At 53.3% G+C, this 55619-nt stretch carries 56 protein-coding genes and 4 pseudogenes; 16 read left to right on the top strand and 44 right to left on the bottom strand.

What is annotated here, in order from left to right:
- Window positions 1-122: 122 nt before the first annotated feature.
- The 10 genes and pseudogenes from RY831_RS26985 to RY831_RS26945 all read right to left on the bottom strand — a co-directional run.
- Window positions 123-2669: pseudogene (locus RY831_RS26985) on the bottom strand (Tn3 family transposase); the annotation flags it as partial.
- A 336-nt stretch (window positions 2670-3005) separates the two neighbouring features.
- Window positions 3006-4748: a hypothetical protein gene (locus RY831_RS26980; protein ID WP_326509459.1), complete on the bottom strand. Its 1743-nt coding sequence runs from the start codon at window positions 4746-4748 to the stop codon at window positions 3006-3008.
- 8 nt (window positions 4749-4756) lie between these two features.
- Window positions 4757-5389, bottom strand: a complete 633-nt coding sequence (locus RY831_RS26975; RefSeq protein WP_326509458.1) for a TerB family tellurite resistance protein — start codon at window positions 5387-5389, stop codon at window positions 4757-4759.
- A 277-nt stretch (window positions 5390-5666) separates the two neighbouring features.
- Window positions 5667-5891 carry a GNAT family N-acetyltransferase gene (locus tag RY831_RS33285; protein ID WP_367576106.1) on the bottom strand — a complete coding sequence of 75 codons (225 nt, stop codon included), beginning with the start codon at window positions 5889-5891 and terminating at the stop codon, window positions 5667-5669.
- Window positions 5892-5924: 33 nt separating this feature from the next.
- Window positions 5925-6353, bottom strand: coding sequence for a hypothetical protein (locus RY831_RS26970; RefSeq protein ID WP_326509457.1), 429 nt, complete (start codon window positions 6351-6353; stop codon window positions 5925-5927).
- A 381-nt stretch (window positions 6354-6734) separates the two neighbouring features.
- On the bottom strand, window positions 6735-6932 hold the full coding sequence (locus RY831_RS26965; protein ID WP_326509456.1) for a YqaE/Pmp3 family membrane protein: 198 nt from the start codon (window positions 6930-6932) through the stop codon (window positions 6735-6737).
- A 571-nt stretch (window positions 6933-7503) separates the two neighbouring features.
- A complete protein-coding gene (locus tag RY831_RS26960; RefSeq protein WP_326509455.1) occupies window positions 7504-8238 on the bottom strand; it encodes an AbiJ-NTD4 domain-containing protein in 735 nt (244 codons plus the stop codon).
- A gap of 97 nt (window positions 8239-8335) precedes the next feature.
- Entirely contained in the window at window positions 8336-8728 is a 393-nt protein-coding gene (locus RY831_RS26955) for a hypothetical protein (RefSeq protein ID WP_326509454.1), read from the bottom strand.
- A gap of 153 nt (window positions 8729-8881) precedes the next feature.
- Complete coding sequence (locus RY831_RS26950; RefSeq protein ID WP_326509453.1) at window positions 8882-9091, bottom strand: hypothetical protein; 210 nt, start codon at window positions 9089-9091, stop codon at window positions 8882-8884.
- Window positions 9092-9159: 68 nt separating this feature from the next.
- Window positions 9160-9849 carry a YfbU family protein gene (locus RY831_RS26945; RefSeq protein ID WP_326509452.1) on the bottom strand — a complete coding sequence of 230 codons (690 nt, stop codon included), beginning with the start codon at window positions 9847-9849 and terminating at the stop codon, window positions 9160-9162.
- A gap of 231 nt (window positions 9850-10080) precedes the next feature.
- On the opposite strand from RY831_RS26945, the gene RY831_RS26940 reads away from it, so the two are divergent.
- Complete coding sequence (locus tag RY831_RS26940; RefSeq protein ID WP_326509451.1) at window positions 10081-10461, top strand: hypothetical protein; 381 nt, start codon at window positions 10081-10083, stop codon at window positions 10459-10461.
- Here the strand turns inward: RY831_RS26940 and RY831_RS26935 are convergent.
- Window positions 10407-11617, bottom strand: a protein-coding gene (locus tag RY831_RS26935) for an IS3 family transposase (protein WP_326509450.1) whose coding sequence is annotated in 2 segments (ribosomal slippage) — window positions 10407-11299 and window positions 11299-11617 — 1212 coding nt in all. Because the reading frame shifts where the segments join, the coding sequence is not laid out codon by codon here. The genes RY831_RS26940 and RY831_RS26935 overlap by 55 nt on opposite strands.
- 113 nt (window positions 11618-11730) lie before the next feature.
- On the opposite strand from RY831_RS26935, the gene RY831_RS26930 reads away from it, so the two are divergent.
- A complete protein-coding gene (locus tag RY831_RS26930) occupies window positions 11731-12654 on the top strand; it encodes a hypothetical protein (protein WP_326509449.1) in 924 nt (307 codons plus the stop codon).
- Window positions 12655-12889: 235 nt separating this feature from the next.
- On the opposite strand, the pseudogene RY831_RS26925 reads toward RY831_RS26930, so the two are convergent.
- From RY831_RS26925 to RY831_RS26910, 4 genes and pseudogenes are all read right to left on the bottom strand, one after another.
- Window positions 12890-13249, bottom strand: a pseudogene (locus tag RY831_RS26925) (transposase domain-containing protein); the annotation flags it as partial.
- A gap of 145 nt (window positions 13250-13394) precedes the next feature.
- Window positions 13395-14222, bottom strand: coding sequence for an IS5 family transposase (locus RY831_RS26920; RefSeq protein WP_326509448.1), 828 nt, complete (start codon window positions 14220-14222; stop codon window positions 13395-13397).
- Between the two features lie 173 nt (window positions 14223-14395).
- Complete coding sequence (locus RY831_RS26915) at window positions 14396-14878, bottom strand: ATP-dependent Clp protease proteolytic subunit (RefSeq protein ID WP_326509447.1); 483 nt, start codon at window positions 14876-14878, stop codon at window positions 14396-14398.
- Window positions 14879-14903: 25 nt separating this feature from the next.
- A protein-coding gene (locus RY831_RS26910; protein ID WP_326509446.1) for an IS3 family transposase occupies window positions 14904-15991 on the bottom strand; the annotation gives its coding sequence in 2 pieces (ribosomal slippage) (window positions 14904-15739 and window positions 15739-15991; 1089 coding nt in all).
- A 135-nt stretch (window positions 15992-16126) separates the two neighbouring features.
- Here RY831_RS26910 and RY831_RS26905 point away from each other — a divergent pair.
- On the top strand, window positions 16127-16666 hold the full coding sequence (locus RY831_RS26905) for a helix-turn-helix domain-containing protein (protein WP_326509445.1): 540 nt from the start codon (window positions 16127-16129) through the stop codon (window positions 16664-16666).
- A gap of 138 nt (window positions 16667-16804) precedes the next feature.
- On the top strand, window positions 16805-17434 hold the full coding sequence (locus RY831_RS26900) for a transposase (RefSeq protein ID WP_326509444.1): 630 nt from the start codon (window positions 16805-16807) through the stop codon (window positions 17432-17434).
- A gap of 66 nt (window positions 17435-17500) precedes the next feature.
- Here the strand turns inward: RY831_RS26900 and RY831_RS26895 are convergent, their stop codons facing one another.
- From RY831_RS26895 to RY831_RS26795, 21 genes and pseudogenes are all read right to left on the bottom strand, one after another.
- On the bottom strand, window positions 17501-17653 hold the full coding sequence (locus RY831_RS26895) for a hypothetical protein (protein ID WP_326509443.1): 153 nt from the start codon (window positions 17651-17653) through the stop codon (window positions 17501-17503).
- 56 nt (window positions 17654-17709) lie between these two features.
- Window positions 17710-18021, bottom strand: a complete 312-nt coding sequence (locus RY831_RS26890; protein ID WP_326509442.1) for a hypothetical protein — start codon at window positions 18019-18021, stop codon at window positions 17710-17712.
- A 21-nt stretch (window positions 18022-18042) separates the two neighbouring features.
- Entirely contained in the window at window positions 18043-18339 is a 297-nt protein-coding gene (locus RY831_RS26885; protein ID WP_326509441.1) for a hypothetical protein, read from the bottom strand.
- Window positions 18340-18351: 12 nt separating this feature from the next.
- Complete coding sequence (locus RY831_RS26880; protein WP_326509440.1) at window positions 18352-18690, bottom strand: hypothetical protein; 339 nt, start codon at window positions 18688-18690, stop codon at window positions 18352-18354.
- A gap of 1585 nt (window positions 18691-20275) precedes the next feature.
- The gene (locus RY831_RS26875) at window positions 20276-20527 is read right to left on the bottom strand and encodes a hypothetical protein (RefSeq protein ID WP_326509439.1); all 252 of its coding nucleotides are present in this window, start codon (window positions 20525-20527) and stop codon (window positions 20276-20278) included.
- A 59-nt stretch (window positions 20528-20586) separates the two neighbouring features.
- Window positions 20587-21069 carry a hypothetical protein gene (locus tag RY831_RS26870; protein WP_326509438.1) on the bottom strand — a complete coding sequence of 161 codons (483 nt, stop codon included), beginning with the start codon at window positions 21067-21069 and terminating at the stop codon, window positions 20587-20589.
- 3 nt (window positions 21070-21072) lie between these two features.
- Window positions 21073-21828, bottom strand: coding sequence for a hypothetical protein (locus tag RY831_RS26865; protein WP_326509437.1), 756 nt, complete (start codon window positions 21826-21828; stop codon window positions 21073-21075).
- Complete coding sequence (locus RY831_RS26860; RefSeq protein ID WP_326509436.1) at window positions 21828-22487, bottom strand: tyrosine-type recombinase/integrase; 660 nt, start codon at window positions 22485-22487, stop codon at window positions 21828-21830. The genes RY831_RS26865 and RY831_RS26860 overlap by 1 nt, the downstream gene beginning before the upstream one ends.
- 103 nt (window positions 22488-22590) lie before the next feature.
- A complete protein-coding gene (locus RY831_RS26855; protein WP_326509435.1) occupies window positions 22591-23307 on the bottom strand; it encodes an ion channel in 717 nt (238 codons plus the stop codon).
- 440 nt (window positions 23308-23747) lie between these two features.
- Window positions 23748-25007 carry a tyrosine-type recombinase/integrase gene (locus tag RY831_RS26850; protein WP_326509434.1) on the bottom strand — a complete coding sequence of 420 codons (1260 nt, stop codon included), beginning with the start codon at window positions 25005-25007 and terminating at the stop codon, window positions 23748-23750.
- Window positions 25004-25801, bottom strand: a complete 798-nt coding sequence (locus tag RY831_RS26845; protein ID WP_326509433.1) for a hypothetical protein — start codon at window positions 25799-25801, stop codon at window positions 25004-25006. Before RY831_RS26845 ends, RY831_RS26850 begins: the two co-directional genes overlap by 4 nt.
- Before the next feature lie 330 nt (window positions 25802-26131).
- Entirely contained in the window at window positions 26132-27154 is a 1023-nt protein-coding gene (locus tag RY831_RS26840; RefSeq protein WP_326509432.1) for a nucleotidyl transferase AbiEii/AbiGii toxin family protein, read from the bottom strand.
- Window positions 27147-27743: a DUF6088 family protein gene (locus RY831_RS26835; RefSeq protein WP_326509431.1), complete on the bottom strand. Its 597-nt coding sequence runs from the start codon at window positions 27741-27743 to the stop codon at window positions 27147-27149. Before RY831_RS26835 ends, RY831_RS26840 begins: the two co-directional genes overlap by 8 nt.
- A gap of 352 nt (window positions 27744-28095) precedes the next feature.
- The gene (locus RY831_RS26830; protein ID WP_326509430.1) at window positions 28096-28257 is read right to left on the bottom strand and encodes a hypothetical protein; all 162 of its coding nucleotides are present in this window, start codon (window positions 28255-28257) and stop codon (window positions 28096-28098) included.
- A 99-nt stretch (window positions 28258-28356) separates the two neighbouring features.
- Window positions 28357-28590: an HNH endonuclease gene (locus RY831_RS26825; protein WP_326509463.1), complete on the bottom strand. Its 234-nt coding sequence runs from the start codon at window positions 28588-28590 to the stop codon at window positions 28357-28359.
- A gap of 249 nt (window positions 28591-28839) precedes the next feature.
- Window positions 28840-29556, bottom strand: a pseudogene (locus tag RY831_RS26820) (reverse transcriptase domain-containing protein); the annotation flags it as partial.
- 38 nt (window positions 29557-29594) lie between these two features.
- A protein-coding gene (locus RY831_RS26815) for an IS3 family transposase (protein ID WP_326509429.1) occupies window positions 29595-31150 on the bottom strand; the annotation gives its coding sequence in 2 pieces (ribosomal slippage) (window positions 29595-30688 and window positions 30688-31150; 1557 coding nt in all).
- A gap of 699 nt (window positions 31151-31849) precedes the next feature.
- Window positions 31850-32890 (bottom strand): phospholipase D-like domain-containing protein, encoded by a 1041-nt coding sequence (locus tag RY831_RS26810; protein WP_326509462.1) that lies wholly within the window; start codon window positions 32888-32890, stop codon window positions 31850-31852.
- 260 nt (window positions 32891-33150) lie between these two features.
- Complete coding sequence (locus RY831_RS26805) at window positions 33151-33450, bottom strand: hypothetical protein (RefSeq protein WP_326509428.1); 300 nt, start codon at window positions 33448-33450, stop codon at window positions 33151-33153.
- 313 nt (window positions 33451-33763) lie between these two features.
- On the bottom strand, window positions 33764-34660 hold the full coding sequence (locus RY831_RS26800) for an S-4TM family putative pore-forming effector (protein WP_326509427.1): 897 nt from the start codon (window positions 34658-34660) through the stop codon (window positions 33764-33766).
- Window positions 34657-35529 (bottom strand): nucleotidyltransferase, encoded by an 873-nt coding sequence (locus RY831_RS26795; protein ID WP_326509426.1) that lies wholly within the window; start codon window positions 35527-35529, stop codon window positions 34657-34659. The genes RY831_RS26800 and RY831_RS26795 overlap by 4 nt, the downstream gene beginning before the upstream one ends.
- Window positions 35530-36036: 507 nt before the next feature.
- Here RY831_RS26795 and RY831_RS26790 point away from each other — a divergent pair.
- On the top strand, window positions 36037-36627 hold the full coding sequence (locus RY831_RS26790) for a DUF6338 family protein (RefSeq protein ID WP_326509425.1): 591 nt from the start codon (window positions 36037-36039) through the stop codon (window positions 36625-36627).
- 346 nt (window positions 36628-36973) lie between these two features.
- Window positions 36974-37207 (top strand): hypothetical protein, encoded by a 234-nt coding sequence (locus RY831_RS26785; RefSeq protein ID WP_326509424.1) that lies wholly within the window; start codon window positions 36974-36976, stop codon window positions 37205-37207.
- Window positions 37208-37329: 122 nt separating this feature from the next.
- Here RY831_RS26785 and RY831_RS26780 read toward each other — a convergent pair whose 3' ends face one another.
- Window positions 37330-38361 (bottom strand): DNA-binding protein, encoded by a 1032-nt coding sequence (locus tag RY831_RS26780; protein ID WP_326509423.1) that lies wholly within the window; start codon window positions 38359-38361, stop codon window positions 37330-37332.
- Window positions 38362-38542: 181 nt separating this feature from the next.
- Between RY831_RS26780 and RY831_RS26775 the strand changes: the two genes are divergently transcribed.
- Window positions 38543-39493 carry a site-specific integrase gene (locus RY831_RS26775; RefSeq protein ID WP_326509422.1) on the top strand — a complete coding sequence of 317 codons (951 nt, stop codon included), beginning with the start codon at window positions 38543-38545 and terminating at the stop codon, window positions 39491-39493.
- A gap of 118 nt (window positions 39494-39611) precedes the next feature.
- On the opposite strand, the gene RY831_RS26770 is transcribed toward RY831_RS26775, so the two are convergent.
- Complete coding sequence (locus tag RY831_RS26770; RefSeq protein WP_326509461.1) at window positions 39612-40292, bottom strand: helix-turn-helix transcriptional regulator; 681 nt, start codon at window positions 40290-40292, stop codon at window positions 39612-39614.
- Between the two features lie 111 nt (window positions 40293-40403).
- On the opposite strand from RY831_RS26770, the gene RY831_RS26765 reads away from it, so the two are divergent.
- Window positions 40404-40829, top strand: coding sequence for a VOC family protein (locus tag RY831_RS26765; protein WP_326509421.1), 426 nt, complete (start codon window positions 40404-40406; stop codon window positions 40827-40829).
- Window positions 40830-41623: 794 nt separating this feature from the next.
- Here RY831_RS26765 and RY831_RS26760 read toward each other — a convergent pair.
- Complete coding sequence (locus RY831_RS26760) at window positions 41624-42379, bottom strand: SDR family oxidoreductase (RefSeq protein ID WP_326509420.1); 756 nt, start codon at window positions 42377-42379, stop codon at window positions 41624-41626.
- A 98-nt stretch (window positions 42380-42477) separates the two neighbouring features.
- Here RY831_RS26760 and RY831_RS26755 point away from each other — a divergent pair, with 98 nt between their 5' ends.
- A complete protein-coding gene (locus RY831_RS26755; RefSeq protein WP_326509419.1) occupies window positions 42478-43407 on the top strand; it encodes an AraC family transcriptional regulator in 930 nt (309 codons plus the stop codon).
- Window positions 43408-43770: 363 nt separating this feature from the next.
- Here RY831_RS26755 and RY831_RS26750 read toward each other — a convergent pair whose 3' ends face one another.
- The gene (locus RY831_RS26750) at window positions 43771-44619 is read right to left on the bottom strand and encodes a LysR substrate-binding domain-containing protein (RefSeq protein WP_326509418.1); all 849 of its coding nucleotides are present in this window, start codon (window positions 44617-44619) and stop codon (window positions 43771-43773) included.
- 217 nt (window positions 44620-44836) lie between these two features.
- Between RY831_RS26750 and RY831_RS26745 the strand changes: the two genes are divergently transcribed.
- The 6 genes from RY831_RS26745 (at window position 44837) to RY831_RS26720 (ending at window position 50326) form a co-directional block, all read left to right on the top strand.
- A complete protein-coding gene (locus RY831_RS26745; protein ID WP_326509417.1) occupies window positions 44837-45586 on the top strand; it encodes an SDR family NAD(P)-dependent oxidoreductase in 750 nt (249 codons plus the stop codon).
- Window positions 45587-45607: 21 nt separating this feature from the next.
- Window positions 45608-46594 (top strand): TRAP transporter substrate-binding protein, encoded by a 987-nt coding sequence (locus tag RY831_RS26740; RefSeq protein ID WP_326509416.1) that lies wholly within the window; start codon window positions 45608-45610, stop codon window positions 46592-46594.
- Window positions 46595-46657: 63 nt separating this feature from the next.
- Window positions 46658-47170 (top strand): TRAP transporter small permease, encoded by a 513-nt coding sequence (locus tag RY831_RS26735; protein ID WP_326509415.1) that lies wholly within the window; start codon window positions 46658-46660, stop codon window positions 47168-47170.
- Between the two features lie 13 nt (window positions 47171-47183).
- Entirely contained in the window at window positions 47184-48443 is a 1260-nt protein-coding gene (locus RY831_RS26730) for a TRAP transporter large permease (RefSeq protein WP_326509414.1), read from the top strand.
- Between the two features lie 27 nt (window positions 48444-48470).
- Window positions 48471-49319: a transketolase gene (locus RY831_RS26725; protein ID WP_326509413.1), complete on the top strand. Its 849-nt coding sequence runs from the start codon at window positions 48471-48473 to the stop codon at window positions 49317-49319.
- A 2-nt stretch (window positions 49320-49321) separates the two neighbouring features.
- Window positions 49322-50326 carry a transketolase family protein gene (locus RY831_RS26720; RefSeq protein WP_326509412.1) on the top strand — a complete coding sequence of 335 codons (1005 nt, stop codon included), beginning with the start codon at window positions 49322-49324 and terminating at the stop codon, window positions 50324-50326.
- A gap of 153 nt (window positions 50327-50479) precedes the next feature.
- Here RY831_RS26720 and RY831_RS26715 read toward each other — a convergent pair whose 3' ends face one another.
- Window positions 50480-51433: an IS30 family transposase gene (locus RY831_RS26715; RefSeq protein WP_326509411.1), complete on the bottom strand. Its 954-nt coding sequence runs from the start codon at window positions 51431-51433 to the stop codon at window positions 50480-50482.
- 457 nt (window positions 51434-51890) lie between these two features.
- On the opposite strand from RY831_RS26715, the gene RY831_RS26710 reads away from it, so the two are divergent.
- Complete coding sequence (locus RY831_RS26710; protein WP_326509410.1) at window positions 51891-53564, top strand: alpha/beta hydrolase domain-containing protein; 1674 nt, start codon at window positions 51891-51893, stop codon at window positions 53562-53564.
- A 609-nt stretch (window positions 53565-54173) separates the two neighbouring features.
- On the opposite strand, the pseudogene RY831_RS26705 reads toward RY831_RS26710, so the two are convergent.
- From RY831_RS26705 to RY831_RS26695, 3 genes and pseudogenes are all read right to left on the bottom strand, one after another.
- A pseudogene (locus RY831_RS26705) lies at window positions 54174-54614 on the bottom strand (transposase); the annotation flags it as partial.
- An 18-nt stretch (window positions 54615-54632) separates the two neighbouring features.
- Window positions 54633-54995, bottom strand: a complete 363-nt coding sequence (locus RY831_RS26700) for a hypothetical protein (RefSeq protein ID WP_326509408.1) — start codon at window positions 54993-54995, stop codon at window positions 54633-54635.
- On the bottom strand, window positions 54992-55306 hold the full coding sequence (locus tag RY831_RS26695; RefSeq protein ID WP_326509407.1) for a transposase: 315 nt from the start codon (window positions 55304-55306) through the stop codon (window positions 54992-54994). Before RY831_RS26695 ends, RY831_RS26700 begins: the two co-directional genes overlap by 4 nt.
- Between the last annotated feature and the right edge of the window lie 313 nt (window positions 55307-55619).

The raw sequence follows: 55619 nt of genomic DNA, 5'->3' as shown, positions 1-55619 counted from the left end.
GGATCGAAGGGTATTACAATCGTCAGCGGATTCATTCCTCGACCGGATATCGCACTCCGGTTCAAGCTGAGGAAACGCTCATGGCTGCATGACATGCTGTACGTGAAACCGAGGCAGGGTCAAATCAGGAAAATGGTACGCAGTAACCGCCCCAGCGCGACGCCGGCAGCGTACACCGGCTCGCTGCGAGCTTCACTGCCAAAGCGTTGCAATGCCTGAACTGCTGTGCAACGTCCATTCTGAATGGATGCCGCAACCCGTACGAATTCATCAAAGTTGTCCTGGATGACGTCTAGATCAATGCTGCTGGTCGTAACGGGGGCAATACTTGAAGGAATAGCGAGGCCTTTCGGCACGCACAGCCGGCGTTCACGCAGATGGGCCAGACGCGGACATAGGTCAAACTGTAGCGCTTTGGCCACCGCCATGGCGAAATCCGTATAGCCGTGCGTATCCACTGCTAACTGCGCGACATCGCTGGTCCCGGTTTGACGCACTACCCCTTCAAGTGCCGCACCAGCTTGGCGCTCCTTCAACAGGATTGGCTGATCGTAGAAGACACCCCACCGGTCACGTACGTGAGTATAAACGCCGATCGACGGTGTCCGTCTGCGCGGATCCGCGCGGGCCTGCCATACCGAACGCGAGGTCTCCAGGCTCATCATGTCAGCGGATGCCAGATCACCGCGGCCCCAGTGCGCCGCGACCGGATGGCGGTGCATGTAAGCAAGAACAGCGTCCGATGCATCCCGCAGGAGCCGCTCGTCGGCAATCTTGTCCATCATCTGCCGGATTGCCTGCGACGACAATTCCGGGATCATACGCGACACATCGGCCGCTGAAAGTGATGTGCCATGTGCAAGAACAGCAGCGTATGTCAGCAGCAATTCCGAGCGGGACTGTGGTTCACGGCCAAGCAGAACCCAAGAAAATCGGACATGGCTATCTATGTCAAGCAGGATACGTGGCAGCTGCGCAGTAGGACGACCTTCGAATATCGTTCGCCGCAAGGTCGCAACATGCACGTCTTCGGTGTCAGGAGTGAGCCGTGCCAGATGCACGCCATCATTGTCGATGGCCACCTCCCCTGCTCGACTGGCTGCATCCAGGCGCTTCATGCCTTGGTTTAACTGTTTTACGATCTGATCCAGATAGACTTGGGGATCCTGTGGCAAAGCTAGGTGTCCGTAAAAATGGTTACGCTTGGACTGCCATTCCGCCGATGGGATCAGTAAGGTGGTTCTGCTGCGGAAGGTAAAACTGTGATTGATGTAGACGGAACCGTTACGCAAAGCTACGCGCAGCCCGAACAGCGTTGCCCATTCGAAGGCGCGTAGTGCGTTGACCCGATCTTGTCCATGAATGAGGTCATGCCATGGTCTACCCAAGTCGATTTGAACTTGGTGTGGCAAGCCATTGCTAACATCATCCTTGCCGTATAACTCGCGAAGTACCGCAAGCGCATCAAGCAGCCGGTGTGGCGTCTCGCTAGCAAATGGCAGCACGACGGGCTTGCGCAGCACCTTTCTGGCCTGCGTACTCTTCGTCATCAGCTGCAGACGGACGAGCTTACGTCGGCTTGATGCCCGACGTGGCAGCGCTTTGTCCGCGAGTTGCTGCAGTGCGGCGCGTAGCTCGTCGGCTGCCATCTCCGGATTGGCGGCCAGTTCCTTAATTGCCTTCACGAGTTCGGAAAGCGTCTTTGCATCATCCTGATGACCGTTGTCAATTTGCTTACTGGCGTCGTTAGTCACGTCCGCCAGCCACCTTCGTAGCATTTGCAGGAGCTGATCGGTCGCTGCGCATAGCGCGTAACGCATGAAACAGGCAGCTTCAATCCTTCTTGTTTGCGGAGACAGGCGTTTGTTGGCGGACGGCGTTCGGCTCGCGCAGCGTCGTGCATAGTGACGAATCAAGGATTCGTTTACTGCCTCCGGCCACCGTGCATCCACATGAAGTAGCCGAAGGAATTCGACCTTGCCGAACAACTCGTTCATCTGCACGGTCGAGTTCCGAACCGGAACAGACCATAGCCACTCCTGTAAGCTGACGCGGTCTTGCGTTCGGGCGACCAATCGTTCGTTCCAATAGTCGGATAGTACTGGTCCTACCGTGTCCACGAGAATCTGCTCCAGTCCGTCTTCATGGGTGCGAACTGCCTCGGCGATCAGCGCCCTCAGCGACCGGTCGCCACCAATCAGGATTCGATGCTCATATAGCCAGGTCTTGACCTGGCTAAGCAACATGGAGGAATTCGGGCGCCCGTTCAGCGTTTCCTTGAGCCAGCGGACTAGGTAACGACGCTGGTGTTCTGTCATGACACCAAAGCCAAGGCATTGATAGGCTAACTGCTGATGATCGACGAGTGTACGCGGCCGCGCCTCGTAAAGCGAGCGCAGAGTACCTATGTCAAGCGAAGGTACGTTCAGTCGTTCGGCCAGGTGTTTCCAGAGTACCTTCGGAATTTGCTTGTACGCGTCCAGCGTACGTCCGGCCATGCGGACGAATCCGATATGAAGGGCCAGCGCCAGACGGTATAGGTCCGATCGCCGCGAATCAATCAGTTCGATCTCCTTGGGCGAAAAGGTAAAGAAGATGTCCAGTTCGAAGGCAGTGAGATCGGAGGGTATCTGTCGCAAGCCAAGATAAGGTACGCGCCAATGGTCCATTGTTCCGTTGTGAAAAAGGAAAGGACCGGAATCTTATCGCTTAGGGGGGGTAGACAGCAAGTTATTGATTTAATGAGGGTATTTGAATGACGCTCGCCGCAAACCCGCATGGATGCTTGCTCGCGCTACCGTCGTAAACTGCAGTAAAAACGAAAGCACCCCGATCTGAGCAGATTCGGCTGGGTCAATACAGTTTTTCAACACCATCGGCCGAACTCGGACATTCGGCTAGTTTCTAGGCGCAATGAAATCGGACAGAGGTTGGCAGGTCGAGTCAGGTAGTGACTTCTGCACTAGGCTAGGCGACTACCTGCGGGCAAACACGGAGCATAGTACTCATTGCCCTTGAAGCCTGGCCAGAATCACTCCATTCCGGTTCATCTCTACATCATAAGATGATGTGAGATTTCGGTCGCACTCGATAATCAATTGGTCAAGCGAGCGCATAACGTCTTCATGCTGCTTTCGCTCATTCACGCCAAAGATGTCGAGACTGTCAAGACCAAAAACTACAAGTGCGCTTGCAATGCCAGTCATTGCGCCGACAATGACCGCCGATACGGTGGAAGCGTAGGGTGCAAGCAGCGGAACAGTCGAGTTAAGAAACAGTGCAATGGACTTTTCTACGGCTTCTTCGGCGAGTACTCCCAGCGACACCACGGCACCGGTTGCAATAAGCTTCATCGCAGCATCTGCCGCTTCCCCCTCCCGCATTCCCTCGGGTGGAAACAGTGCAACTTTCACAGCTTTGATGATAGACAGGATACCTTCACGAATAACGCGGACTGTGCGTTTTGCCGTCGTAAATAACATGTTCATAAGAACCGTGACTAAGTTGCTCAAAAATCCACTGAGTGCGCCATCCCGGAAGGCCAAAAGTGCATCCTTCCATTTTGCGGCTACCCGAGAGGACACACGTGACAAGCGGACACGCAATGCATCGAAAAATCTTTCCCCTTTCAGGCTGTCACGGAATCCATGTTTGTATGCATCTGAAATTTCATCGAAACTTGCAGAGAAAAACTCAACAAGCAACAATCCAAATGCTTGTTGGAGCCCCATCTTTCCAGCCTCTTTGACACTTGTCTGCGCTAGCTGGCCAAGGAACTTTTTGCCTCCGTAATAGCTGGTGTTGATCCTTTGGTCGATGTCAGCCTTGGCGCTCCTCTCTGCACGGATGATTTCCTCTGGATCGCACTGACCTAGTTTCTCAAGTTTTGTCAGTTCCTTACGTTCCTGATCCGTTAGTGTCCGTTCCGTTTGCTGCAATTCACGGATGCGAAGTTCGCGGCGATCCGCAGTAGACTCCAAATAATCTGAAAACTCCTCCGCTGTTCTTGCACGCTTTGACTTATTCACGGAAGCATTGGTCGCATTCAGGTTACTCATCTGGTTAGCCAGATCAGGACCATTCAATTCAGCCAGAACGCGACCAGGATCAGCATGGATGTTGGCTGCGGCATACGTGTGGTCCAAGTTCGGTTTGGACTGCTCGTCTTTTCTCGCGGCCGGATCGAATACGGTGTTTGAATACTGATCAACCAACGTTCCCTTTGCTAATTTGTCCGAATTGATTCGGTTCTGAGCTATGTAATCCTCGTGTTTGTGGTATAGCGTCGAATCGTACGCCTCAAGGTTCGCGTATTTTTGCTTCTCTTCGTCAGTGGCATATACACCAGCACGGGCGTTGTGGACCGTATCAACGGGTCCGCCATCCTTATCTAACAAAGCCACAAAAGACCCTAATCCAAAAGGACCAACCACACTGCTCAGAACTGAATTTCTACAGCTTCGAACCAGTACGTCCATCTGCTGATGGTCCCATCGAGATCGTATGTCCAGGATAAGCGCATTGGCATCCGCCGAACTCACACTGACAGGCGTCGTAGCCGCCGTTATTAGAGACCGGTGAGCCTCCGTAAACTGATCCAACGTGTCGTGAATTGGATGAGTGGAAATTTCGCCGTTCTTCTTCTCCGGCAATGGCACACAGTACTGTGCCGTTTCGTCACGATGCTCTCGGAGTACGGTCAATTTTTGTTGCCTGGCACGATAACGGTCTTTGCGTGTGGATGTCATTCCCGTTCCTAAGTCATGGACAGTTCGTCCGCAAGCCGCTTCCACCGATCAAGCAAATCCTTCTCCTCCTGGCGGATGATTTCATCAGCGTTAGCGACTACATCAATGATGTCCTGCATGTCTTCACGGCTTAGGCCAGCATCTCGGGCGTATTGAACTGCCCTCTCAAAGGTGGGCGGGTTTTTGGAAAGGGCAGCAATCAGATCTAAGGTGGGCTTTGGCAGGCTAGATGCTGAACACCCCACTACAAATTCGTCAATCTCTTGCCGCTCGTTCGGGTGAATTTCTCCGTCAACATTGGCTACAGCTAAACCAAGTGCATAAAATGCGGCTACTTTTTGGTCGAAGTCGTGATAACTTCTCAAGCGCGCAGCAAGGGTTTGCACCTTCTCATCGTACTGTTTCGCCGCAGCTGCTACACCAGCTTGACGGCCTTCCTCACGAGCATTGTTCTTCCCGTCTTCAATCTTATCGCGCACGGCATTCACGCCTTTGCCGGCAGCCCAGACGACGGCAGTCGGCATGGGGAAAAGGACGAACGAAACAGCTTTCAGCCAACCCATTTTCACCTCCAATTTATTACTCAACACGCCGCACGCATCGTGCAAGTGATAGCAGCTAAAGTTGGCCGCTAAACTCATGACATCGTGACAGCAATACAGATATAGAGCATGATATTGCCATAGAGAAATACTATGTGCAACGGCGGTGTGTTTCTGTCAGTCCGGTGAGTTGGCCTCTACCATTCAGTTTCTCGCTGTGCCGGTCGCTGGTTGCCGTCAACCCAATAAATGGCACACCGAAGGGCGAAGTCATCAGATAGCACGTAAGCGTCCGATCTGTGCCGTGTTGACGGAACCCAGCCTTTAACGTCCAGGTCACCGGCAGTTTGAAAAGCTGGCCGTGTCCACCGTCAGGTTATGCAGACTTCGCATCTAAAATTGACCGAACTGACACACCCATAACCACTTTTTTCGGGCTGGCTGCGAAGTGGTGTTTGCTGTAGAACGACGCTGCAGGCACATCCCTATTGGTCAATAGATATATTGCGATGATGTTATCTCGATCGGCGACTTCCTTGACTAGAGAATCGAGCAGCCGCTTACCAAGACCAGTTCGTTGGGAATGTGGAATAACACACATTTCCTGCAGAAGAAAAAGTTTTCCTTCAAATTGTCACCCAAGGTTCGTCTCTTCGTTCACTCGATCAGGGTAATAAATGAAGGCAAGGTACAACGCAAACAACATCAGCGCTATTCCTAGCGTCGTGAATGACGCCAAGATAAAGAGTACGACCATCCAAGTTGGCAGATCCGTGTTCGAAATAAAGTGTCCGAACACTCTAAGAAGAAAGTAGACAGCCAGTCCTACGAAAAGGATGGCAGTTCCTAATCCAGTGAACAAGTAGGGCCCTCTTTCTGAGGCAGGAACTGAAAGGAAAGAAATCGCAAAGAACGCAGTGGCGCCAAGTAAAATCAACAGTATGTAAGCCAGCCAGCGTAACTTAGGAAGTCCAGCCGTGGGAACGGGCGACTCCAATTTTGCATCATTCCTTGCCTGCTCGATGGTGGCCTTAGCGCGATCAACTTCGGTCAAGTAGTCCATGCTTTTTTCCTAGACCTGTCTCAGGGGTATGTGGAAACAATTACATCTACTCCTGGATTTTTGTTTTGAACCCATTTTCGGATTGCTGCATCAGGCGCATCTGAAGGTACTCCGTGTAGTGCGAGAATCTTTGCTGAGTGGGCATGGGAGCCAGCGACCGATAACATTCGCTGCGCGCCCTCCGCGATAAACCAGCTTCCATCCGAATGAACCGTAGCAATATACGTGCTGTCCCCAGCGGTAAGCTTCATGTGGTGGGAGAGTTGATTATTTGTAGTGGTACTCGTAGAGTCGTTCATTATCTTTTCCTATCATTTCTTTGCGACGAATACGTTCAGCGCACCTAAGCAGCCATTCCATTACCAGACGCGAACAAACGAATTACGATGCCCGTTGTTGCAATGCTTTCGCTATTTTTTTGTCGGTCTTGTACTGGCCCAATGCATATACCGCCCAGATCGTTGCTGGTATCCAGCCAATCAGCGTTAGCTGCAAAAGCAGACATATGAGCCCCGCAATAGGCCGTCCAATGGTAAAGAAGGTCAGCCAAGGCAAGATCAATGAAATCAAAAGGCGCATAATTTTCCTTACCCCTGTGCCGCGAGGTTCCGGTTAGGCGTATGCCATACTAATGTTTCCCTTTACTGCTGCACTTCAATCACTAACGCGGCAGTATGAAACTTAAAGATTGTCCGTGGAAATTGCCGGAAAGCAATCCCATGTGTATGGGAGTGGTTCGAACGGCTTATATCCCTTTGGGACTTAACGTTCATTCGTTTTACTCTGGGTTCAGAGTTTTTTAAGTGGCTGATCCGAAAAATCGTTGAGCATGACGGTGCTGCCATCGCCCATTCGCTCCTCCATGCGGAAACCACAGGCCGAAAAGAAGCCTTCCTATTACTTGCGCTCCATCGCCCAAAAATAACCACCAACGCCAGCAACGCCTAGCATCAAGACAAGCCACGCGGCTTGGACACTTGTCGACATTGAATTCACATCAATGACCCATGCTGGAAGGCCGAGAGCCGCGGCCGTGAAAAATGATGCTGTGCTCCTTGTCATAGCTGTTTTCCTTGCAACGTTAAGATAAACGCTTCAACTTCGAAAGATATGACCCGAGCGACGCAGCAAGTCCCACAATAAGCTCCGCTTATTCAGGAGTTGGCTCGTTCCCTTGAAGTAGATGACGACCACGCTCCGATGTGAATCCCCAGATCTTCTCAATCGCGACATCAAGCGGTTTTGGCACCAGATGCCGGTTCGCACTGATAACGTCACCCAGGGTTGACTTAGAGCCGGAGACAGCACGAGCAACGCATTCCAGTGACGCCATTGCATGTTGCACGGCTCCGGTTCTATCAGGGACTGGACGACGCGATAAGTCCATCAAAGCCTCATGCAGTTCAACTGATGCCGTACTATGTCCGCTCTTGGCCACTGCTTCTTGGGAGGCTTTCACTACCGCATTGAAGCCCTCCGATCCACGGTACTGAAGCTGGCCGTTCGTCAGTTGCCAGCCAATGCCATGTCCAACAAAATAATCGTTCAGTTCCACTTCGAATCGTGTTGCGGAATCATCATGGCGGTTGCTGGTCATCGCGTTATAGACGGCTTCTACGATGTCGTAGACTTTGTACCATTCCGCATCATCCACCAGGTTGCGAATCTCCCCATCAATGTTTGGATATTCGGACCAATTGCTCGAATCTGGTCTTTCTCGAAGAACGCGGCATACAAGTTCTCGAAGAGGACGTGGTTTCCACCCGTACTCGTATGCTAATTCCACTAGAACACCACGGAAATCGTGCGGCGCATCCTCCCGCACAGAGATAGGAACTTCGGTAGCACTGTTTGCGTAGCCAAAACGTTTTGAAAATGTGTTCACAGTTCTTCTGCTATCAATTAAGTTTCTTGACCACGACCTTGCCGGCGCAAAGCTCTGCATACTCGCTCGCGTCCAGCGACTGATATATTCGGGTCGCTTACTTGATGAGCGGGAGCGGAGATTGAATGTCGCAACGAACGTTCATCAATACAATTGGCAAGCGAGAAAAATCTTCCATTTGATTCGTACGGAGGAAGGCATACAAGACCTCCCGGGCATGACCTGGATCTCGTCCCACAACGTGACATTCATAGACCGATGCATTAGTTTCATCATGCACGGTAGCGTGATAGCGAAAAACCTCTGCGATATCCGCAATGCTCACGCCGCTTGCCTGCATTTGCCATACCGTTACCTCGTCGATACCGTGAGGAGTATCTGGAATTAGATAGCCGTTCGGGAAAAGAACATCCCGCAATACCCGTGCAGCCTGCTCGCGCGTTGGCTCATCCAATGAATTGTGATAAACAATGTCTTGCTTTTCACCCATTGGATTCCGCTGTTTAAAGCTTATGCCCCACATTCTCATATTCTTATCCCTTGATTTCCTTTACAAGCCGATCGCTTTTTTATCACACCGGCATTGTCGTTCGAATGCACAGACCCGAAATCCCATAGATATGGGAATAGGTTTTCCTCGACCTTAACGACGTTCGTTGATCGCTTGAGGGGGGCGGGCAACCTCATGAATTGCAACCACGTTCTGGAAAACGTGTGCGCCACGGTGGACCACACCTCCGCTGTCACGCCAGAGCGTGTCGTTACCGTCGCCCCCGGCCTGCATATAGTCCTTATGAGAACCATCTTGGTAGGTGAAGCGATACGTGTATCCACCAACAAATGTAATTGCCATAGTTTTCCTTGATTAATTTCTCAGCTTTATTTCTGCTATCCGAAACTGATTTTCGAAGCTAGCACTACTCAGCGCTCGACCTTGAGCAGCTCGATGATCTGGTCGACGTTCAGGTCACGACCGGGGCCTAGGGTCGCCCTGACCGGTTCGAAAGCGGTGGTCATGCGCCGGTAACGCGCAGCGGTCGGGGCATGCGAGTTGAAGTCGCGCTTCTTGAACCGCGAGAAGCGATCCATCTTTTCCACTAGGAAGCGAGCAATGCCCATCAGCGTGCTTTCATTGTTGCCGTCGAAGCCCGCAAACTTCGGCAGGTAGCCGTGATTGGCTGCCTTGAGCTTCTCGACCTCATCCGGGGACAGCTTTTCGATGCGTCCTTCGATGAAATCCCACATGTCCAGCGTGTCGACAACTAAGGAGACATCAGCAGGCTGGTCAGCGTGCTTATGAAAAAGGCCCTGCATCTCCCAAATTGGTGCCCAATAATGCCCGCCGTAAAGGGATTCGGCCACAAGCTCGACATCCGTTTCAGTGTCCTTGATTTTCAGATGTTTCACAATGTCGCGTAGCATCATGAAGTTCAGCTTGTCGCCGTCGGTCAGATGGATGCTCTTGCCCGTCATCGTGCTCAAGCCGATATCGACTAACTGTCGGACGGCGTCAGATCGTGAGCTGGCCTTGCCCGTCTCCTCCATCCATGTGTCGATCCGTTCAATGAAATCTTCATCGAGGCGTAGTTCAAGTCGTTCAGTTCTACCCATTGCAACTCTCCAATTCCGGCGGAATGCCGTTAATCCGTACAAATGTACTGTTGTACGGGTTTCGTGTCAAGTGCAATCGGGAGCAATATCATAGGGGCGGAAAGGAGAGCCGGCGCGAAGGTGGTAAGGTAAACCCCGTCGCCAGTTTCGAGGATGGCGTTAAGGCTGCTTCAGACGATTGCCAGACAACGTTTGAAGCACGGGTACCAGATTATTTGTTGAGATAGCGGGATGACGAATGACGAAATTCGCCAGATGGCGAAAATACTCAAAGAGCAAGAAGAGTGGAAGAAGCTGACGCAACCGGCCGGCTCCCATTTCATGACCGAGTATGAGCGAATTCTGGAATGGCAGAAGAAATATGACCCTGCAGCCGGAATTACCCAGGCCATCGAGCTTCACAAGGAAGCAGAGAAGATGCGTCGGCAGGAATTGATTGACAAGGCGTTGAATGCGACCCACCTGTCCCTTCCTACGCCGGAAACACTGCTCTCCGCAACAGAGACAACCGCGGTCAAGGAAATAGTGGATTTGACCCCGTACTACCGGACACCGCTTCACACTATGGTTGATGAAGGAGTATTGCGGCGGAACTCTCGTGGTGAACGATAGTTCAGTGCACTGTGAGGATGCCGCTCATTGTAATGTTCAAACGCAATGGCAAGATTGCGTACCGCCGTTGCCGCATCCGGCTTCGGCATGAAGGCAATATAATCGCGCTTCATGGTCTTGACGAAGCTCTCAGCCATACCATTACTCTGTGGGCTACTGACCGGTGTCGTTACCGGCTTCAAGCCGATCTGTACCGCAAACTCCCGAGTCTTCTCTGCAATGTAGCCCGAACCGTTATCGCTGAGCCATTCGATTGTTGACGGTGGCTGGAGCGCATTGCCGAAGCGATTTTCCACGGCAGCCAACATTACATCGCGCACCACATCGCCGCTATAGCCGCCGGTCGTTGCTACCCAACTCATGGCTTCCCGATCGCAGCAGTCCAGTGCAAACGTCACCCGCAGCGGTTCGCCATTCTCGCACCGGAATTCAAAGCCATCCGAACACCAACGCTGGTTGCTATTGGGGACAGCGACCTTGCCGTCATGCCGGCGTTCAGGTCGGGCCGGCATGGTCCGCCGCTGCAGGAGCAAGCCATGGACCCGCATGACACGATAGACCCGTTTGGCATTGACTGGAGCAGCACTCTGACGATCTCGCTCACGTCGCAAGAGGCCCCAGACCCGTCGGTAGCCGTAGCTGGGCAAGTCGGCAATCGTCTGCCGTATTTCGTCCACCAGGCCAGCATCGTCGGTCCTGCGAGCCTGACGGCCATCCTGCCAGTCAACCGGTCTGGCCCGTTTTGCTGCCACATTCGAGCGCGCTACGCCGAGAACTTCACATACCTGCTTCACAGGTCGTCCCCTGGCAATGAGGGCGAGCGCGCTATCCATTTTCGCGACTTCATCACCTCCACCGCCTCGCGGAGAATCTCGTTCTCCATGGTCTTCTTGCCCAGCATGCGCTGCAGTTCCTTGATTTGCTTGAGCGCTTCACCGAGTTCTGACGCCGGTACGACTTCCTCGCCAGCGCTCACTGCCGACAAGCTGCCATTCTGGTACAGCTTACGCCAGTGAAACAGCTGGTTGGGATTGACGCCATGCTGGCGCGCCACCATCGATACCGTTTTGCCTGGCTCGAGGCTTTCTCTGACCATGGCCAGTTTCTCTTCGACTGACCAACGTCTGCGGCGCTCAGGCCCGGTCAACACTTCCATCACTTCTTGCTTAGTATTAGTCATAAACACAGTCGTATGCCTACCCGTTATTGTAAGTGAGAGACTGTGTCCGGTACTTCAGGGGGCTAATTCAAATAGTAAAAGCGTTGGATTTGCGTTCGGCCACCGCAGACATCGAGCGCTATACCCTTCCCCGCTTCCTCGAAGCAGACAATATCTCAAAAATGGTCAGTGCAAGCGTGGCTGCGTCTGCGTACGGCATCGAAATCCCTCGTTTGCAGCAGACTCTCATGGCCATGCAGGCGCCTTGGCTGGATACACTACACATAGAACAGTCCATTCGGGGCTTCGTCGAACTGCAGGCAATAGGCCAGGCGCTAAACACGCTTGATCCCTTTGGCGAGCGGCTTACCACCGCGCTCCGGCAAGGCCTAGGAGACATGCGCGATCCTATTACGTGGACGCCAGAGACCATCAGTGACCCAACCGCACGGACCTCCGTCTACATCGAGCGCGGATTTCAGGCCGAGCTCACAAACTTCCCGGAAGAGGCCTTCGAGGAGAGCCTAGAACGCTCCGGTATCATCATTGAGCCACCAGCTCTGGTCGTGCGCTACAGCTGCCCGGTGCCACCATCCGATAACCCGGAACTGGAAGCGGCCTTTGCCCGCACCAATGTCGCTCATGACTGGCTGCAGCGTTTCGAGACCTATATCCGCAGTTTCATCGATAAGGTTATGACAGGAGCTTTCGGCCCCAACTGGATGAAATCCAATGATCCAGGAGGCTTGCGCGACGCATGGACAGCCAAGAAACGCAAAGTTGAGGCCTGGAGTGGCCAAGATCGTCCGCTTATTGCGTATGCGGATATCACGGACTACGAAAGGATCATCTGCAACGGGAAAAACTGGGCGGCATTCGAGCGCTTTTTTGTCACAAAAGAAAATGCCCGGGAATCGCTGCAGCGTATTTCTGGCCCGCGCCTCGGCACAATGCATGCACGCCCACTTACCGCGGAAGAAGTCCTATTTCTCCAAGTCGAGATGCACCGTTTTATCAAACTTACCGAACGGTAGAGGGCTGTCTGGTAGCTACTCGGTAGCTACTGGATACCACCTAGCTACTAAACAGCTTAATCGCCTTCATTTCTATGGCCACTTCCCGCCTTCCCATTCTGCTTCCCGACTATCACCGCATTGGCCATTAAGCAGTCAAGCCGTCTCGATCTGACTCACACCAACCAGCCTCCTCAAAAGCTGCCGCGATTCAAAGACGGTAAGCGTCAGCTGAGAGCCGTGGTTGACGGCGAAGTTAGGGTAATGCGTTTGCGTTGAAGGACGGGAGTTTGCCGGCAACGTTCCAGGGCAACAGGTCATCAATGCGGTTAATTCGATGGTCGGCAACGTGAGCCAGAACATGGCGCAGATAGGCTTCCGGATCCACGTCATTCAGCTTTGCCGTGCCAATGAGCGAGTACATCGCGGCAGCACGCTCACCTCCAGAGTCGGCGCCGGCAAACATGAAGTTCTTGCGACCCAAGGCCACGCCGCGCAGCGATCGCTCGGCCGCTGAGTTATCAATCTCAATGATTCCATCGCCGCAATAGCGCGTCAGTGCCGCCCAGCGGTTGAGTGCGTATTGGATCGCCGCTGTCGTATCTGTTTTCCTACTTATGTTTTGCTGTTTTCATACTCTTCAGCTCGTTGCCGATGTTGTGGGTGGCGAAAACACATCCAACCAACCCGACCAGCGTATTCAAAACTGCAAGGACACCAAAATCATCTCGCACCGCAAGAGCTAAGAGCCCGTTTGAAAACTACTCATTTTCGAATAATCGCTTGAGAAGCAAACTACCCATAGCGACATAGATCATTTCGGAAGAGACGTCGATGCGGCCCTCGTAGTCACGTACCAGGCGCCGCCATTGCATCATCCATCCAAAGGAGCGTTCGACAACCCAGCGACGAGACAGCGGAATAAAGGCGTGTTGATTCGCCAGCTTGCGAACGACCTCGACAACGAAGCCAAGCATTGTTGCTTCGTCGAGCAATCGTCGCCGGTCATACGCGGCATCAGCGAACAAGTGCTTCACCCATGGCCATCGCTTCTTCAATGCCACCAGCACCCATTCGGCTCCAGTGGAATCGGCCATATCAGCCGGTGTCAGGCTCACCATCAACAGGCGTCCATCACTATCGACTGCAACATGTCGCTTGCGGCCCTTGATCTTCTTGTTTGCATCATAGCCCCTTGCAGCACGGCCCGGCGCCTTGACCGTCTGGCTGTCGATGACTGCTGCGCTGGGGTGTTCCTGTCTATTCTGATTCTGCCGGTCCAGCATCAACGCCACATCATGAATGACCTTGAACAGCAATCGCTTCACAAACCGCCGGAACCACCAATACACCGTCTGCCATGGCGGAAAGTGCACTGGCAACATACGCCATTCACATCCAGAGCGCACCAGGTAACGAATTGCATTGAGCACTTCGCGCAGATCGGTGATGCGGCGACGGCCGGTTCTCGCTGGTGACGGTAACAAGGGCTCAATGGCTTGCCATTCCTGATCGCTCAGATCGCTTGGGTAACGCTTGACCTTGCGTTCTTGCCTGACCTGTCGAGCCCGATGCGGTTCTGTCCACATGGTAATCCTCCGTGCACTTCGAGCACGTCTAGTTACCAACTTACCCCTTCTTTACCCTGTTTTCAAACAGGCACTAATACTCCCACAGCAAGACAGTAAAATCCAAAGAGCAACGAGAGGGTTAAACCTATTCTTCTTATCAAAGTCACGCGCATAGCATTTTTTCCGTGCTGTTATGGGACGTGAACAGGGACTATGACAGCTCCTTCAGGCATCTTCAAATCGGTAATGTCATGGACGATGCCAAACTCTTTGGCTTGAGCCGGTTGAATGAAAGACTCTGCCCGCGACGAAAAATATGCGTTGATCTTATCGTCCTTCCAGCCCAACGCAAGTTTGAAGGGCTCGTAAATCATGGTAGTGTTCTCCGAGATCTCTCCTTTTCGTGGTCCTTCAACAAATGTGGCCGCATGTAACGTGAACATGGAGGCGGCGGCAGTGGTGCGGCGCTCACCGGCTAGAAATATCGTTGCTGCAATTGATCCACACGCTCCGAAATTGTGCGTGTTGATTTTCGCTGGCACCATTTTCAGAAAATTGTAGAGACCAATTCCAGAAGTGACATCTCCGCCACCGCTACAAATGCAGATGGTTAGCTCCTTCACGCCTTTTTCGATTGCACCGGTAACTAATACTTCTAAGGGTAATCCCCCCATTTTTAAAGCGGCCTGAAGGTAGAGACTATGCGGCCAAGGCCAGTTTTTGTTTTGGGGTCATGCCACCGATGGCCATATTGGGGCGCTCGTGATTATAGGTCCATAGCCAGCGGGTAGCGTAGTTCTGCACTTCTTCGATACTGTCGAACAGGTAGTGTGCCAGCCAATCGTAGCGAACCGTGCGGTTATAACGCTCAATATAGGCGTTCTGCTGTGGTTTGCCGGGCTGGATAAAGTCAAGGTGGATGCCTTGGCGTTTTGCCCAGGCCATCAATGCAGCACTGATATATTCTGGGCCGTTATCGCAGCGGATTCGATCCGGCCTGCCGCGCCATTCAATGATCCGATCCAGTGACCGAATCACCCGCTCAGACGGCAACGAGAAGTCCACTTCAATCTCCAGTCCTTCCCGGTTGAAGTCATCGATGACGTTGAAGAGGCGGATACTTCGCCCATCAGATAGCTGGTCATGCATGAAATCCATCGACCACACCTGGTTGACGGCCGACGGCTCGGCCAGTGGTTCAGGCTTCTCGCGGACCAGCCGCTTCTTCGGCTTGATCCGCAAATTCAGCTCCAGCAGCCGGTAAATGCGGTAGACCCTTTTGTGGTTCCATCTATAGCCCTTGACGTTACGCAGGTACAGGAAACACAAACCAAAGCCCCAGTTGCGCTGGTTGCCTGTTAGCCGAATCAACCAGTCGCTGATTTCGGCGTTCTCTGACGATAGCTTTGCCTGATATCGGTAGCACGTCTGGCTGATGCCAAACACCCGACAAGCCAGCCCAATGCTGATTCCTTTCTCGTTGACCGCCCGTTGCGCCATCTCCCGTCGTCGAGATGGCGCTACCACTTTTTTGCAAGAGCCTCGGCTACGATCTCGGCCTTGAGTCGCTCTTCGGCATACATCTTTTTAAGCCTCCGGTTCTCTTCTTCGAGTTCCTTGAGTCTGGCCATCATTGATGCATCCATACCGCCGAACCGGCTGCGCCACTTGTAGAACAGCGCCGAACTCATTCCATGTTCGCGGCACAGTTCTGGAACCGGTGTGCCTGCTTCCGCTTGCTTGAGAATGGCAATGATCTGGCTTTCCGAAAAACGCGACTTCTTCATGTAAAACTTCCTCGTTTCTGACTGGAGAAAATTCTACCTTCAAGCGCGCTTACTTTTCGGGGGGATTACCTAAGCAGGCAAAGGAAAGGATTTTGACCTAGACTGGTTCCAAGCACTTGGCAGGAGGGAATTGCCATGAATGGAATCCATTTAACTGCAAAAGAGCAACACCTACTCGAGCAGACACTCCATACGACCCATGATGCCCGGTTGTATCGTCGCACCCTGGCGCTCTTGGAATGCAGCCGTGGACGTCAAGTCAAGGATGTGGCAAAGGCGTTAGGCGTCACCCGGCAAAGCATTCATAACTGGGCAGTGCGGTTTCAACGGCAGCATACCGCGCTGGCGTTGACCGATGGACCGCGTCCGGGACGTCCCCGTCATGCCGACGACCGGGTCGAAACTTTGTTGCAAGCACTGCTGGCTATCACGCCGGATCGCTGCGGCTATCAGGCCAAGTTCTGGACGGCGCCGCTATTGTGCGACCAAGTGCGCAAGAATCTGCAGGTCGAGTGTTGTGACGTTACGCTGCGTCTTTGCCTGCGGCGGATGGGTTACCGGTGGAAGCGGCCACGCTATGTGCTGGCGCCAGATCCACAACGCGAGAAAAAAAAGCCAGATTCAGCAGATTCTACGGCGCTTGCCGGAGCGCAGCGTCATCCTCGCCGAGGATGAGACAGATCTACTTCAGTTCCCACCACTGCACGCGATGTGGTCACCGCGTGGGGTGCCAGNATCTGCAGGTCGAGTGTTGTGACGTTACGCTGCGTCTTTGCCTGCGGCGGATGGGTTACCGGTGGAAGCGGCCACGCTATGTGCTGGCGCCAGATCCACAACGCGAGAAAAAAAAGCCAGATTCAGCAGATTCTACGGCGCTTGCCGGAGCGCAGCGTCATCCTCGCCGAGGATGAGACAGATCTACTTCAGTTCCCACCACTGCACGCGATGTGGTCACCGCGTGGGGTGCCAGCCCGAGTCATGCTCAGTGGTGGCAATGCTAGACGCGTCGTCTTTGGCTGCTTGAATTTGAAGACCGGGCATCGTCTGTTCAGAGCATGCCGACGTCAACGGGCTGAAGAGTTCCAGGCATTTCTATGGCAGGTGCATCACCATTACGGGGGTCGGCATATCGTCATGCTACTCGATAGCGATACCAGCCATACCGCCAGGTCGTCACAAACCCTCGCCAAGCGTCTCGGCATCGAGTTGATTTGGCTACCCAAGCGCGCGCCCGAACTCAACCCAGTGGAAGCGCTATGGGGGCAGGCCAAGAAGGCGGTCAGCGCAAACTGGCAGTACCAGTCGATTGACGAGCATGTCGATGCCTTCCTTGCTTACGTTCGAGGCTTGTGCAATGCTACGGCTAGAAAGACTGCGGGCCTCTTATCCAAACGCTGCTGGCTCCGCCGCGCAACGTCAAAACATTTATCTTCGGGTGCTTAGGTTCTTAGCACCAGTGTGATTCACCGCCCCTTGATACATTACAAAGTACGACATAACGGTTGTTTCCTATCCGTGCGTGAGCTTGTGCTGAACCGCGTTCTGTTCATGAAGCGAAACTCGCTCCTTCGCTCCCGGCACACCATTCTTCATATCGCGCTGCGCCTTCTTCAGACGCTTCTGAATCTTTTCAGCGCGAATTTGATACGACCTCTTGTCCATTCGCATTTCCTTAGTTATCCCATAGTTTTTTCGAGTTCGTTAGCACGCCGACATTTCTATTTCTTAGCTCCGCATTCGACTTCGGTTTGCAGTGTCAGAGTTCCATACACGTACTCGCTCGCGATAACGCGGCAGCCGCTTGTAGTCTCGATGGCGCGTATCTGTTGGCGACGGAGGGTGACGTAGTTCACTCCATTCAAGGATTTCCAACCGTCGGGAAACGACTCCCATTTCCCATTACGAAACAACACAGATATAGTTTGTCCATCGATATCCAGCGTGATTTTATTAGGGTCTGTCAGACGAGACATCCCTTCGCAACCGCTGAGAACGACTACCAGCGCGGCTGCCAGAGTGACGATATTCATACTTCGCATTGATTTCCGTGGTCAATCGTGATCGTTGAGATGGTCGATCGCTGCAGCGATGCTGGCATGCATGCCACTCGGGACAAAGCGAGCATGAATACGACGTACAAATGCCTCTTCTGCTTCTTTTGAGACGAGTACCAATTTCAGCTCCATTCCATCCGCAGATACGATCAGCTTGCCATTTGGTGCACGCTCTGCTTTGAAACCTGAAAATTCGCACTCATGCTCAACTGCTTCAACAAGGCCAGCAACGTTCGGCGCATCGCAGGGATCAGCAGCGTCCAGCCACTCGTCAAATTCAAATGTCGTGTTCATGTTTTTCCTTGATTAATGCCACGGCCAGTTTTTATGCACATCGCGTTTGCTTCTACCACCGCCATAGATAGCCAGCATCATCGCGAAACTAGCAACAGCCACAACCCATATGCAAACAACAGCAAGTTTTTCCCACGTGGTAGCTGGATTTACGCACATATGACCATAGTAGCAGTTGGGATCGAATGCTAACCATCGGACAGTCCTGGATGCTGCGAAGGGAAATGCTAGAAATACAAACAGCGTGCTTGCAATCATTACCAGAGAGTTAGTTATCAATCTGCGTTTGGTACGTGCTTTAGCCTGTCTTACGCCCAGCAGTTGAGGGTTATACTTGTTTTTCTTCGACATTCTGTATTCCTTGAAAAGAATGTACTCTGGATGGTATACCTCCTGACGACTTAACGAAACATATTCAAGCAGTACCTGACCGGCGTTGGGCACGCCAGGAGAATGGTTTGATGATCCTACCTCTGTAGATAACACAAAGGCATGGCATCAGTCAGGTGTCAGAGCAGATCGTACCAATCACACGTCAATATGCTGACGGCGGTAATCGGAAGTCCTATGGATCATTCAACGGAGAGAAGTTACACGGCTTACTGTTTTTCGTATGACCCAACCAAGCTACCTGTAGCAATCCACCCCCTGCCTGATTTTTCAAATACCGTTGGCTCCCCATACACCCGTTGATTTCCTAGTTGCACAGTTTGAGACTGTGACGTGTCGGGTAGATAAGTCAGTGTAAATTTATTATTTGCTTCATCAACGTCAGCTCGGAACTTGGCACATCTTTCAACATACTCCCGGTAAGTAGATGAGCCAGTGTTGCACCATTCGACCTCATTGCTTTTTTCCGACAAGGTGAATGTTGAGTAGTTGGATGATACGTACCTGCCATAGACGCTGTCGGTTTTACAACCAGAAAGGACAAATATGCATACCAAACCAAGTGGTAAAATTTTCGGATTCAAATCTTGCATAGGAATGTTCGCACAACCGCGTTATCGAGTGGAACTACCGTATTTTACATACAAACACACTAATCTTAATATTAGGTCAATTACTTTTCTGGGTCTAGGCTGTTATGAAAGTTATCGTTTCTATAGGCTTACCCGCTTCCAGAGCCACGTTTATTGAAACATGCCTTAAATTAGGGAATGTAATTTCCTACTTAATTGCATAAAGGTCATGAGAGCGGTCTTTTGCTGCTGAGAGTTCGAAACTATAGAGGAAGCGTCAGCGCATACGGGTGTATCCAAATCTCTATGAACTTTCAATCGTAGTTCCGTAGGAAGCGAGGAGGTCTCCCTGTAACTACCCAAGCTCCTATACCGAAGATACTAAACAGGACAAATGGTAAGCAAAATGCGGCTATGAAGTAGCGGTCAGACTGATATGTATACTGGGTCGCGTCTACCGCATATTTTACTGTCAATTCGGACATTTGGGGACCCATACGGCCTTTCATCTCGCAGTCGTCCGAACGCCCTTGTGCCTTAGGGGCAAGAATCTCCGAAGCCGTGCAGCGGGCGGCAATATTTTTGTATGTCGCACTCACGTTGTCGATCGAACGTATCAAATCCGCCCGCTTCTGATGGAAGTGCAGGGACATAACGATACACGTAAGAAAACTAATGACCGACAGGGCCGTTGTCAGGCGAAACAGCTGCTTTTCTAATACCTTATCTTGCACTCTTACTACCACCATGTTTTCTTATTCGTTCTTGTTGTTCACATCGGTCGTGAGCACGGCCTTTGGCCAATGCTTATTGATGAAGTTTTCGGCTTCTTCTTTGCTGGCAATGGTAACTCCCTTTAGAGTGATGCCGTCCGGAGTCTATTCCAGCGGCTTGCCAGTGAGTGGATTGGTAATCGTGAAGGTATTCTGATGCATATTTTTCCTTTCCGGCTCTCGCCGTTTTTCCTAGCATTTTTAGGGATTCTCTCTGCCCATCGCATCCAGGTAATCTGGCATTGTCACATTGTCGGCCAAGCGAGCATCGTGCGCATCTGCCACCTTGATAAGGGATGCGGCCAGTTCTCGAACCTGCAATGAACTGAGCCATCTGCCTTCGGTGTTAGGGCCGACCCAGATGCGGTCACCGCTAGAAATCGTTGCGTCTGTTATGTTGAACCCGGCGATGTCCAAAACTGTATGGCTTTCATACTTGTGATCTCTATTCATTGCTGTTTTCCCATCATTATTCTAGGTTGAACATGGTACCTGCCTCCACGACCCGAAGATCAATTCTCAGTACCACTCAACGCCCTAAGTGCTTTCTCGTTTTCCTTCAACCATTTCTGCCGTTGCCTTTCAGCCCTGTCAGCGGATGATTGTTGTGCATCCGCTCGTGCAACATTGTCCGCGTGTGTTTGAGCGATGTTGAGTTCCTCGTCCGTCATCGCTACGCCGCAATTTTCAGTAAATACGCGCGCGGAAAAATTACCGCCTTCATAGCTAATTCCGCCGGCAACCCAGCGTGTCCAAAACTTTCTATAGCCGGTGTTTGCTGTCCCTACCTCTCCACAAAAATAGTCCCCGTCCTTTGAGACGACAGTCGCACGGATATCTTGACCGGGAAATACCTTATTGACTATGGCCCTACCTTGCCTTTCAGCGGGGGACTCAACGGAACAGGCAGTCATTAAAAACATCGTCACGAGACCCGCCATCCAGAACTGGCGATCGGAAAAGCCCTTAGTAGTCTCGGCCATCATGTTGATCATTTCCTATTTTTTGGGATATGAGGTCAGCCAGCGAGGGCACTTATCGTCTTTCGGCGAAAAATATCTTATGACACACATGGCCTGATCGATCGGCGATTCGCAAATAACCAGCTGATGCCAAACAGTATCGACCTCCGGTCCAGATGACTTTCTATCGATACTTTTCATGTGGATCAGACGATCTCTAATTTTTGTAAGCGCCTGAAGATCAGAGTATGCTCGGTGGATACCTTTTGGTGAGTTGATACCGATCGCTACTGGAAGAATCGTTCCAACTTTCTCAGACAAGGAAGCGCGTCGCTCAATCTCTTCTTTACTCAAAATCTCGATTTCACCATGCCGGTTCTTTCGTTTATACGTCTTATCGGCAGGTAGCAACTCGTTCACAAACGCTTCAACTGCAGTATGTGCACAGACTACGGCTTCGAACATGCTTTCAAGATAGGTAAAAGCAGTTTTGTCGTCCAAATAGATTTCAGTTCTCCGAGCATTCGAATGGATGTGCTCGCGCCGGATTGAAAGGGCCTCCGAATATGCTCGTCGGCCTATATTGAGAAACAGCGCTGATGCGTTTGGAATCGTTACGGTGAGAGTTTGTTTGCGATTGAGCCTTGCCACCGTTACCTTTTTGACCAACGTTCCTTCTGGAGATGTCTCGCCGGTCCAAGGGGATGTCCACGGCTTACTGAGGGTCGTAACGGTATCTATCCGCCAGTCCGCGTTTTCTAGGGCCTCCACTCCTGGAATCCTTCCAGTCATCAAATCACTCCCGCAACGAGAGCGCCAAGGCGCACAGGATCGGCATCGATTAGGCGTTTTGTCGCGGTCAGGGTCTCATGCCCAAGCAACTCATTGATGTGCCGAAGGTCGTAACCCTTCTGGCTTAGGCGAACGGCGAAAGTACGGCGACCCGACATGGCGCTCGCCCCCTCAATCCCGGCCTGCAAATGCAGTTTGCGGAAAAGCTGGCTCAATGAGTCGCACGAATAGCTGATCGCGCCGGTTCCTGTCTTGCGCTGGATGAGCTTGTACGGCACACCCTCGCCGGTCAGGAACAACGGACCTTCAGGATCAAGGCCGCGATAGGCCGCGTTGCGCGTCGTGATGCCGTGCTTGTTCCTGATGCGGTTTTCAAGGTACTTGTCGATAGCGGCAACCACTTTCGCATTTGACCACCACAGAGGCCGCTCCTTGCCGTTGTAGGCGATTTCGGGAGTGATAGCCGATTTCTCAAGCAACGTGCCGTCCGGTTTTAAATATCGGGACACCGGCATGCGCGCCACTTCGGTCAGCATTATGCCGGTGCCATAAATAACGTAAAGCAGAGCGACATTGCGTTCCGGACTTTCGCCGGAAATGCCAGCGACTTTCAGCATGTGCTTGAGCCGTGCATCTTCAATAAACGGTGCTTTTGCCATTAACTTTCAAGACTGAAATGAGTTCTGTTCAGAGGCATGTTGCCACAGAGCCGCCCTTATCTCAATGGCAAAGACCGTGTTTCCTCATTTCCTCGGAAAAGGCTTAGCTCCGGTGTCGCTCTTCAGCATGCCCTGTTTCCGCATTTATCTTGGTTGTTGTCTTCATGGTAGGCATCGTGAATCCGATGAGGCGTGTCACTACTGCGGTTAGATACATCAAGCCGGCAAGCATCTCGATACTGGCCAGTGAACGTGCGTGCGACGATACCGCCACAATGTTGCCCATGCCTGTACTGGTAAGCAAAGCAAAGCTCAAGTGATTGAGATCGGACCAGCTTCGTATCGTGCCATCTTCTGAAAAGGCACCGGGTTGCAATGCCTGCGTCATCACAAAAAGGTGGGTGAATGCCCAGACGAGGAGCGTAAAGGTAGCCGCTGCTGCGAAAAGCTCATCTACCGTCGTCTGGTAGTCCTCCATCATGTAAGCGATGAGGCTGGCGGCGGCATAGAAGTAGAAGACCGCTTCAAGCGCAGAGGACCATGGCAGAAGACCAGGCATCTCGTAAATTGTTTGCAGACCGAGTAGCACAATGATAGGCACGGCAAGCGCAACACTTACCCAGGTCGGTCCCGGTGTCTTATAAACGGTACGGATTGCCATTCCCAGCACGACAATCCCTAATGCATTGAGCCCGGCATGGCCGATTTTCGTTTCCTCGATGAATGGATACAGAAGTACACCGAGTAGCTGCACTAGAAGCAGTACCGCGGAAGGATGCCTCTGCGGTAGGCGGAACATTTTGGTCATGGCAAGCGTCAAGAAGATATCGTTGGCATTAGATCACGACATGGGCGGCTTCAACATAGTTGCTACGGGCGTGGAAGCAAACAACTCATGTCACCATCCCTGTCGCCGCGGCCTCTAATGCGTCTACCGCACCGTCCTTTGATCCATAACCTGAACTGCCAAGACTCGTAACGTCCGATCCAAGAATAATCGTGCTTCCCGCCTTCCTTGCGAACCAGCGCCACTTTTTGCCATTGCTGCCCCGCGAATCTAGGATGGTTACTTGCTCCCGCCAGATTTCACCTATGCGTTCGCCATCAATATGAACATATTGATGAGCACTCTTACCACTGTCAGAAATCCTAATATATACAACTCTAGCCATTTGCCACTTTGTTAAGTGATGAAGTCGCTCTACGACCAGTCTAAATAGGAAAATTTTTCAACATACAAACCTTTTTGCTAGACAAGCGCTACCCCACATTTGTGGGTTCCTGAACTGCAAAGCCGCCTTCGCCTGCAAGCGTACCGGTAGCCGATCGTTCGACTGCATCAATCAAGTCAAGAGCGTCCTGTTCGGTATAAATCATGGTGGTTTCTAGGCTTGCATGACCCAGCGCACTTGCGACGGTGCGAACATTCTGTCCGGCTAAGAGACTGGCCTTGCCGAAGGTGTGCCGCAACCAGTGTGGCGAAGCGGCGCGAAGCTGCTCTGCGGCGAATTGCTCACCTGAGGCTTCCAGTAGTTCGGCCGTAGCGGACAGCCGATCCTTGACAATGGTATAGACCCCCTGCCGTGTTGTGATCTCACGCCAAGCCTTGAAGAAGCGTCTGTCCTGTGTTCTTCTGATCTCTGTGTCCCTCATCGGAACGGGATTTGTCCGCGACGATAGAAGTAAACGTGTATTCTCGCCGGCGGTCGGACATTCAGGCAATCCAAACGCTCGCCGATACACGCCAAAAGCGTCCCACACCGATTTCGGTACCGGTACGCGACGTTCTTTCCCGCCCTTGCCTGTCTCCGGTGTCACGTGAAAGACCCAATACCGTTTGCCGGTCTTTGGGATAGTTACCTGATAAAAGGCCGCCATCTTGGCATGGACCAATTCACTGGAACGGAGACCAAGGCCTCGGAGCGCTTCGAAGATAAAGCGGTCGCGCACTGCTCTCTGCCGTTCGGTAAATGTCGTCTTCGGCACACTCTCGATGCCTCTCAATACCAGGTCATACAGGTCAAGGGAAATTGCCCGTTGTGCGTTTACCTTCCGCGCATTGGTTGTGCCAACCAATCCCATGGGATTGATCCTGATGTATCCCATGCGGTGCCACGCATTGAACAACGCATGCACGAAGCGTTTAATATCTGCCTGACTGCTGCGTGAGGGTGGCGCCTTGAAAGGAGTCCATCCTCCCTGCCCTTCCTTTGTTCCGGGAAGGGCTAGTGCATCGGCTGGAAGATCGGCAAGGAATACCGCAAACCGATCGACATCCTGCGCCGACCATCTCGACGGCGTCACTCGAGCGACATTCTCGCAATACCAACGTAGCTTGACCAGATGGAAACGGTACGTAGCTTCTGTTTGTCCGGTGGTGCTCCTGCTCTTTTCGCGTACCGCCCGCAGAACCACCTCGGCGGCCTGCCAGTCGTCGACAACTGGGCCCAGCGCGTGATCAGGTTCCGGCTTCGCCAGCATCAAGTCAGCCAGCATCTCGGGTTTGAGGACGAGATTCATTTGGCAGCCTCGGGACGCAGGTCAGCCGGAATGGCAGCGCCGCGCTGGTACGCAATCTGCCTGAAGTATTCCAGGTGCTGCTTGGTCCGCTGCAGATCCTCCTGCGATTTCGCGTACTTTTCCTGCCAAGCCCGGGTTTCGCCGCGGACGCCGTCGACCGCCCGCATTGCGAAGGCGCGGTTGCTTTCCAGCTCCTTCGTCAGTGCCTCGACGCGTTGGCCTTGCTTTTCAGCTGTGGCGTTGGCGATCACTAGCTGCGCCGCCAGGGAATCACGGACGGCTACGGCCGCCTGCAGTTCTGCCGCCAGTCGTGCGGCTTGGGCACGGACATCATCAAGGGTGCGTTCCGTTTCCTCGAGGCGTTCTTGCAAGAAGTCGCGCTGGGCAACGGCCAACAAGTCGGCCGTCGTCGCCCCCCCTCCCCGCCTTGGTCCTTCCCGGCCTAACGCATTCTCTATTGCACGTTCGATCACCAAGGCCAGTTCTTCACCGGACGCCTGCTCAATTTCCCGGCCGGCGCGAGCCTCATCACCGAGTTCGTCGTCGAGCATGCGTTTTTCAAGCGCCAGCGTAGTCGTCGATGGCCGACGATCGGGGGCATAGACATCGAGCAGGCGGCGGTAAATCGCCGGACTATAGGTTTGGCCGGTGGCTTGGTGAACGGCACGAAGGAAATCCCGCACGAACGGGCGGTGATCACGGTTACTGACGGGATGGCGAGCAGTAATTTCGGGCAGCCGTTGGACCAAGACACGTGCCTGGTCATCATTGAGGTGGAACGGCGGGCGGCTCATACGGCGGTCGATGGGCTTTTCGGCATGGAAATGAAGGGAACGGCGCGGCGATAGCGTTACATTAACAGGTATATTTATACCGCGCAATATGCATAAGTTTACTTAGCTCGAACTAAGTAAACGGGTGAAACATTAGGAATTTCTTAATCTGATATTTACATAATTGATTGTTCTGCCCCGTTGTCCCAGATGGCAAGAGGTTGAAGGTTCAGTTATGGAAGTATGGAGCGTGCAGGTGAATTGCGCACCTTAGAAGTTCATTGAGAAGTCTCTGCTTCGCTAATATGTCGTTGCATAATTCACGGCTATTGCACGCTACATACTGAGTGCTCACAACGACTGATTATTCGCCGTATTCTGGATGCGGAGACAGCGTTCGATGATTTCATTAAACGGCAATGCATTACGTATCAGAATGCCAGCATCCGTCATGGCGCCATAATCTACTTCCAAAGCCGCTAATCCCTTCGGCTCAGGGATGAGCCTCAAATGACCTCCAACAGCGCGATGGTAGTCGATTGCCTGCCCACTTTTATCCTTCTCGATGAAAAACATGGCCTTGTGCTCAGCAACCATCTTTCGCACATCATGGGCGGCCAAGGCTTCATCAAGATACGGAGTGTTTTCATAGGTGGCCAAGTCGTACCAATGCCGTGCGTAACGCTCGCCTCGCAGGCGCTCCTGCAGGCAATAGACATGCGCTGCTGTAGCCTTCTCCCAAAAAGTGCGATCAATAGTCATCACCAGCGGATGTGCCACCGGAAAGCCCAGTTGCGGAAAGAGCGGCGCCATGTCGCACGTGATCATTTTCTTTTGATGAGGCTCACCGGTCGCGCGTCCTCCAAACTCCAGCTGGACGGAAGGTGAAACATAACCGGTGCCCAACTTGATGGCGTCATAATGGATATACAACTTCTCCCCATCGACGCCGCCTTGCTCACAGCGTGCTTCAAGACCATCCCGCCGCAAACCCGCTTCAATAACAGGAATGACGTTATCGTGGATCCACTCGGGCAGACGTGCTTTTACATGATCGGTCCATTTCTTGGCCTGACTTCGAGTGGACGGCAACGAGTCTTGGTTCGTAATAAGATCGCCAATAAGGTGGCGAATGTCGTAGGTCAGGTCAATGTCTTCAGAGAAGCGATCAATCAACCGATAGGCTTTGGATAAAGATGTCCCTCCCTTGAAGGTCAATCCTTGACCTAGTGGCGTGTCGAATAAAGCCGACAAGGTCCACACAACCCAAAAATCCTTCTCAATGAGGGTGGCAGGCCGATCCAGCCGATCCGCGGCGATGGCCAATATTTCGGCACGCTCTTGCGCCGGGAGAGAAAGATATGCCTCAGGCATGACTCATTGCACCGCCTACTGCCTTGGCCATCCAGGACGGCAGACTCGCGCGTGCGGCAGTAAGTTTTTCCCAATCTTCAGAAGGCAGTTGTTGCCGAAGCTTTGGCAAGACCTCGCTTAGATGCTCTTTCCCCAGCCATGCCATCGCACGAACCGCCATCCCGGCACGGGACGTGCCCAAGATAAGCTGCCATCGTGGCGCGTGTCGGACGTCGATAATGCGCCTTCCCAGATGCAGCGTGCGGCTGGGGCCCGACGACAGGAAAACTTCCTTTACCGGTACCTGGGTAGTTAATCCCAGAGCGTTTGCGTCGGCAGCGCCATGGGAAACAGCGACTTCGCCCTTTTGATGCGCCACCGCGGCCACCACTTTTTCCGGCGCCGGCGGACGTGTGCCAAAGCGGCTTACGACCGGAGCCACGTACAGACCTCGACCAACCCGCAATAAGCGTCCATCCTTGGTCAGGCGCGTGAAGGCCTGGTCGATTGCAGCCCGGCTCGCCACGTGCAGGAATTCTTTGGGCGAGATTATGCCGCCCTCTTCCAAACGGGCCACGCGTTCAAGAATGCTTGTCGACAATATGCTCATGCTGACTCCTTTATGTCAGAAGTTTATCATTGTTTCTGACATTCGAACCGCAGTTAGCTGTTTCCTGCTATTGAACTTTGGTCATACAAAAAAGAATGGTGTTTTACAACATCGGATGATGCTGGAATATGGTGCCAATCCTATCCACCCAATTAGCAACCGACTTCATTTCCAGTATCGGATGCAAATCAATGACACTGGCTCCACTTACTTGCCAGATGGAACACTAGCGAAGCGGTCTGGCTTCGTCATTCTTTATGATGGCGTATATCTCTACGCGAGTGAAGTGATCGAGTCCGCATGGGAGTTTTACTCATTGGACAATAAAATCCCTGGCTGGCACACCGCACTTTCAGACCGGTGTCTTTGGCTTTTTAGGCAGTAAAGGTTGGACCGGATGTTTTTGGGTTAGCCTAGTGACGTTGCGAAGAATTTGGGCTGTGATGCGCGTTCTGGCGGCATCAGCAATCCCATAGCGATTCAAGGAATCGATATCGGTCTTCGCGGTTTTCATTTGCGTTGCCATTGTTCGCCTTCACTGTTGGGTAGCAGGGTGGCATCGCTGCGACCCCGCCCCCTGAGAACCGTACGTGCGAGTTTCCCCGCATACGGCTCAAGCCTCTTTCGTTAAATCACGTTTTGACAAAGGCCCCGTTCTACCGGGACCCGGCTTCACTAACATAATACCAAGGTGGTGAATCTGCTTGTGACATATTGTGTGTAGCAGCACCAAGTTATCCTTCTTGTCATCGCCGCCCGCGTGTCGCTCCTTTAGGTGGTGCTGATCCAGGAGGTCGTCTGTCGTCAACGGCTCTCCGCAATGGAGGCATTTCCCTTCTTGAGCCATCCACAGGCTGGCGAGTTTCTTACGCCCTTCTAGAGATCCAATCATCTTCTTAAGCTCTCGCTTTTCAAAGTACATTTCCATCTCCGGGTCAGCGTCGTATGGATTTGCATTCGACTTGATCTTCACATGTCTGACAATTGTGACTGCCGCCGCGCTGAATAGGGTGTACATCTTCTTGTTTCCTTCCTCGTCCTTTTGCGAAGCCGCAAATACAGACCCGCGTCCTCCTATGGGATGGAAGTACTTCGCAAACACCCACCTTTTTCCTTTGTTGGGGTGGCGTCTCTTAGCCCAGAACCACAGCGCTCGCCAAATGTGGTGGTCCACATACGTAAAGGTTTTCTTCGCTACTACCCCACGGTGATAGTTCGCCCAACCACGGATGATTGGGTTTAATATCGCAATCACAGTTTCCTGCCGCGCGGGTCGTAATTGTACGATCATGTCCCGGACTTTCTTCAAAAACGCTTTCACGTTCTTGTTTGACGGCTTGATCAACAATTTCTTGTTATATCGTCGCACGTTCTGACCCAAGAAGTCGTAACCTTCCGTAATATGGGTGATCTTTGTTTTTTCAGGGGAGAGTTCTAATCCCCGTTTTGCCAGGAAGTTTTCTACTACCGGTCGGATGGTATCTTCCAGTAGTTCGCGGCTCGCACCGGTAATGACAAAGTCGTCTGCGTATCTCACCATGTAGACCTTGGCTTTTGCCCGCTGTTGAATGGTCCTAAATTGTTGGGCCAACAGACTTTCCAGTCCGTTCAGCGTCAGGTTCGCGAGAACAGGGCTAATGATTCCACCCTGGGGCGTCCCCTGATCGGTCGATGATATGGTGCTTCCCTCCATGTATCCGGCTTTCAGCCATTTCCGGAGTATTTCTTTGTCCATTGGGACATTCTCCAGTAACCACGCATGACTGATGTTGTCGAAGCATCCTTTTATGTCTGCCTCAAGTATCCACTCTGCTGACTTTCGGTGTTTGTCAAAGTAGTTGTCGCGTCACCTCAAGCTGCTTGCTTTAGGTGTATGGCGTGATTTCGCTCTGGATTGAGCCAGACTTCGTCCTCCAATCTCCAGTTTCTGGTGGTCCCTGACCACCGCTTCGGATTGCTGCGTTTGGCAGCGGCATACAGCGTCTCACGGTTGTGCAGAATCACCGGTGCGTGACCAGAATGTCGCTGCGCAGGTGTCACAAATCTCAGACCGCTATGCTTGTGTTCCTGGTTGTACCAGCGCACAAACATGTGTGTCCATGCTTGCGCTTGTTCCAGACTGCCAAACGGCTTCTTCGGGTAATCAGGCCGGTACTTGCACGTGCGGAACAACGACTCCGCATACGCATTGTCATTGGAGACGCGCGGCCGGCTAAACGAAGCGGCCACCCCCAGATGCTCCAATGCCGCCAGCATGGTAGCGCCTTTCATGGCGCTACCATTATCCGAATGCAGCACCAGTGGACGTCCAGCCAAGCCTTCAGAGAGACTGGCTTTGCGCATGAGCAGCGCAGCCAGCTCACTTGACTCGGCCACATGGACTTCATGCCCTACAATCTTGCGGCTGAACACGTCCAGCACCATGTACCAGTAAAAGTACTGACCTTTTACCGCAGCAGGCATCCAGGTTATATCCCAACTCCAGACTTGGTTCGGTCCGGTCGCACAATGACTCGTCGCCACCCGCTGCGATGGCTTCTTTGCCCGCCCACGGTGATGCTGTTGCGATGCTTGTTTCAGTACCCGGTAAAAGCTCGACTCCGACGCCAGGTACACGCCGCGATCAGCCAGCGTCGGCACGATTTGACTCGGCGGCAGACTGGCAAACTCCTCACTGTTGGCTACTGCCAGGATATGCTCTCGCTCAGCTTCAGTGAGCTTGTGAGAAGGCGCCGGCCGGACGACCGTAGTGCGCGCATCGGCAGCAAGCACCTCGTCGCCATCGCGCACCCATCGCTGGAAGGTACGGATAGAAATTCCCAGTTCGACACAAGCCGGAACCAAGCGACAGCCCGCTTGCGTGGCTTCACGGATCAACGTAATACATAACCGGCGATCTGAGACGCTGATCAGTCTTCCTCTTTGTTCCCCCAGATCGCCTGGGCTTTTTTTCGCAGAATCAGCAGCGCCGCCGCTTCGGCCAATGCCTTCTCCTTACGATTGAGTTCCTTCTCCAGTTGCCGGATCCGCTTCTTGTCTTCTTTGGACTGCTCACGCTGGCTGCGTGCCTGTTCGCCCGCATTTGCATTGGCCGCGCGGCATGCGTCCCGCCAAGCGGCGATCTGTTCGACGTAGAGTCCCTTGCGCCGGCAATACTCGGCCAGCTCTGCCTCATTGAGCGCGGCCGTCTCCAGTACGACTGCAAACTTGTCTTCCGAGGACCATTCCTCGGGATTCTTTCCATCTCCTGGCACCGGCATTCCCTGGTTCTTCAACTGACGTCGCCAAGTATAAAGGGTCTGCTCAGTGATGCCGGTTTCTCTGGCCAGCTCTGCTACCGCCTTATTCTCCGGCGGCATCATCCGTCGTAGTACCGCTTCTTTCCGTTCCGTTGAATACGCTTTCACTTCGCCTCTTTGCCCGCCCCGGATTCATTACGACTCAATTCAGGTGACGCGACAACTAGTCTGACACCGGGGGTAAATGGACAGGACCGCCGAGCTGTTCAGTAAACACCGGAAGGCAGCTTAACCCATGTCAGGCCAGTCTTCTTTTCAAGTCACAGGGTAAACACAAGGCTCCGCCGTCTAACTGCTTTACGCCTAGTCCGTAAGGCTTTTTGCATGAGGGGCAAATGATTTGAGCTTGGACAAATGACCGACTAGTCTTACCTTTACCAGGCCTCGATTGATTCACACTTTGTTTTGAAAGAAACTCGCCGGAGCCAGCACATCGGTAGCAATTCGCGTTCATTCCATTGCAAGAACATTTCATGTTTTCCCGTTAAGATAGGGCTGCTTATCTGCTTTTATGTATTGACTTTCAGTAGAAGGATGCCGCGGCAAGCCTTATCATTGTTGCATAAGGTTGAGTCCAAGCAGCTGATCAACAACATATTTCTGAAGGGTTTAGCGTGCGTGTTAGTGTAAATTATAAGTTTTATTGCAGCTCATGCGTCGATCCCACGCCTCGGCAGCAGCATAGCCAACATCGTACGTCGTTCGTCCGGCGCCTATCCAAATCGACGGCAAGATGAATTATGAAAGCCGTACATCGGTTTTCGTAGGAGATCTGTCTTAATGTTGCAGTGGCATCAGTAAGAAACGCTATATGCCGACTTGCGCCTCGTTGACATCTCGAAGTGGCGCTGAAATTTCTTCAGGTAATCCCTCAAGTACTACTCTGACAAAAAACTTGATATCAATGGATGTAGTGCCGAACATCATATCGTTCCCAGACAAAGAGGAATAGTATCCGCTCAGTTCAACGCCGTCGTATCCAGCAACCGCACCGTTAACGTCCCTCCGTAGCTGCCGGACTGTCTCCGATGCATCCTGAGGCTGTCCTGCCTCCCATTTGTCGATATACTCCTCAACGGTACGGAAACATCGGCGAATCGCCCGGCCAACTAAGAACGAGTTGGCTCCAAAATCAACTTTCCAGTCACCTGCGACACCATAAACGCGCTTAGCATGCCCTCTTCCAGACACAATGTGTCCACTCGAATGCGAGTGCCAGAACGTAGAACGACGAATGAATGATTGTGCAAGTTCACGACTTATTTGACCGTTAGGAGCTTGTGCATCTATTATTTTCCGTGCCATCTTAGCGGCTAGGTGCCGAGAGCGTGTTTTTTCGTTTCGACGGTTCAACTCGCGCTTGGTAGTCTCTAAACGTTCCGCTTCGGCTGCCCGGATCTCTGCCTCCATCTCCGCAGCCGCACTCTGCGCGGCACGAAATGCCTTTTTAACAGGCGGTAAGAGCCGCAATGCGTCTTCAACCATTGCTTCGGTAATCGGCGTTGCACTATCAAGCCAAGGTTCAAGCATCTGCTCGACATGAGCTACTTCAGCCGCGTCCTCGGTGCAGTAGGTTGCTTCGCGATTTCGCACCCCGCGCGCCGTCATATTCTGGCTTCCAATGCTAGCAAATTGTTTGGACGCCAACAGGATCTTGGCATGTAACGCTTGCACTTCGAAAACTGCATAACCATCCTGCAGTATCGATTTCAAGACTGGCAGTGACGATGCTCCTGACGCAAAGTCCTCGATGGAAAAGCGTGTATAGATCTCACATCTCTCCGGTGAGGAGGCTTGTATTACACTAAGAGCAGTCCTTGGAGTTAAGTAGGGAGAACAAATCACCACTCGCGCTTGGGAGGTAACAACAACTTGCTGCCATCGTTTGTGAACGCTCCGAAGGTAAAATTCTCGAGACACTGCTTCTTGTCCAGTCAAAGTTATTGTAGATAGACAGCATCCTGCCACGTTGATATTGCCAAAGCAAGACCGAATAGATGGGGGCTATTAAAGACTGCTAATGGCTGCCAAACAAGGAGGACAACACAAGTTCAGCCCTACGAAAAAGAGATTGCACATATCCTCAAGAATGGCGAGATGTGCGCCGATCAGAAAACTAGTTTTCTTCCAAATTCCAGATGACGCGAAAATGCATCGCGGCTACCGAATGCTAACTGTTTGTTCATGGCCGAGGCAATGCAGGACAATCCGGCGTTAATACTTCGGTCGTCTGCGGCCGCCGTCGAAATCAGGTCGAAGCCTTGCTTAAGCGCTTGGCTATTCTCACTAAAGAAGGTGTCGAACGCGGCATGCATCTCCAGTTGGTAGGCTTCGTGCTGCTCCTTGATCCTGAGGCAGATCTCGCGGGTCTGTGCACGCAGGGCATGCGACGCGTCTATGTTGGCCACCGACCCACCGACCGCATTAATTCGGAATGCAGATGCCCACCAAGCATGGACGCGACCATCCCGCCAACTAGACCGCCAACTAGACCGCCAACCAAGGTACCAACGCCTGGGTGTATTGGCCCAGCAGAATCTGCTCAGATCATGCTGCTAAAGCAAATGCCTCGGCTGAACCACGCCGGGAATCGTGGAGGCTGGTTGGTTTAAGTTAATACAGGTTCGGCAATGGCAGTTCTGAGTTGCTTGTAGTAGTTTTCCTCAGTGTTCGCAGTTATTGCTACAAATATCCTCGACCAATGAAGATTTCTAAGGAGCTTTACTGATTTTTCAGTTCAGCCACTAGAGTTGCAGCCCCCTTGTTCATCAAGGCCTCATTCCCATCTCTAAACCATCTGAATAGGAAATCGAAAATGGGAGGATTTTTTTTCCTGTGTTCGAAAAGTTGGTCTTGAAGAGTCCGGCATTTTTGCTTCATTGATGTATCATCCTTGCCACTTTTGGCTTCTGACCAGATTTTCTCAGCAAGTTCCCTAAGCTTATCTAGGCGCTCGGCCGCATCGTTATGTTCGATCATCTGGCGGTAGCCAAACACATAAGTTGATGCCATGGGAGCCACAATATATGCTAAGAACTCAAACATATCCTTTTTTTCATAAAGCCCATATCCGATCAACCCCAACGCAATGCAGACGAGCAAGATCCTAATGAAAAGAGAATATTTTCTTCTCATTTTACAGTCCCACCAAACGTTTGACCGCTGGCTAATTATTACCCCAAATATCTCAGGTACTTCATCAATGATAACTGGATACCATTTTTTGAGGCTAACTACGTCTTCATGCTTCAGGCCGTGTTTCTGGGCCTCCTCGTGAATTAACTCATGCTCAGGTTTTTTTCCGACTGATATTTCATTCCATTCCAGCCCCATAACCTTAATATCAAAAAGCTCTTGCACTCTTGCAGCGCTGTCCCTTAGCTTTTTGACCCAAGGCGTAAAAACGAATAGGTCGAACACAACTACTAAGATGCCCCATAACGCTATGTACCCCTTCCATTCTGGCTTTGCAATTGCTGTAACAGCAGCGCAAATTGCAACGGGTACGCTAAGAAACATCTGCAATCCGATGATGTTTTTCGCTCTCGAATATAAATTTCTCTGCGCAGCTAGAAGTTCGATGTTTTCTGGCTGCTCCTGCTTTTCCACAATGCTCATAGGTAATAGGTCGGGAACTTATCGTTATATAGCAAACGCCACCAATCAAAAGCATCTTTGATGTCATTGTTGGCGGTCGAACTGCGTGCCTTTTCCGCTCTAGCTGCTGCAGTCGCGAGCTTCGAAAGAGCATCCTGTTTAAACGCTTCAGTTTTACATGGGTAAATGTACCCAGCCGCGCCTGTCGGATCTTGCATTCCTGCAAGCTCATTATCGCGTAGCATTGCCAGAATCCGTTTTACATCGATATCGTAAATTATTGCTTTCTCGCTATCAGCGTATTTGGCAACTCTCATCTCTAAATAGAACGAACTAATCGGCACGGACCTGTAGTATTTCCATGCTTTAATAAATTGGATAAGAGGTTTAACTTTCCCCGAGTGCTTTTTATCCACGGCATGTACGTACAAATTATGAGCGTCCGGACAGATTTCCATCCACCCCCCTTCGCCATCCGCCATCTCATAAATCTTATAGCCGTTTCTTTCTTTTATATAGTCCACAACAACAATCTCAGTATGTTGTGATTTATATGTCCCAAAAGGACAGACCACAGCTGGCGTACTCACATGTACACCTGTATGAGGAAATCGTGCATTCAAACCGTCTCTGACCAAACTAAGTGTATAGGTTGAAGATTGCTTCAGGGACTCGGTTGAAAGGCAGGCGAGGTAATCGACGTCACTGTAACCGGAAATATTAGTTCCATTACCAAAAGAACCAATTCGCGTGAAGCGCTTCAATCCAAACTTGTTCTCAAGACAAGTTTTTATTGAAGCCCTGTGTGAAACGGTTGCCGAAGCTTCAGCGGCACTGGCTTTTATGTTGTTATGGAAGTCAGCGAATCCTTGCTCTATAGTGCGAGGCATAAATTTTGATTGTCAACTATTTAATGTCAGGGAAACACGAATCGGCTGCTGTGCCAGTCCGAAAGGCGTGGGCAAGCGCACAAGAGACGTTGTTTACACTACCAATAGTAGTTCAAGCGTAAGACTTTGTGGCAAAAATCCCAATTCCATACCAAAACATAATAATTCTAATCCTCAACAAGTGTTGGTCCGCAAACTAGCGCTTGTCATTTCGGTATTTGGCCCGCTTCTTAGCCTCGCAGCGAGTTCTCTTCACGGTTTGCATAGGTCCTCTTTAGCGTTGCCATTGGTCGTAGGCGAGGTTGTTTCGATTCAGGAGTGCAGCCATGAAGCAAGGCAAGCGTGATGATGGCTTTCGCATGAGCGATGTCCGATTGAAAGGGGGCTGCTCCAGTAAGGGAAAGGACAGCAAAAAATCCTCACATAAGAGATTTTTCCATAGGTGATTCCAGCGAGCTATGGTGCCTCATTGCTATACTGCATCTTTCCCGTCTCCCATAAGATGCGATGCCACCGGAAATATCCAAAGAAGTTGTCTCTCTCCTTCAGTACCTACTTCCCGGTTTCCTGGTTGGCTGGGTCTTTTACGGACTCACGTCACATCAGAAACCACCGCAGTTTGAAAGGGTGATCCAGGCTCTGATTTTCTCCCTAGGCGTGCAGGTCCTCGTTATCATCGAGCGCGCAATTGCAGCCTACCTAACACGGTGGGCTACCTTAGGCTCGTGGACTGCGGACTCCGAGCTCATCGCATCCATCCTCTCTGCTCTGGTACTAGGCGCGGTAACCGCTCATATCGCCAATAAAGACATACTTCACGGTATGCTCCGCAAATTCCGACTTTCGAGCCGCAGCGCACACTCCAGCGAGTGGTATATTGCGTTCAGCGAGCGTCAGCGATACGTCGTCCTTCATCTGAAAGATGAGCGTCGTCTCTTTGGCTGGCCTACCGCTTGGCCATCCGATCCTGAGAAGGGCTTCTTCATAATGGATCAGCCGGAATGGCTAGAGGCACCTGCTGGGCAGTCCGACCAGACCGAATGCATGGTCGTAAATGTAACGGACGTGAAGTGGGTAGAGTTTATAAAAAAACCTTGAGGGTATCAATGACAACAAAATCAGGGCACGTTCCGCCTATTCCGAGAGTGCCGACAGACGGCCGTAAACAGGCCAACATCAATCCGCCGCCGACCTATCAAAAGCCAGCAGCGCCGCCGCCGCCGCCAGCTCCGAAAAAGTGAAGCATACAAGGCTCTTCAGGGGGCCTTTTCTTTTCGAGCGGGAAGCTTGTAAACCACAGATTAGCGAGCGTGGATCTTGCCTTCCTCTTCACACAAGACCATACCTTGATAGACAGTGGAATCAATTCCATACATTCCGCAACCTATTCTCGTAAGTACGATTCATAAGGCCATTCACATCACGTATATCTACGCATCACCACTTGAAATTGGGAGTGTTGCGGGCCAGAGCCTATATTGTCTCCATACCAGACGACATTACGAAAGACAAAGCCATGACAGCTCTTGCACTCAACACCGCGAACCGCTCCGCCGCTTTCTTGAGCTCCTTCATTGACGCCTTGGACAAGGCCATCACCATGGCAAAGGCGGTTCATCATGACAGCCCGAACGCGTCGGATATGAAAAAGGTCCGCGCGATTGCCGAGACCATCTAACGCATCATTCCGCATTCCGCCAGCTAGATAATCGACCAAAACTGGTGCCGCATTTTGATGCGGGCATTATTGCAAGGCCTGTCACCCGCTAGGGATCACAGGCCTTTGTCAATTTTGGGACGTCACTTGCCTTCGTCTTTCTCAGTGCGGTTCTGCTGTTTGAGATAGCTGCGCAACTCTTCATTCAGAGCCTGCTGTGCCTCCATCCTGGCTTGCGTGGTCGCCAGCGACAATTCTAGTTCCCGTACCTGCCGTGAGAATGCCTCCGCTTGCGCCGTCGCTGTAGCTAGCTGCTCGGTCAAGCGGTCAGACAACACAGTCTTTTCAGCCAGCTGCACCTCCAACACCCGCGCGCGCTGGTCCGCCTCCTGGAGCGCTTCCAGACGCTGTGAAAGCTGTCTGCTATTGGCCTGCTCGTCATGCAGTGATTTGCGGGTGTGAGACAGGTCCGCTACCAGACGCACGCCTTCCTGGTTCAGCCGTGTCACTTCTTCCTGCCTGACGACCATGGACTGCTGCAGCTGCCGCATCTCGGCCTGCATCTGCTGCACTTGCTGTTCATGCCGGCGCTGGTCCTGCTCGCGCTGTTCCTTCACCGAGCTGCGGTAGTGCTCGAGCGATTGCCTTGCATGTTCGTGTTTCTGCTCCAAAGACTGGCGGTGCTGTTCATTCTCGTACACTCGCTCTTCCAGGCCGACGATGCGCTGTTCGGCAGCGCGGTGTTTCACGGTCAGATCCTGGAAAGCTTCGCGGGTGCTGGCATGAGCGCCCTGCTCTTGTTCCAGTGCATGAATGGCCTGCGCCAGACGCTCGTTGACTGCAGTGACCTCGGCCCGCAGGGTGGCGATCAACTCAGCCTGTCCACGTACCTGTTCCTGATGTTTTGCGGTGGCTGCCTCGAGCTTTTCATTGGCTTCGGCCTGCAGCTGGCCTGCCAGGCGCTCGACCAGATCCTGCAGCACTTCGCTGATCGAGGATTTGGGGTCGACTCCCTCTTCCTCCTGCAGCTCCCGCAGGTACTTATGGATAGTCGTTTTAGAGCCGGTATTGCCAAGGGCAATACGTACTGCGTCGACGGAAGGATGCTTGCCTTGCGCGAGCAATAGCTCGCGTGCATGTTTTACGTCCGTTTTATATAGTCCTGAGCGGCCCACTGCATACCTCGATATATCGTTATATTTTACATGGTACGTAATTACATGAGCCTTTGCAACGATAACGGTATTAATATCGATGTATTATATAACTGGATAATGCCGGATTAGCCTGTGCTGACGACGTTTTCGGGTATATTCTGGGGTTTCGATCCGTAATCCTCCTTCCGCCAGCTACAGGATGTCCAAGCTCGATCCGTACGTAAAAGCCGCTACCCGCGATAACACCCGCAAGGCTTATCAGGGTGCTGTCCGCCATTTCGAAGTCGAATGGGGCGGCTTTTTGCCTGCCACCGCGGAAAGCGTCGCCCGCTATCTGGTTGACCATGCCGAAACGCTGTCGGTCAATACGCTGCGCCAGCGGCTGGCTGCCCTCGCCCAATGGCACTTGGATCAAGGCTTTCCCGATCCAACTAAGGCGCCGATCGTGAAGAAAGTGCTCAAGGGCGTCCAGGTGCTACATCCGGCGCAGGAAAAGCGCGCTAAACCGCTGCAGCTTGAGCAACTGGCTCAGGTAGATCACTGGCTTGCAACTGCAATTGCAGAAGCCAAAGCGAAAAATGACCGTCGCGCCGAGCTTCGCCACCTGCGCAATCGGGCATTGCTGCTGCTCGGGTTCTGGCGCGGCTTCCGCGGCGATGAACTGACCCGGCTACGTGCCGAGCATGTCGAAATTGTGCCTGGACAGGGCATGACCTGTTATTTCCCCGTCACCAAGACTGATTGGCAGATCAAGGGAACAACGTTCAAGGCGCCGTCCCTGGCTCGACTTTGCCCGGTCGACGCCTACCTAGCTTGGATAAACACTGCGCAGATCAGCAAGGGCGCGGTTTTCCGGAGGATCGACCGCTGGGGGCATGTTAGTAACGACGGGCTGCACATCGATAGTCTAGTGCCGTTGTTGCGCTCGATCCTGAAAGAAGCGGGCGTTGTGTCGCCAGAACTCTATAGCGGCCATTCTCTGCGGCGCGGTTTCGCGACTTGGGCCAGCGCCAATGGCTGGGACGTCAAAAGTTTGATGGAATACGTTGGCTGGAAAGACGTGTATTCAGCCATGCGCTATGTTGAGGCCGCCGATCCGTTCGCACGGCACCGGATTAGTGAAATGCTAGCGCTCGACTCCTCGGAATAAGTGGCTGAAGCCGAATTTTCGGCTAGTCTGTTTTGCTTTTTGTGATAATCATTCAATACTGGCTCGAGGGAGTATCGAATAATATTCATTTCGCACCTAAATCGGCAAGAAACTGGACCTATTGGCGCTTTGACTCTTCATCCAAAAGGGCCAAATAGGTGCGGAGCAGCGCAGCCCGACGTGGTCGGAAGTTATTGCCGGTCGCGGTCACCACCGAAATCCGTTCAAAACGAAAAATGCGAAAGTCTTCGCGCAGGCAACAGCGCGCCAGCACTACCAGCATTCGATCCAAATAAACTATCGCCAGCGGCCAGATTGCGCGGTGAGTGACGGCACCATCACGATCGGTATACATGATTTCCAATTCTTCCTCTCGCCAGCAACCTTGGCGGATTAGATCCATGTCAACCCGGTCTGCTAAATCTTGACTTGCTTGGTCGCCAAATCGATGCACACGCGACACTGCATGCAACACATGCTGCTGCCCCGTTGAAGGCAGCGTCGCCGCCACTTTGGCAAGAACCGCATCAGCCGCCGCGGCCAGCGCCGAATCTCCCATTTTCCGAACTTGCGCCAACCCCAGCGTTAGGGCCTCGATCTCAATTCGGCTGAAGGTGCGCGGGCGCAGACTGCCGTCGTCGATAAGCGTAAAGCCGAACCCACGTTCGCCACCAATGTCGGCGCCGCCTGCGCGCAAAGTCTCTATGTCGCGGTACACCGAGCGGACTGAAACACCAGTGTTGCGTGCCAACTGATCGCCAGTGACAGGCGCAGGCAACGTGCGTAAAGCTTGCAGCAGATGAAAAAGGCGCTCGGATCAGGACATCGCTACTGACAGGAACTGGCATGAATGGTGTCTATAGTAGCACCGTAGCAAGCCAACATTCCAACCACACCAAAGGAGCTTGATATGCCCATCCGCACTGTCATCCATTTGAACTTTCAGGGTCATGCTCGAGCAGCGCTAACGTTCTACCAGAATATTTTCAACGGCCAGCAGACGTTAGTTACCTATGCCAATGCGGGCCGCGGCGAGGAAGCGGTTGATCCAGACCAGATCCTCTGGGGCCAAGTCACAGGCGAGGACGGCATTGCCTTAATGGCTTGCGACGTGCCAGCCGGCGCTGACTGGCATCCAGGCGACAATGCCTTCTTCGTTTCACTACGCGGCGATGATGTGAATATGGTCCGCACGCTCTGGAGCGGACTGGAACAGGGCGCCATTGTTCTGCATGCATTAACGCCCAGTCAATGGTCTCCACTGTACGGTATGCTGCACGACCGCTTTGGAGTAGTTTGGGTCGTGGACGTGTCGGTACCGCATTCGGTGGCATGACGGACTAGGCCGTGGAATTCAGAAGATGCATGAGCGTATTTCTCCGGAACGACGGAAGCCATCCGCACTTGACCCATCACAAATGCGCATGCCGCGTGCGAACTGTTGCTGAGCTTTGGCAAGGTCACTAACGGCAAGCCCCATGCAGCACACCAAATTGGTCGCCCAAGCAACGCACTACGGCTGGATCGTCGACGTGCACAAGTGCGTCGACGACGGCATCTGCTTGATCCATTTCATGCTGCGCCAGTCCTGTTAAAGCGGCTTCGGCACCTTATCAAGTCCTTTACTGCAGGCCATCGGTCAGACTAACCGAAGGAATACTACCGTTACAGGGTGTGGCCGGTCGTGTGCATATTTTTTTAGAAGGTCGGCTTCATGGCCGGACCGAGCAGTAGATCGCATCGGTCGGTCGGCGGCTATTTACTACTTCCCGGATGATGCCGGGCCGGGCTGGAAATGCCGGAGGCGACCCTGAACGGATGGTAGCATTTCTCCTAAGCGGTCGTTCAATATCAGAATTCTCTGAGCTGGCTTAGCTGGCCACGGCAGATCGATGCAATGATGGGTTGGGCGTCACGTTGCAAGGCCCAGGTTATACGCGTGCCAAAATTTGTAGGCAGGGCGAGCCGGTGCATCAACAATACGTTGCGTAAATGCTTGCTCGATTGATGCACGCAACTCGGCAAGTACATGGCTGCGCAAAGGATGTCAGTCGGAAGCGGAGATTTTCAGCCGCAGAGAGAGGCATAAAGGCTGCTCCGTCTCCTGCATCGGCTCATCTTTTTACAGCGTCATATATCCGCCAAGGCGACAGCATCCGCACCTGCCGGGATCAGCATTGGTGCAGCCGGGTCGGTCACCGCGAGCCACACGGCCTCGACCACATCCTGCGAATGCGTGACTGGTGAATTGATGCCCTCCTGCCTCGCTGCAAACACACGCCGTATAAATTCGGCATAGTCCTCCGGCACTGCATCACCTATCAGCCGGTGGGCATTATCGCCGAAGCTCGTGCTGGGTGCGCGTCCCGGTGCCACCAGCCGTACGCGGACGTTGAACGCAGCCAGTTCCAAGGCGAGCGATTCGGTGAACGCATTCACCGCTGCCTTGCTTCCCGTGTAGACCGACAACAGCGGCAGTGCTTTCAGTGTCACGGCCGAAGTGATGTTCACGACGACACCTGCCCGTCGCTGCCGGAACTGTGGCAGCACGGCCTGCGTCATTGCGATGGTTCCGATCGCGTTGGTCTCGAAGACCTCGCGAATGTTGGCCAGCGTCGTCTCTTCCAGCGGCCCGAGCATGCCAATGCCAGCGTTGTTGACCAATGCGTCGATCGGGCCGGCCGCCTCGACACAGCGGCGGATACTTTCTATGTCGGTGACGTCGAGCGGTAGCACACGCAAATTTTCGGAGCGTGGCAACAGGTCTTCGCTCGGCGTTCGCATCGTCGCGATGACTCGCCAGCCTTTGTCGAGAAACAGCCGTGCGGCGTCCAGGCCGAAACCGGACGAGCAGCCGGTAATAAGGATAGTTGGTAAGTGGGACATCGGAACCTCCAGAGAGTTGGGTGACGGTTCCAATGGTAGGCCATAGCATCAGGATCATCTACAATTGAAAGTCCTATTTTTTGTAGAGATAGTCCAAAATGGTCGACCCCCTAGCCGAAGTCGTCTCCCTGTTGCAGCCCAGCACTCCGTTCTCGAAACTCGTCGTAGCGTCGGCTCCCTGGGCCGTTCGTCGAGCCGAGATGGGCCGGCCGTTCTACTTTGTTATGCTTGAGGGCAGCTGCCATCTGACTGTCGACAGTCCGGAGCATCGCGACACGATCACACTGCATGCAGGGGACTTTGTGCTGATCCCGGCGGCGCGCAGCTTTGCAACATCCAGTCTCGACCGGCAGCCGCCTTGCGAGGGCGAGATCGTCACCACGCCCATCGTCCAGATACCAGGAGGAGCACGCGTGGGAGATCCGAGCGGAGTCGTAGACGCACGCATGCTCGTCGGCAATTGCGTGTTTCAGTCGCCTGACGCGGCAATGCTGGTGTCGCTGTTGCCGCAATGGGTGCATATACGGGGGGAACAGCGCTTATCGACACTAGTTCAGTTGGTTGGCGACGAATCCCGATCAGATCGCCCCGCCCGCGAGATCGTGACGGCCCGTCTGCTCGAGGTGCTGTTGATTGAGGCTCTTCGGTCAACGGCCAGCACAGCGGCGTCTCCAGGCTTGGTGCGCGGCCTATCCGATCCCAAGCTGGCGCTCGCTCTGCGCTGCATGCACGAGCGCCCGGCGTCACCATGGAGCATTGCGCAACTGGCGCACGAAGCAGCAATGTCACGTTCCGCCTTCTTTGAGCGCTTCGGCCGCACAGTGGGAATCGCACCAATGGAATATCTGCAGGCATGGCGCATGGCGATCGCGAAGCGAATGCTGCGACAGCGGGAGCTGGCGATCCCTGACATTGCAGAGCGTATCGGTTACAGTTCCGTCAGTGCTTTCGGAGTAGCGTTCACACGGCACGTCGGTATCCCTCCCGGGCGCTACGCTAAGGCGGAAGTCGATGATATGCAGGTCTGACCGATCTCCAGGTGAAGTGGTCATGGGTAAGGCACAGTTCGTGGCTGAACGTACGTTACTGGGATAACACTCACTCGTTAGCGCGTTTTGAATCACCCCCTTAGTTGCATTGGTAACGTTATTTGACATGTGTTCGCGAGAGACCGCTTGTGGCCGAACTTTGCCTTATCTTGGTTTTAGATAAAAAGCAGGAATCAGGTAAGAAAACCGCCCTTTTCGATGCTCCCCCTAGGCACTCGGACATAACGTCTGCCGAATTCTCGACATTATTGCTCAAATAAGCTCGAGAGAAAAAGCGACATTATCGCCAGATCGTGAACACAATAGCCATGCGGCACTATTGAACAGGTAGTGTCAGCTAAATCAATGATTATGTAGGTGGACCCATTGAATAAACTTCATGACCTCGGGACGCTGCAAGTATCGGTTGGGGAGTACCATGAAATGCGAGTGCACCTTCAGGCACCATTCTTCGTTGAACACTGCTTTCAATCTTCCGCTTTCGATATGAGGTGCGCCGATGGATGTGCTATCGAAGGCAACTCCTAAGCCTTGGACAGCAGCCTCCAGCGCCATTGCGGTTCTATCAAAGCGATAGGCAAATCCAGTCGGTGCAAAGTTCATCTCGCGACTGACGAACCAATCACGCCACTGCACCACATTCACGGCCGACTGAATCAACGGTAAACCGATCAGGTCCTCCGGCGTTCGAATGGGGTGCTTTTCGAGGAATTCCGGACTGGCCAGAGGCATGATTTTTTCTTCGAAAATCGGCTCCACATGAAGATGGGGCCAATGCGGATGGCCATAGCGGATGTCAATATCCACCATCCCGATTTCGAAGTCGGAATACGCTACAGAGGAAGAAAACGAGAGCGCGATCTCGGGGTGCTTGCTGGCGAAGTCAGCGATCCTGGGCATGAGCCAAAGTGTTGCAAAGCTCGGGCTCGAGTGCACGTTTAACGTGTTACTCACTCCTCGTCTCGCATTGTCAGTGGCCGCACTTATGGCATCAAGCGCCCCAGACAGGCGATTGAGGTACTCCCTGCCGGCTACGGTCAACGCGAGCGTTCGGCCGTTTCTATCAAAAAGCCGGGTTTCCAAGATCTCTTCCAGTTTGGCAATCTGGTGGCTGATTGCGGACGGCGTGAGATTGAGTTCGTGGGCTGCGACCGTGAAACTCTCACGTCTGGCTGCGCTTTCAAACGCCAACAAACAACTTAATGGAGGAAACGAGGACCGCATAGTGGCACCTTTTCATGCTCTCAGGAATAGTCTATATGCTAACAACGAAGTAAGCATCTGTGAATGAAATTCATCCTTAGACGAAAATTCGTCGCTTGTGCTTATTCAAACGTCCATCGAAAATTACTTTACTCCACAACATAGTGGAAAAAGTTCAATAATTTGGCACAGACAAGGAGACATCATGTTGCTGAAGGATAAGGTTGCCCTGATCACGGGCGGCGCTGGCCCAAACGGGCTTGGATATGCAACGGCCAAACTTATGGCCTCTCACGGCGCTAAAGTCGTAATCATGGACTTGGCTCAGGCGGACCCGGCAAATAAGGCGGCCGAGCTAGGCTCCGATCATTTAGGTGTAGTAGGCAATGTAGTTATAAAGACAGAGGTTAATGCGGCTGTGGCTCAAGTGCTAGAGCGTTATGGCCGCATCGATATCCTCGTCAATAATGCGGGCATTACGCAACCACGTAAAACGGTCGATATATCCGAGAGTGATTACGACGCGGTGCTCGACGTTAGTCTGCGCGGCATGTTGCTGGTATCGCAGGCTGTCATTCCTGCGATGCAAAAGCAAAAGAGCGGGTCCATCATCTCGATGTCGTCAGTCTCGGCACAACGTGGCGGCGGGATTCTCGGCGGCCCTCACTACTCTGCGGCCAAGGCAGGTGTTCTGGGCCTCACCCGTGCAATGGCACGCGAACTTGGACCGGACAACGTTCGCGTTAATGCAATCGCGCCAGGGCTTATTGCCACCGACATCACCAAAGGCAAACTGTCCGAAGAGCAGAAGGAAGTCATTGCGCAGCAGGTTCCACTTCTGCGCCTCGGCGCGGCTGCAGATGTGGCGGGAGCATGTGTCTTTTTGGCCAGCGATCTGTCCGCCTATTGTACTGGCATCACCCTCGACGTCAACGGCGGCATGTTAATTCACTAGACCTTTCTGGAGGAGACCAATATGAATACCAAACACACCATCCGTCGCGCAATTGTCATTACCGCGCTGTTGAGCGCCAGCCCACTGGTCTTTAGCCAGACCGCGGTCAAGCTCACGCTTGGACACGGCGCGGCACCCGGCAACCCCCGCCACGAAGCTTCCGTAAAGTTCGCTGACATTGTCAAGACGAAGTCGAACGGACGCATCGATGTGCAGGTCGCGCCGTCGGCGCAGCTGGGTGACGACGCCGCCATGGTGACCGCCTTGCGTACCGGTGCCCTGGATATATCCGCCAACTCGCAAGGCGCCATTGCCAATGCCGTACCTGAGTACGCCGCCTTTGGCATGCCATTCATGTTCAACACATCGGCGGATGCGTTCAAGTTGCTCGACGGGCCGCTCGGCAAGGAATTGTCCGAGAAATCGGCGGCAAAGGGCATGATCGTGCTCGGCTACTGGGACAATGGCATTCGTCACATGACCAATAGCAAGCGCCCGATTACCAAGATCGAAGATATGAAGGGCCTAAAGATGCGCACCCCGCCTGATACGGTACTGGTTGACATCATGCAGTCCCTGGGGGCAGAAGCACAGCAGATCAAGTTCGCCGAATTGTATGTCGCCCTGCAGCAAGGCGTCGTGGATGGTCAGGAGAACCCGCTGGCGAATATCCACGCGAGCAAGCTCTATGAAGTCCAGAAGCATCTGGCACTCACAAGCCATATGTTCCAGATGACGCCTTTTGTCATGAGCAAGCGGACCTGGGATCGTCTCTCGAACGACGATCGCAAGATCGTTCAGGACGCCGCTGCGGAAGCCACTTCACTCCAGCGCCAGTTGTCTCAGAAAGCCGATGACGAGCTGTTGGCCGATCTAAAGACCAAGGGCGTCCAAGTGACCAAGGTCGATACCACCGCTTTTGCCAAAGCCACCTCCAGTGTTTACGACAAATGGCTGGCCACGCCAATCAAACCGTACTTGCAGAAGGTCATTGCAGCGGCACGCTAATCCGGGTCAGATCTACAAAAGATGGCGTGCCGACATGCAAGGCACGCCACTAGGAGACAAATCGTGAATGTTTTCGAACGCATCATTACGGTGATTTGCGAAACCTTGCTGTGGATTAGCACGGCGATGATCTTCATCATCCTTGCCATCAACACTATCCTGCGGTACGCGACCGGAGCCAGTCTGCAATGGGCTAACGAGGTCCCTGAACTGCTATTTCCCTGGTTGGTCATGTCAGGCGTCGTAATGGCTGCCCAGCGTGGCGCGCACATCACCACCACTTTCCTGGTCGACAAGCTGTCGCTGTCAGTCCGTCGCGGTCTCGGATTCGTAGTCGGACTGACAGTATGCGGGCTCTACGGCACGCTGGCATGGGCCACATGGCGCATGCTCGAGATTGTCCACGATGAAAAGTCTCCGATTCTCCAGGTGCCCGGTTCCGTAACCTACGCCTGCGTCATGGTCGGCATGGGCATGCTCGCTGTCCTGGCACTCATTGCAGCATATCGTGCATTGCAACTGCAGCCGGCAGCATCGGCTTCGGACGGCCAGCCCGTACCCGAAGTCCACTGGTAAGGAGGAATTTAGAATGACTGCACTAATCCTATTGGTATTCCTCGGCTCTGCGGTAGTTGCCATACCCATCGCGCATGCGCTGCTGGTCGCCGCCTTGGCTGCCGCAGCCACGTCGGATAGCGTACCCCTAGATCTGCTAGTACAGCAGATGGTAGCGCAGGTCCAGAGCTTCCCGCTGATTGCAATTCCCTTCTTCATGCTCACCGGTTCTCTCATGATGGGCGGAAAACTCGGCGAAGCACTGATCGGCGTGCTGTCGACGCTGATCGGGCGCTTCCATGGCGGGCCCGGCCAGGTGGGCGTCATGTCGTCCACTATCTTCGGCGGCGTCTCGGGGTCCGCCGTGGCTGATGCTTCCGCCATTGGTTCGTTGCTGATTCCATGGCAGAAGCGCCTTGGCTACCCACCTGCATTCTCGGCCGCTACGCTGGCTGCAGCTGCAACCATTGACATCCTGATCCCGCCGTCGATTCCCATGATCCTGTTCGCACTGGCGAGCAATACCTCGGTATCGGCGCTGTTCGTGGCAGGCATCCTGCCCGGGCTGCTCATGTGCGGCGGCTTCATGGTGGTTTGCTGGCGGGTCGGACGCAGACGTAATTTCCCTCGTGAAACGAGGAAGCTAGAGTGGACCACGTTTCGCCAGCAGTTGATGTATGCATCGCCGGCGCTCGTCTTGCCGGTACTCATTGTGGTGATCCTGCGTTTCGGCATCGCTACGCCCACAGAAGTCAGCGTTCTATCAACCCTCTATGCCGGCGTCGTTTCAGCCCTGATCTATCGTGACCTGGGTTGGAAGCGGCTCCATGCGTGTGTCGTCGATGCAGGACTCGCTAGCGGCGTGGTGCTTCTGGTGATCATGGCGTCATCTGCCATTGGATGGCTGCTGACCTTTGACCGTATGCCGGACGGCATCGTCGGCTGGGCCCAGACACATCTATCCAGTGGATGGAGCGTAATCCTCCTTATGAACCTACTGATGCTGGTGTGTGGCATGTTCATCGACCTTCCAGCTGCCGTGCTGCTGCTTACGCCGGTCTTTGTTCCGCTGGCAAATGCCATCGGCATGGACTTGGTCCAACTTGGCATCATGATGACCGTGAACTTGGCCATTGGCCTGTACACGCCGCCCGTCGGGACCACGCTCTTCATTACCAGCGCAGTAGCCAAGGTCAAAGTCGGCGAGACCGTCCGCGAGCTGGGGCCCTTCTACCTTGTTGCATTCGGTGTGCTCGCGCTCGTCTCTTACGTACCAGGACTCATTTTCAAATAACGCATTCAATCTTTTTGGAGTAAATGCATGTCTACTCAACAGGACAAATTGTCCGCACTCGCGGCCTGCGCCTGGCGCATCCGGCGCTATGCTCTACGCATGGGTGAGGTACAAGGCCAGGGCTATGTCGGGCAGGCGCTTGGCTATGCCGATGTGCTCGCAGTAGCTTACGGCCATGCGTTGAACCAACGGCCGCAGGAGCCCGAATGGGAAGGCCGGGATCGGTTCCTGCTGTCGCACGGGCATTACGCGATTGCGCACTACGCAGCATTGCTGGAAGCTGGCATCCTGCCAGAATCTGAACTGGAAACCTATGGCAGCGACGACAGTCGCCTGCCGATGTCGGGCATGGCCACATACACGCCAGGGATGGAAATCTCCGGCGGCTCCCTTGGTCAAGGACTGCCTATTGGCGTCGGCATCGCACTGGGTCTTCGCTACCAGAATAATCCCGCGTTCGTCTACAACTCCATGTCGGATGGTGAACTCGATGAGGGGTCTACCTGGGAAGCAGCCCTGTCTGCTGCACACCATGGCCTAGGCAATCTAATTTGTATAGTCGATATCAACAACCAACAGGCCGATGGTCCGTCTACCAAGGTGCTGGGCTTCGAACCCCTCGCGGATAAATGGGCATCATTCGGCTGGCATGTGGAACGCTGCGACGGCAATGACCTGCCCGCCGTCTTGAAGGCTTTCGATAGCGCACGCGAACTGGAAGAGGACAAGCCCCGCATAATCCTTTGCGATACCCTGATGGGCAAGGGCGTACCTTTCCTGGAAGCGCGGGAAAAGAATCATTTCATCCGTGTGGATCCTCCTGAATGGCAGCAAGCTCTTGCGATTCTAGAAGCTAACCGTCCCGAAGGAGCTTAGTAATGAATACAGTCTCTGACAAAAAACCGCGCCTGACTACCTCCGCGATGATTGCTTCTATTGCATCCGAGGGACAGCGGGTCAAGGCAGCGCCGTTCGGCAAGGCGCTGGTGGAGTACGCCGCAAACCGTCCGGAGATCGTCGGCATGACGGCCGACCTTGCTAAATATACCGACCTGCACCTGTTCGGACAGGCATATCCCGAGCGATTCTTCCAGATGGGAATGGCAGAGCAACTCCTGATGGGTGCCGCCGGCGGCATGGCTAAGGCGGGGCTGATTCCGTTTGCCACCACCTATGCGGTATTCGGCACCCGCCGTGCTTACGATTTCATCCATCAGGTGATCGCGGAAGAAAATCTCAATGTGAAGATCTGCTGTGCCCTGCCCGGCCTGACTACCGGCTACGGCCCCAGCCATCAGGCCACAGAAGATCTCGCCATGATGCGCGCCATCCCCGGACTTACAATTGTTGACCCCTGCGATGCGCTCGACATTGAGCAGGCGGTTCCGCAGATTGCTGAGCACAAAGGCCCTGTCTACATGCGCTTGCTGCGAGGCAATGTACCACTGATACTCGACGAATATGATTACCAGTTCGAACTTGGAAAGGCCAAGCTGCTCAGGGACGGTGGCGATGTTCTAATGATTTCCAGTGGGTTTATGACCATGCGCAGCCTGGAAGTGGCCAAGCAGCTCGAATCAGACAATGTGAAAGTTGGAGTACTGCACTGTCCGACGATCAAGCCATTGGACGAAGCCACTATCCTTACAGAGGCACGCCGTTCGGGGCGACTAGTTGTCGTCGCGGAGAACCACTCCATCATTGGCGGACTCGGAGAAGCGGTAGCAGGTTTGCTCATGCGTGAAGGGGTCATGCCTACAAAATTCCGCACACTGGCTTTGCCCGACGCCTTCCTTGATGCCGGAGCACTGCCTACTTTGCACGACAGGTATGGCATCTCGGCAGAGAAAATGGCCGCGTCGCTAAAGTCGTGGCTCAAGTAGACCACATGCTTCCAAAAAGCCCTTAACGAGTGTTAAGGGCTTTTTTTATTAGTAATTCCGCAATCGCTCATTTATTCCTAACATCGAGTTCATTTCGGCATCATCATAGCCGTTGAGACATAGGCGGATTCAAGTCTGAAGTGCAACGGCTTATTAATGGGATTGTAACTGGCTCATAAAGACCTGATGTGGTGTTTTGAAGCCGAGACACTTCCTTGGTCGGTGGTTCAGGCTATACGTTGCCAGGGCAATGTCGCTGTCTGTAATACTGTCAAAGGCCATCTTCTTCGGGAAGAACTGGCGAATCAACCCGTTCATGTTCTCATTGGCGCCTCGCTCCCACGAGCAATACGGGTGCGCAAAAAAGAACTGCGCATTCAGGTCCTTCGCAATACGACCATGCTGGGCGAATTCCTTGCCATTATCTGAAGTGACGGTATGGACACAGTCAGCAAACGGCGTCAGCAGTGCGATCATGGTGTCCGATACCTCCTGTGCGGTCTTGCGTTCGACCTTGCCAATCAAGCTGTAGCGGGACTTACGCTCGTTGAGTGTGACCAGCGCTTGCTGATGTCCGGCACCGATGACCAGATCGGCTTCCCAGTCGCCAAAGCGTCCAAGCTGATCGACAATGTCCGGACGCTGCTCAATCGAGACCTGATCCACAATCGCGCCGCGCCGTTCGCGCTGGCCATACCGTTTTTTACGCTGCTTCTGGTTTCGCAAGCTCTTGTGCAAGGTGCCGCCGGCACGCTTGTCCCTATAGATATGCTGATAGATTCGTTCATGACTGACGCTGGGCATGCCATTGACCTTCAAATAGCCGCAGATCTGCTCCGGACTCCATAACTGCCCCAGCTTGATGTCGACAAAGGCCCAGGTATGCTCACTGATGCGCTTGCCGTTGTCGGTGCGCCGTCGGACCGCAGCTTGCTGGTGTGCCTGTGCCGGCCGGTAGCCCCGTTCGCCGCGGTTGCGCCGCAGCTCCCGACTGATCGTCGACTTGTGACGCTTCATGAGCCTGGCAATGCTGCTGCAGTCGTGTCCTGCCTTCTTCAGTATGTAGATCTGGTATCGTTCGTCTTGGGTGAGGTGTGTGTAGCGCATTCCGGGCAACATTGACTTGGCGGTCTTGGGGTCCGGATGCTACCGCATCTTCCCCTCCCGCCTTAGTTCATCAAGTTGCACTTCCCAGTTGAATCCGCGATAACAATATGGAGATTTTAAGGTAGGGGGCTGATTGCTCGGCGAGCATTCAGCCGTCTATTCGTAGAAGACGATCCCGGTTTGCAGTAGAGAAATTATACCCAGCTCCCCTGCATCGACACCATTCAGGACATCACCTGTTCTCCATGTAGCAGCGCTTCCCGTACAAAGTTGAGCCAATATCGCGCGGGTGAACGGCGCGCTTAAGTATGAGCTCAGTCATATCTGGCATCATACATATACCGATTAGATCAAAGAAAATACCCGAAGCAAAGTAATTCCGGTAAATTGAGGGAGCGCTGCACATCCTTATTACACTTCGATTAACTTAACTCGTCAGTTGCGCGCCGCAACACTTATGACGGAATTTCATCCTCAATTGAATAAACGTCGCTTGTACCCTCTTCTTAATTTAAGACATGATGAAGTCACCAGAGGCCACATGTTGCACAAACTGGACGTTGCATACGCCAATACTGTCAACCTCATTGCTAACCCAGCGCCCGGTTTAGGTTCCTGGTTCCACACTTACAAATTTGGAGACAAGCACATGAAATTCCGATTAATCGTCGAGTCACGTACCATCGTATCCGCTGCTGTTGTAACTGCTCTCCTAGGTGCGTCGCTGTGTTCGCTGCCGGCGCAGGCGCAGTCAAGCGGGCAGCGTTCAGCCAGCATCAACGACGTAGTTTCAACACCGCAAGTAACCGGTCCAATCGCTGTGAACTCCACGCCTGGTGCAGGCACCGCTCGCGACTATCCGTTTTTCGTTACAGAACCCCAGTTTGACCTCGCCCTTGCGGGTTACGTCGAGGAAGAATTCTTTGTTCAAGGTACAGCCACGCGCTACCAGACTCCGACGATGGCGGATGCAGTTGCTACCTCTTCCGGGCATCCGTACAAGACACGGATTGTCGTGCGACGTCCTGTCGATGCGAAGAAATTCAACGGCGTGGTTCTGGTCGAGTGGGCCAATGTGACTTCCGGATATGGCATCGATCTTCATTGGCAATATTCCAGGGAGTACTTGACCCGGGAAGGCTATGTAGTCGTACGCGTGGATGCCCAACGCGTGGGCGTCCACCAGGAAAGGACAGGATTGAAAGACTGGAGCCCGACCAGATACGGCAGTCTCGACGTAACTGCCGGAGGCTCGATTACTGACGATTCACTGTCTTACGACATCTTTTCACAAGTGATAAAGGCGATCAAGGTATCCGACCGGGACAAGATATTGAAGGGCTTGGTGCCAAGTGCCGTGCTTGCGGTCGGACAGTCGCAGTCAGCCGGGCGGCTCACCCTATACTACAACAGCATCCAGCCCAAGCATCACCTAGTAGATGGCTTCCTTATTCAGGTATTGGGCGGACCGTTCCGCACGGACGTCAGGGCACCGATGATGCGAATCATCAGCGAGACGGAATTGATGCTTTACGGGCTGGGCGCCACACGGCAGCCGGACTCGCCGACACTGCGCGAGTGGGAGATCGCGGGTGCTGCACACGTAGACTATTGGTGGGTTCAGTATCGCCAGGGTCTAGCAGTCCGAGACAAGATGACGCCGCCCAGCCTGGGGTGCGATCCAGAGCCCGGAAGCCATGTGCCATTGCGCTATGTGTTAAATGCAGGTTATCACCACCTTTCCAGATGGGTGCTCAATGGCATTGAGCCACCCCGTGCCGAACCGATTACGATGACTTCGGTCAACCCTCCCATGATTACGCGTGATGTCAATGGCTTGGCTTACGGCGGTATCCGCCAAGCGGAGGTCGAAGTGCCAACCGCAACCAATCGTGGCGACCAGATAGGTATGACGCCGGGCTGCCCGAACAACTATGGCATGCACGTTCCGTTCAACGATGCGAAGCTGTCGCAACTGTATCGCAGCAATGACGCCTATGTGCAGGCCGTGACGACGACGGTGAGGAAAAATGTGCGGGAAGGTTTCATTCTTAAGGACGACGCAGAAGAGATCATCCGGCGCGCCGCGAGCTCGAACGTCGGAACAGGACGGGCGGTATCGATTCGATGATGCGAAGGGCTAGATGTCTTGTCGGCCTCACAGCTATTCTGGTCGTCAGTCCGGCAAGGCCCAAGCCCTGCGTATGCAGGGTCAGGCATTAGGGCCACGCTCAACCGTTTGCGTCCGGGGAGTGCTGCGGACCTTGTTCCGCTCGCTCCCAGCTATGGGCTGGGCTTTATGTCTGCTTCGTGTTCAATGATATTCGGGTACAAGTGTTTATGTATGCATAACCCGAATCATCTTTTCCTCTACACGCTCGTATTATCTGGGCGTTATTGGCAAGAGACAGAACTTTCCGGCCGGATTACGGCGCGATATCCCGCTTGTAATCCGGTCGGTTGATGAGGTCGAATCACACGTAGGAGCACATCCAAGGTTGCACAGGCAACCATGAAGTGATGGCGAAGCTGGTCAGACCGTGACAGGAGCATCCCGCGCTGGGTTAGGCACAACAAGTGCGATGTAATGATTGGGATCCTGTCAGCACATTCCATCAGGGACAGGGGTAAATGCCCCATACAAAGTCCGAATGTATGACTGCAATCTAACCCTTCACATCATCAATGCAGGCTTGGCAAAAGGATGCGTCCATGTATGACCCAGCCGAATCTGCTCAGATCAAGCTGCTAAAGCAAATGCCTCCGCAGGCGTTTTCATGCCCAGCGCTTGATGCGGACGCCGGGTGTTATAGAAGCCAATCCTGTCACCAATGGCTCGGCTCGCATGCTGCAGGGTCTCGAACCGATGGCGATGCACACACTGTTCTTTCAAGGTTCGGATAACTCGCTCAACCATGCCGTTCTGTTCAGGGCAGTGTGGTGTGATGAATTCCTGCTTCAATCGATAACTTCTGACCAGCGCGGTGTAGCTGCGGCTGGTGAAGACCAGGCCATTGTCGGAACGAAGCAGGAACGGTGCAGGCACGCTTCCCAGGGTCCCGTAGCGGGCGATCAAGGCCTGTTCCAGCGCAGACTCATCGACCTTGGCCTTGCCAGAGCGTGACAGGTGCCAGCCAAGCAGCTCTCTGGTATGGCAATCGATCACCAGCGCCAGCACCGCCCAGCCATAACGACCAGCTCAGACCCGACACAAATCCGTCGCCCACCGCTCGTTTGGTGCCTTAGCCACTGATGGCAAAGCCTGCACCCGCGGCCGGAAGCCAATGGGCCGCTTCTCCACCTGCCAGCCCTTGAGCTGGAATATACGCTGAACCGTGTTCTTGTTGAAGTCTAGGAGGTGCGCCACCGTCCGATATCCGAAGGACGGATTCTCGTCGATCATGGCCTTGATTGGACCGGCGAAGCGGTCCTGAACCTTGGGCGCCGACTTGGCCGGCTTGTAGTACACCGTTCTGCGCGGCACGCCGAACCACTGACAGATCTTGCTGATCGAGACGGTAAAGCCGTCTTCCATGAGTCCCTGGCGGATCGTCTCGATCACTTCTCGTCCTCGCCCAGCAGGGACTGCAGCTTTTTTCTTGCACGCAATTCAAGCATGGCTTCGTCGTACGCCTCCTGCAGTGTTTTGATCTGGCGCTTGTACTGTTCCTTGACGTCCAGCGGCTTGGCGCGCAATGCGTTTTTCAAGCCTTTGCGTCCGTCGTCAACCCACTCTTTAATCTCCGAAGGCAAGATGTCGAAGCCCCGGCTGGCCTCAGCCACACTGGTTTTACCCTGAATGATTTCGGTAACCAACGCTGCTTTGCGCTTGGCCGTCCGCCGTTTGAATTCTTCCCCTATCGTCATGCTCATGTGATTCCCTTTCGTGATTATCACCTGAGCAGGTTTCCAGTGAGTCGTTACAGAGCGCATCACGCTGCAGGTCAAGATTCTGGTCGCCGGTCGAGACGCGGGCATAACCAATTTTTGCCATTTCTGTCCTTGATTTATTAACAGTATCAATACATGGTTTAGTTGTCATTTTCAGAAGGTGACTGCACGGAATATCAAGAGTCGGCTGCACAGTCTTTTCTGATCTGTGGTCGTCTCAGAAAACGGAAAATAAAGCACGCTAAGCTGTGGAAGCCCCTGCCAAGCTCGTTCCACCTTGCAACGACGCAATCAG

This window comes from Noviherbaspirillum album (genome assembly GCF_035916955.1).
In the GTDB taxonomy this organism is placed as follows: domain Bacteria; phylum Pseudomonadota; class Gammaproteobacteria; order Burkholderiales; family Burkholderiaceae_D; genus Noviherbaspirillum; species Noviherbaspirillum album.
The sequence above is the reverse complement of the archived record's forward strand: the minus strand, read 5'-3'. Positions and strand labels throughout refer to the sequence as shown.

Coding starts and splice junctions, on each gene's coding strand:
- RY831_RS26850 (WP_326509434.1), bottom strand. CDS start 25,007: ATGAATCTCGTCCTCAAACCCGAGATGCTGGCTGACTTGATGCTGGCG.
- RY831_RS26980 (WP_326509459.1), bottom strand. CDS start 4,748: ATGACATCCACACGCAAAGACCGTTATCGTGCCAGGCAACAAAAATTG.
- RY831_RS26940 (WP_326509451.1), top strand. CDS start 10,081: ATGACGAATGACGAAATTCGCCAGATGGCGAAAATACTCAAAGAGCAA.
- RY831_RS26760 (WP_326509420.1), bottom strand. CDS start 42,379: ATGTCCCACTTACCAACTATCCTTATTACCGGCTGCTCGTCCGGTTTC.
- RY831_RS26775 (WP_326509422.1), top strand. CDS start 38,543: ATGTCCAAGCTCGATCCGTACGTAAAAGCCGCTACCCGCGATAACACC.
- RY831_RS26915 (WP_326509447.1), bottom strand. CDS start 14,878: ATGGGGGGATTACCCTTAGAAGTATTAGTTACCGGTGCAATCGAAAAA.
- RY831_RS26790 (WP_326509425.1), top strand. CDS start 36,037: ATGCCACCGGAAATATCCAAAGAAGTTGTCTCTCTCCTTCAGTACCTA.
- RY831_RS26965 (WP_326509456.1), bottom strand. CDS start 6,932: ATGCGCCTTTTGATTTCATTGATCTTGCCTTGGCTGACCTTCTTTACC.
- RY831_RS26740 (WP_326509416.1), top strand. CDS start 45,608: ATGAATACCAAACACACCATCCGTCGCGCAATTGTCATTACCGCGCTG.
- RY831_RS26920 (WP_326509448.1), bottom strand. CDS start 14,222: ATGTGGACAGAACCGCATCGGGCTCGACAGGTCAGGCAAGAACGCAAG.
- RY831_RS26710 (WP_326509410.1), top strand. CDS start 51,891: ATGACGGAATTTCATCCTCAATTGAATAAACGTCGCTTGTACCCTCTT.
- RY831_RS26875 (WP_326509439.1), bottom strand. CDS start 20,527: ATGAATAGAGATCACAAGTATGAAAGCCATACAGTTTTGGACATCGCC.
- RY831_RS26955 (WP_326509454.1), bottom strand. CDS start 8,728: ATGGGTGAAAAGCAAGACATTGTTTATCACAATTCATTGGATGAGCCA.
- RY831_RS26695 (WP_326509407.1), bottom strand. CDS start 55,306: ATGAGCATGACGATAGGGGAAGAATTCAAACGGCGGACGGCCAAGCGC.
- RY831_RS26765 (WP_326509421.1), top strand. CDS start 40,404: ATGCCCATCCGCACTGTCATCCATTTGAACTTTCAGGGTCATGCTCGA.
- RY831_RS26715 (WP_326509411.1), bottom strand. CDS start 51,433: ATGCGCTACACACACCTCACCCAAGACGAACGATACCAGATCTACATA.
- RY831_RS26895 (WP_326509443.1), bottom strand. CDS start 17,653: ATGGACAAGAGGTCGTATCAAATTCGCGCTGAAAAGATTCAGAAGCGT.
- RY831_RS26725 (WP_326509413.1), top strand. CDS start 48,471: ATGTCTACTCAACAGGACAAATTGTCCGCACTCGCGGCCTGCGCCTGG.
- RY831_RS26840 (WP_326509432.1), bottom strand. CDS start 27,154: ATGCCTGAGGCATATCTTTCTCTCCCGGCGCAAGAGCGTGCCGAAATA.
- RY831_RS26755 (WP_326509419.1), top strand. CDS start 42,478: ATGGTCGACCCCCTAGCCGAAGTCGTCTCCCTGTTGCAGCCCAGCACT.
- RY831_RS26860 (WP_326509436.1), bottom strand. CDS start 22,487: ATGGCAAAAGCACCGTTTATTGAAGATGCACGGCTCAAGCACATGCTG.
- RY831_RS26970 (WP_326509457.1), bottom strand. CDS start 6,353: ATGGACTACTTGACCGAAGTTGATCGCGCTAAGGCCACCATCGAGCAG.
- RY831_RS26975 (WP_326509458.1), bottom strand. CDS start 5,389: ATGAGTTTAGCGGCCAACTTTAGCTGCTATCACTTGCACGATGCGTGC.
- RY831_RS26825 (WP_326509463.1), bottom strand. CDS start 28,590: ATGGCTCAAGAAGGGAAATGCCTCCATTGCGGAGAGCCGTTGACGACA.
- RY831_RS26730 (WP_326509414.1), top strand. CDS start 47,184: ATGACTGCACTAATCCTATTGGTATTCCTCGGCTCTGCGGTAGTTGCC.
- RY831_RS26880 (WP_326509440.1), bottom strand. CDS start 18,690: ATGTCGAAGAAAAACAAGTATAACCCTCAACTGCTGGGCGTAAGACAG.
- RY831_RS26830 (WP_326509430.1), bottom strand. CDS start 28,257: ATGAAAACCGCGAAGACCGATATCGATTCCTTGAATCGCTATGGGATT.
- RY831_RS26885 (WP_326509441.1), bottom strand. CDS start 18,339: ATGAACACGACATTTGAATTTGACGAGTGGCTGGACGCTGCTGATCCC.
- RY831_RS26905 (WP_326509445.1), top strand. CDS start 16,127: ATGAATGGAATCCATTTAACTGCAAAAGAGCAACACCTACTCGAGCAG.
- RY831_RS26720 (WP_326509412.1), top strand. CDS start 49,322: ATGAATACAGTCTCTGACAAAAAACCGCGCCTGACTACCTCCGCGATG.
- RY831_RS26835 (WP_326509431.1), bottom strand. CDS start 27,743: ATGAGCATATTGTCGACAAGCATTCTTGAACGCGTGGCCCGTTTGGAA.
- RY831_RS26745 (WP_326509417.1), top strand. CDS start 44,837: ATGTTGCTGAAGGATAAGGTTGCCCTGATCACGGGCGGCGCTGGCCCA.
- RY831_RS26795 (WP_326509426.1), bottom strand. CDS start 35,529: ATGCCTCGCACTATAGAGCAAGGATTCGCTGACTTCCATAACAACATA.
- RY831_RS33285 (WP_367576106.1), bottom strand. CDS start 5,891: ATGTGTGTTATTCCACATTCCCAACGAACTGGTCTTGGTAAGCGGCTG.
- RY831_RS26870 (WP_326509438.1), bottom strand. CDS start 21,069: ATGATCAACATGATGGCCGAGACTACTAAGGGCTTTTCCGATCGCCAG.
- RY831_RS26800 (WP_326509427.1), bottom strand. CDS start 34,660: ATGAGCATTGTGGAAAAGCAGGAGCAGCCAGAAAACATCGAACTTCTA.
- RY831_RS26950 (WP_326509453.1), bottom strand. CDS start 9,091: ATGGCAATTACATTTGTTGGTGGATACACGTATCGCTTCACCTACCAA.
- RY831_RS26890 (WP_326509442.1), bottom strand. CDS start 18,021: ATGAATATCGTCACTCTGGCAGCCGCGCTGGTAGTCGTTCTCAGCGGT.
- RY831_RS26900 (WP_326509444.1), top strand. CDS start 16,805: ATGTGCTGGCGCCAGATCCACAACGCGAGAAAAAAAAGCCAGATTCAG.
- RY831_RS26945 (WP_326509452.1), bottom strand. CDS start 9,849: ATGGGTAGAACTGAACGACTTGAACTACGCCTCGATGAAGATTTCATT.
- RY831_RS26845 (WP_326509433.1), bottom strand. CDS start 25,801: ATGAGCCGCCCGCCGTTCCACCTCAATGATGACCAGGCACGTGTCTTG.
- RY831_RS26865 (WP_326509437.1), bottom strand. CDS start 21,828: ATGACTGGAAGGATTCCAGGAGTGGAGGCCCTAGAAAACGCGGACTGG.